Consider the following 57,671-nt stretch of genomic DNA (forward strand, 5'->3'; position numbering starts at 1 on the left):
GGTCACCGCCCGGGTCGTCCTGGTCAGCCTCACCCTCGGGGGCGGTCCCGTCGACGGGCTGCGCGCGGCGCTCGACGACGCCGCCGACCTGCTCGTGGTCGCCGCGAGCGGGCCGCCGAGCCCGCTGACCGCACACCCGGACGTGCTGCCGGTGCGGTCGTGCACCCCGTCCGGTCGACCGAGCTGGTTCGTCGACCTGGACGAGGACGACGACCCGCGCGGCCTGCTCGCCCCCGGCGAGGACGTACCCGGCCCACGGGGACCCGCCACCGGCAACGGTGTCGCCGCCGCCGTCGTCGCGGCCACCGCCGCACTGCTGTGGTCGCGGTTCCCCACCGCCGACGCCCGCACCGTCCGCGCGGCCCTGCGCATCGGCACGACCCCCACCCGTCGCATCGGCCCCCCGGTCCTGGACGCCGAGCGGTCCCTGGAATTCCTTCGCCAGTACGCGCCCTGATCGCCCTGGGGGACGCCGCACCGTGGCGACCCGGCTGCGTCGGTGATGTTCAGCCGAGCGCGGGCAGCGGCTGCTGATTGAGACGCGCGGCACCGTGTGGTCGGTCCACTACGACTGCTAGTGGGTCGAATAGACGCCGGACCTCTTGGCGCTCCCCGCCTTGAACTGCCTAGATGAGCCCTTCGCGCAGGGCGAAGGCGACCGCGTGGGCTCGGTTGCGCAGTTGGAAGCGGCTGGTGACGTCGTGCAGGATGCCCTTCACCGTGCGCTGGGAGTAGCAGAGTTGTTCGGCGATCTCGCGGGTCTCCAGGCCGTCGGCGATCATGCGCAGCACCTGGGCCTCGCGGGCCGACACCCCGGCCAGGTCCCAGCCGCGCGGGCTGAGCACCTGCCGCTGGAGGCGGGCGACCCGGTCGAGCAGGCCGGCCAGCAGGTCCGGCGGCAGCGCGCCGTCGCCCGCGGCGGTGGCCCTCACCAACCGGACCAGGGTGTCCGGGGTGGCCTCCGCGCGGCGGACCACCGCGGCCACGCCGATGCCGACGATCTCCAGCAGGTGCGCGTTGTCGATCTCCCCGGCGACCAGCACCACCCGGTGCCTGCCGCGCGCGTGCAGCCTGCGGAACAGGGTCTCGGTGCGCGGGTCCCAGGTCTCCGCGACGACGAGGTCCACCGTGCGGTCGCCGTCGGGGCGGTCCCCGTCGGCGACCAGCCGCACCTCCCGCCGCGGTCGCAGGGCGGCGTCGAGCCCCGCGCGCGTGATGACGTCGATCGCGTGCAACACGACCTGGACCGGTTCCATGTTCCCCCCTTGACCTCCGGCGACGACGTGTCCCTAGTGGTCCCTATCGCCGCGCACCGGCCGGGCGTGAGGCCCAAGTCCGCACGGGACACCGGTTGCGGTGGACCGACCGACCACCGGTGGTCCGGTGGTCGGTCGAAAGCATGATCGGCTCCTCCCCCCGACGACGGACGACCCCGCCGCGCCCCGTGCCTAGCGTGGCCGGGACGGAAGAAGGGGGAGACATGGGGGAGAAGCGGCTCACCGCACTGGACGTGCTGCGCGGTGTGGCGATCCTGGGGACCTTCGGCACCAACGTGTGGATCTTCAGCAGTCCGGCGGGGATCAGCGGGATCTTCGGCGCCGCCGGGCCGGTGGAGACCGCGCTGCGGGTGCTGAGCAACGGCAAGTTCCTGGCGCTGCTGTCGATCCTGTTCGGGGTCGGTCTGGCCATCCAGCACGCCTCGGCGCTGCGCCGCGGCGCCCGCTGGCCCGGCCGGTACCTGTGGCGGGCGACGCTGCTGCTGGTCGAGGGGGCGCTGCACTACCTGCTGGTGTTCGAATTCGACGTGCTCATGTTCTACGCGGTGATCTCCGTGCAGGTCGCCTACCTGGTCGGCCGGAGCGACCGCGTCCAGCGGTGGTGGATGGCCGCCGCCGCGACCTTGCACCTTGTGGTGGTCGGCGGGATCACCGCGCTGCTGTTGGCAGACGGCGGATCGCTGTCCGGCGGCACGCCCCCGGATACGTCCGACTGGACCGCGCAGGTCGCGACCCGGGTGGAGAAGTTCCTGGTGTACCGCGCCGAGGCGGTGTTCGTGCTGCCGCTCGGGGTGGTGCTGTTCCTCGCCGGTTCGCGGCTGTACCGGGCCGGTGCGTTGGCGGACACGCCGCGCGGCGCGGTCCTGCGGCGGCGCTTGGCGGCGTGGGGGCTCGGCGCCGGACTGCCGCTGAGCGCGCTGACCGCGTGGGCCGGACCGCAGTGGGCGCTGGTGGAGCGCTACGCGTGCGCGCCGGTGGTCGCGTTCGGGTTGCTCGGCGCCGTCACCGCGCTGGTGCGCCGGATGCGCGCCGCCGCGGGCCCGTTGCGGCGCGGTGTCACCGCGGTCGGGCGCTGCGCGTTGTCGTGTTACATCGCGCAGAACGTCCTCGGGTCGGTGCTGTGCTACGACTGGGGCCTCGGCCGCACCGGTGGACCTTTGTGGACAGTCGCCTGCTGGCTGCTGGTCTCCGCGGCGGTCGTGGCGGGCGCGAGCTGGTGGATGACCCGCCACGACCGCGGTCCGGTGGAGACGTTGTGGGACATGGCCTACCGGGCGCCCGGGTTCAGCCGCGCAGCGTCTGGCTCGGCAGCGCCGCGAACGCCTCGCGGTAGTACGCGGTGAACCGGCCCGCGTTGAAGAAACCCCACCGCGCGGCTACGGCCGACACCGTCTCGCGTCCCGGATCCGCGTCGCGCAGGTCCCGGTGCGCGCATTCCAGCCGCACGCGCCGCAAGTAGGCCATCGGGGTGGTGCCGCGGTGGCGGCGGAACGCCAACTGCACGGCCCGGATCGTCACCCGCGCCGCCGCGGCGATGTCGGCGACGGTGATGTCGTCGGCGGCGTGGTCCTCGATGAAGGCGATGGCCCGGTGCAGCGTCGCCGGACCGGCGTCGTTGCGGTCGCCGGGGGACGGGTCGAGCAGCGCGGTGTTCGGGAAGGTGGCCAACGCGGTCGCGGCGAGCAGCCGCCCCGCGTTGGCCACCACCAGCGGGTGGAGCGGGTACTCGGGGTGTGGGAGCACGAGGTCGGCGATGTAGCTCACCGCGTCCTTCCAGCGGCGTTGCGCGACCGCGGACACCGGCTGGAACCCGGTGAACCGCAACCGGTTCCCGGCGGACTCCGCCACCTGGGTGAACAACTCGGGGTGGAACATCACCGACCGCAGCGCCGCGTCCTCGGTGCGGGCGGCGAACGGCATCTCCGGCTGGGTCTGCACCAGCACGTCCCCCGCCCCGACGCGGTCCTCCGTCCCGGCCATGGTCCGCTCGACCCGGCCCGCGCGGCACTCGATGATCAGCAACCCGAACGTGTCGGCGTCGAACCCGAGGCGCATCGGCAGCTCCAGGTCGTCCACGGCGAACAGGCCCGCGTCGGTGCGGTCGTGCCGCAGGGCGCGGGCGCCGAGCAGTCCGCTCATCCGCAGCCCCTGGTCGTAGGCCGCGACGAGGTGCTGGTGCGCCTGGTCGGCCTCGGTGGTGACGAACTCGGTCCGCCGCGGCGGCGCGGCCGTTCCGGTCAAGGACATGTCCTGCTCCACGGGTCGGTGGTGGCCGGGAGTGTCTGTGTCTGGTACCCCGCAGGGGGCCGCTTACTCCGTACACCGTTCTGGCTCGTCCATCAACCCCGCCGCCACGCCCACGACCGGCGGCGGTTTCCGGCCCGGCGCGGAGTTGCAGGCTAGGGTCCGCCCGTGCGGGAGCCCACGGTCGTCGCGAACCCGGCCAGGACGACGGCCGTCCTCGCGGTGCTGTTCGTGGTGGGCGGATCGGCCCTGGTGGGCGGCGTGTACCTGGCGGTGCAGGCGTTGTTGGACGGGTTCCTGGACGCGCTGGGGTCGTCGTTCCTGCCGATGGTCGATTTCGTCGCGAAGCTGCCGGAGCTGTGGGGGACCATCGCCGCGTTCGTCGTGGGCGCGGCGGGTGGTGGGTCGGTGGCGCGGAGGGGTCGGCACGAAAGCCTGACGCTGACTGTTGCCGATGATGAGGTGGGGGTGTTGTCGAGGAGGGTGGCGAGGGTTTTTCCGCGCGGGGAGGTGAAGGCCGCGTTTCTGGATGAGGGGGACCTGGTGCTGCTGGGGTCGAGGACCGAGGAGCTGTACCGGGAGCCGTGTGATCAGCGGGCGGGCGCGGTCGGCCGGGCGTTCGCGGAGCACGGGTACGAGTGGTTGCCGGAGGACCCGCACAAGGCGGAGTTCCGGATCTGGGTGCCCGGGACCCCCGGGATGCCGGCGGGAGCCGACGAACTCTTCCGCGCCAGGGAGTTCGCACTGTCCAAGAAGGACAAGATGCGACCCAAGACCCACGCGCTCAAGGAACAGCTGGCGGATCTCGACATCGTGGTCCTCGACCGTGGGACAACGAAGTACTGGCGGTTCGCTGAGCACTGGTTCCGGCTGGAGTAGTCGCCCGACCTGAATGACTTCCAGAACCCCCGCCCGCCCCAAGTGCAGCCCCCGCCCTCCTCTTTTTTGGGGGGCCTGCTCCAGTCTATCGGCGCAGGGGCGGCGTGAATCGGGGTGTGAACTCTTGCGAGGCCTATTCACGCCCCACAATGATCACCCCGAAGTGCAAGACAGACGCCAAGGAGGTGTGAGGCGGAGAGGCGGGGCGCGGTGAGGAAAGGTAACGGCTGTGGGCGGGGAGCGTGGACAAGGGAACGATGCCGCTGGAGGGACTGGTGATGGTGGTCGGATCGGGCGGTTTTCTGCTCTGTCCCTGCGGCCCGCCGAGCGGATGTCCGTAGTTGGGACCGTTGAGGCGCCGAAGGACTAGGGCGTGAGTGAGCGGGGCGGCAGGGCGAGGGAGGTCTTCAGTCAGGAAGAGATGCCCTCTTGCTCGGGGTGCGGGAGTAGTGATTCAGCCTCAAGAGTGTTGCGGGGACTGGTTCCCCGAGTTCCTGATCCACTCGGCGCGGAGGAGTTCGTATTCGACCTCACCCTCCTCCGTGCCCGGGATCGGGTTGTCCCAGTCGAGGTGAAAAGTCCGGACGTAGCGCAAACCAGCCTTCTCCATGACGCGGCGAGACCGATGGTTGACCGACATCGTCTCCGCCCACACCCGGTGGCTGCCCAGCTCGCGGAACGCCATGTCCACCAACGCCAGCGAGCCCTCCGTGGCCAGTCCCGAGCCCCACGCCGACGTACGCAGGCGGTAGCCCAGCTCCACCTCCCGCGCGTCGCCCGGCGTTCGGGGGTCCAGGGCGAACCAGCCGACGAAGACGGAGTCCGCGGTGGCCGCCCACTTGCCCACCGGGCCGCGTTCGTATTCGGCGAGGATCGCCGGTAGGACTGTGGATTCCACGACCTCGCGCGGGGTGGGGACGCCGCCGGTGAGGTAGCGCATGACCTGTGGGTCGGCGTCGAGGGACACGAGGTTGTCCACATCGGCCCGCGTGAAGCGGCGCAGGGTCAGTCGGTCGGTGGTGAGCAGGGCGCGCAACGGGATCGGGACCTTTCCGGTTGGTGTGTGACCGGTCGCCATCGTGGTGGTGTTGTTGTGCTGGGGCCAAACGGTTATCGGCTCTCGGACTGTCCTTTTTCTGTCCGTTCGCAGGTCGAAACGGGTGTCGATCTCCACGCGATGGGCTGGGTGCGCCGGTGGTCGGGGCTCCCGGGCAGGCGCGCGGCGGGAGGTCGGACGCGATGACGGACACCACGGCCGAGGAGACGGTCGCCCACGGCGGCGCGGTTGGTGGGCGGCGCAGACGCGGGCGGTTCGACGTCGAGATCGAGCAGTTGCTCAAGACCAGGACCGGTGCCGCCGCCGACACCGTGGCGGAGTTGTGCTCGGTGCTGGAACAGATCCACCGGGTCAGCTGCGGTGAGGTGCGGATCGCGGTGTCCGGCGCGGTGTCGTCGCTGAAGTCGACGACCGTGGAGCTGCTGCTCGGTCGCCCCGGCTTGCTGGCGATCGATGAGGGCGCGATCACCCCGGCCCCCACCGAGGTGCGGTTGGCGCAGGTCGACGACCCGGTGCCGCCCCGCCAGTGGATCTGCACGATGACTGAGAGCACGGCCCGCAGGCGCGCGGTCGCGCTGCTCGGGTTGCCGCCCGAGACGGACCTGTCGTTGGCGGAGTTGGCCGGGACGGGTGGGGACAACGACGCGTTGGTGGCGCAGTTGGTCGCGGCTACGAGTGCGTTCGACTACGGCGCCACGTACTCCGCCGAGGAGTTCGCCCGCCGGGGCGGTGTGCTGCGCATCGACGGGTTCGGCACGGCGCTGGTCGAGCGGGTGGTCGTCGAGTTGGCGGTGCCGCGAGCCGAGTGGGACCTGTCGTGGGCGGGCAGGCGCGCGGTGACGGTGGTGGACCTGCCCGGCACGGGCAAGGGCCGCGCGTTGGAGAACCTGATCAACGAGCAGCGCTCGGCGGTGGCGCACATCGCGCTCAACGTCGTGGGGTTGGCCGCGGGCAACGACTTCGAGGCCCCGCCCGCGCACGCGATGTCGGCGTGCGTGCTGGTGGCGACCCGGTTGGACAGCCTCGGTTCGCCCGGCGACCCGGCGGTGCTGCACAACCTGGAGTCGGCGGTGGCGACGACCGTGCGGGACTGGCAGGTCAGCGGCAGGCAGGCCGAGGTGGCGGCGGTGTGCGGGCCGTGGGCGTGCGCGTCGGCGGAGCAGTGGGCCCGGTTCAGCCCGAACGCGGAGGCGTGGGTGTCGGCCGAACGCGCCCGCGACCAGTGGACCCGTGCCCCGTGGACGCCGACCGGGCCGACGCGGGGCGCGTTGCGGGAGGCGGTGTCCGAGGCGCTGTTCGACGGCGGGACGCGGCGGTTGCGCGAGCTGGTGGAGCGCTTGGCGGCGCGGTCGGGCGGCCGGGTCGACGAGGCCGAGTTGACCCGGTTGATGGACCGCGCGGCGCGGCTGGTGGGTGTGTTGCGCGACAACCGGTCCGCGACGCGGACGGAGGACTGGGCGGTCCACGCGCGGCTGGTGCGGTTGCGCGGCGACCAGACGCCGATCGACCGGATGCGGCGGTTGGCGCGGCGCGCGGCGGAGGACGCGGTCTACGGGATGGGCGAGTGGGACCGGTTGCGGCCGCTGTTCCTGACCGGCCGCTGGTCGGGTTCGGTGCCGCGGACCAGGTCGGCGTTCGAGAAGGTCGGCCTGGCCGAGGTGGCGGCGGCGGCGATCGACGTGTCGCACGAGGCGCTGGAGGACCTGCTCGACGAGTGGGGCGCGGACTACGGGCTGTCGTTGTCGCCGCCCGCGTTCGACGAGGACCGCGCGCGGGCCGAGGCGGCGCGGTTCGGCGAGTTGGGGGCGCGGTTGCTGTCGATGATGACCGACGGCCGCTTCGGCGGGGACAGCGGTGACGCGTTGACGCTGCGGTGGGTGGCGCGGACCCGGCTGGAGTTGGCGACGCTGCTGGAGGGGTTGCTGGTGCACCGGATGGCGCCGTCGATCACCGCGGCGTGGGCGGAGGCGGACGTGGCGCTGGCCGAACTGGTGGCGAAGGCGACCCCCGCGTCGTCGGGGGTCGGGACGTTGCGGATGGTGGAGCGCAAGCTCGACGAGTTGCGGCGTGAGCGGTCGCGGGGCGGTCGCTAGTGGTCGCCGGGTCGAACGGTCGCCCCGCGGGCGACGGTGTGCTGGTGCGTCCCGGCGCGGACGGCGCGCCGCGGTTGGTGTTGGCGTCGTTGGTGGTCGACGGGGACATCGACGCGGTGGAGGTCCTCGACGGTGTCGAGGTGGTGTCGTCGACCGACTTGTCGCCGCCGGTGCCCGGGCTGGCCGGGTCGAGTTCGGCGGGCGCGGTCGTGGAGGTGGCGTTGCGGCCGTGGTCGTGGGAACCCGCGGACCCGACGGTGGCGGTGTTCTACCGGCGGCGGCAGCGGGGGACCCCGGTGGCGGGGCCGGTGGTGCGGTCGGCGTTCCGGTTGTCGGCGCGGCACGTGCGGGACGCGGGGCCGGTGCGGGGTGGTGGGTCGGCGGGTGTCGAGCGGGAGGCGGAGATGACGGGCCCGGGGCGCGAGCCCGCGACCACGCAGGCCGGGGCGTCGGTGACGTTCGATTTCGGGACGAGTGCCGCCGTGGGCGGTATCTACGACTTCCGGCAGATGCGGCACATGGAGGTGCGTGCGCTGCCGGAGCGCGGTGTGGCGCGGGCGTGGGCGCTGCTGCGGGTGGCCGTGCCGCCGGAGGGGGATCCGGCGGTGGCGATCGAGGCGGAGACGCTGGGCGACCCGGTGCTGCGGGTGGAGGCGTGGCGGGAGGTGTTCGCGAGCCCGCCGTTGCGGCAGTACCACCTGTCGCCGTCGCGGACGCGCAGCAGCGACCTGGTGGTCGACGGTGACCAGGTGGACTTCGCCGACGAGCGGCCGGGTCGGCAGTGGCGGCTGCGGGGTGCCAAGCGGTACCTGATCGGCTTGGACGAGCGGGTGCCGCGGACGGCGTTGCGCGCCGGTGAGCTGTTCGCGCGGGTGTACCGCAGGTTCGCCGAGTTGACGACGGCGGACCTGGCGTTGTCGGCGCCGATCAGCCGCGTGCACATCACTTGTGCCTGCTGGCGGTGGCCGACGGGGTGGGCGACGGCGAGACCGCGGCCGAGGCGGCCCGGTGGGCGACGCTGTCGGTGCGCCGGTGGTTCCAGCACCGCCTGGCCCGCGACGAGCCGTCGGGCCCGGTCCGGTTCGTGGGGGAGCTGCTGGGGGAGGTGGACCGGGACGTGGCGAAACGGGCGTCGGGCGCGGCGGGGTTCCGGGTGTCGCTGGCGGTGGCGCTGGTGCCGACGGGGGTGCGTCCGGGCGGCGAGGTCGCGGCGGTCGTGGGCCGGATCGGGGCGACGACGGGGTGGGTCGTGCGACCGTCGGGGCCGGAACCGGTGTTCCCGGCGAGGTCCACCGACCCGATGCCGCAGGGCGGGGCACAGCAGGTGCGGCCGGTCGCGGTGCGCGATGGTGAGGTGTTGGCGGTGACGTCGTGCGGGTTGGCGGGACGCGCGCAGCCGGAGCAGGCGCTGCCGTACCTGTCCTCGGCGTGGGCGGTGCCGCCGTCACCGCTGCGGTTCCTGGAGACGGTGGCGGTCCGGCGGGAGGACCGGGTGGCGGATCGAGCGGCGGCGGTGGCGTGGGTGGGGCATTTCGAGCCACGCTGAGCGTGCTGGCTAGCGGGGTGCCGGACGCTGTTGCGTGGGTGGGGCATGTCAAGCACTGCGGGGTGGAACGGTCGGCGACGCGCCGAGGGGTGTTGCGCGGGCCTGGAAGTGGGCTGTCGACCGTGGTCGTCGCAATGGCGGTTTCGGAGTCGGTGGTTGTGCTGCGGACCGAACGGTGTGTGGCACGGTCGGGCTCCGCTGACCGGGGTTGGTCGCGGTGTGTCGGAGTAGTCGGCTGTGGAGGGCTGCCGACGGCCTCCCCGCTGGGTCAGCGGTGGCGTCTTCCCGCCTTGCGGCAGGCGTCGCGGCGGTGTTGGAGGAAGGCGAGCAGGGGGCGGTCGTACTTGGGCCAGGGGGCGGCGTCGGCGTGGATGTCGAGGGCGCGGAACTGGTCCAGGGCCTCGGGGTGGCGGCCGCGCTCGCGGAGGGCGGCGATGGCCCAGCCGCGTTCGGCGCGGGTGGTGTGGCTCTCGGTGGCGGTCGCCAACCGGGGCAGGAGGACGTCGAGCGCGTCGGTGATCGCCCGGGTGTGCCAGGCGTCGGGGACGTGGTCCAGTTCGAACGCGGCCATCAGGGGGAGTACGGCCAAGGGCGGGGCGACCGTGGCGGCGCGTTCGGCGAAGGCGGTCATCAGGTCGTCGGAGCCGTGCCACCTGGCGCTCCAGTACCGCAGCGCCGACTGGTGTCCCAGGACGTTGGCCGGGTCGCGGTCGACGAGCTGCTGCCAGGCCTCCTCGAACTCGTCGTGGTCCCAGGAGCGGCCCACGGCGATCGTCAGCAGCGTCGCCCACGGCGTGGGGTCCTCGGGGGCGGCCATCGCCGCGGCGTAGGCGGCCGGTTCGGCGTCGCCGAGCAGGCGCCGGAAGGCGGTGGCCTGTTCCGGTGCGATGTCCGACCCCCAGCCTGCGCCGCGGACCTGCCAGGCCAGCGAGACCAGGGCGCGGGCGTGCACGACGGCGTGCCCGGGGTCGTCGGGGCGGGCGGCGCGCCACGCCTCGAGCCAGGTGTCGTCGTTGGCGGCGGCCTCGCCCAGCGCGGTCGTGACGCGGCCCCGGGTGTCCCAGTCGCTCCAGGTCGCGGCCAGGCGGGTGGCGGCGGGCTCCCAGTTGCCCTCGCGCAGCGCGGTGACGGCGGCGGTGAGCTCGGGGTCCTCGTCGGGGCCGCGGGTGACGACCCGGTCGTCGGCGGGCAGTCCCCACTTCGTCGGGTCGGTGCGCGGGTCGGTGGCGGCCAGCAGGTCGGGCTCCGGCAGTTCGCGCACGGGCACGCCGGCGCGGCGCGACGCCTTGCGCAGCCGCAGCGTCAAGGCGATGTTCTTCGGCGTCAACAGCACGGCCGGGCCTCGGGGTCTCGGGTCTCGGGGTCAGGGGAGTTTCTTGGTGGGCCGGAACCCGGTGGTGATGCCCGCGGCGGTCAGGTTCTCCCGCAGGCTGCCGGTGCCGCCGTCCGCGGCGACCGCGGCCTGCACGATGCCGTGCATGTGCGCCAGGTCGAGCCTGCCGGTGGTCATGTGCTCGCGGCCCGACCAGTCGACGCCCCACCTGGCCTGACCGGAGTCGGCGAAGGCGAGCAGCACGAGCCCGTACAGCTCGCGGCCGACGACCTCGCGGGCGTACTCGCGGCGCGCCCTCGGACCCGCGTCCGGGCCGCCGTCGGCGGGGGCCAGGGCGTCGAGCCGGTCGGCGTCGATGGCGTCGAGGACGGTGCCCAGCGACGGCGGCCGGTCCATGACGCGGCCCGCGACCTTGAGCAGCCGCAGCGCGTCGCGGCGGTACCGGTCGCGCAGCCCGATGTGGCGCAGCGTCGGCCAGTCGACGCGTTTCTTGGCGTCCGCCGCGGGGTCCATGACCAGCAGCAGCGCCCGGTCGAGGGTGGCGGGGCCCGACAGCAGCAACTCCACGGCGGGCGCGTCGTGGCTGTCCGGCGCGGGGGCGTCGATGGCCCGGATCGCGGCGATGCGCAGTGCCCGGGACAGGGAGATGTCGTCGGGGTCCGTGTCGGTGTCGGCGCCGACCCGCTGGCGGATCTCCTCCAGCACCCCGTACAGCTCCGGCGCGGCGCGCATGGCGGCGAACCCGTCGAACACCGAGTCCGGCAGGTACCCGGCCCGCCACGCCACCGTGACGTGCCGGGACAGGAACAGGTCCCACATCCCGGCGACGACGTGCACCTCCAGCAGCGCGCTCTCCGCCGCGGCCGACCCGGCGATGCGCGCCGAGATCGCGTCCGCGACCAGCTGCTGGCGCCTGCCCACCGGCGCGGTCAGCCGGTCGTAGGCGCGGCTGTAGACCCCGAAGAGGCGTTTGACCAGCCGCTGGGTGGCCCGCTCCGCCGCCATGTGCTCGTGGGCGCGGGACAGCGCGGCCCGCCCGGAGATGGCCAACCCGGACAGCTTCCCGCCGCGCGCCCGGTAGTAGCCCAGGGTCTGGGCGACGACCGCCGCCAACTGCTTCTCGGTGAGCCCGGCCAGCAGCGGCGCGCCCAGGTACAGGACGCGGCGGCGCACGGACAGCCCCAGCAGCCGGGTGAGCTCGGTGGACCCGGCGTTGGCCTCGGGGATGAGCCGGATCTCGTCCGGCGGCGGCGTGCCGACCTCGTCGGCGACCCGCGCCACGAACGCCCACAGCCGGGGCTGCATGCGCGCGGTCACCGGCAGGCCGACCAGGTGCTCGGTCGGGTGCCGGGCGACCTCGGCCAGCGCCGCGGCCATGGCCCACGCGGCGGGCAGGAACACCAGGCCCGCGCCGACGGCGGCCATCAGGTGGCCGTCCACCAGGAACCACCCGACCAGACCCACCATGGCCACGATGGCCGCGACCGCCACCAACGGGAACACGACCAGCATCGGCAACGCGACCGCGGTGGCGCAGGTCGCGGTGAACGAGCGCACCGGAACGGACATCAACCTCTCCCCAGAGCCGCCTACCGCACGGCAGGGGGAGTGTGCCGTACGCCAACGGCGTTTGGCAAAGGAAAACCGCTGGTAGCGGCCCAACTCACCGCCACCGTCACGGCCCGGTCACCGGCCGGTCGAGCGGCGGTCGCGGCCCGCCCGCCGCTCACGTCCCGGACCGGTGGCGGAACCTGCGGCGGAGGAACGCGCCGAGAGCCACCAGGGCCAGACCCACCGCCGGGAGCGGTCCCGGCGCGGCACCGGTGTCGGGCAGGGCGGCCGGGGCGGGCGCGGGCAGGGTGGGCGGCGTGGCGGCGGGCGCGACGGTCACCGGGAGCCGCGCCTCGACCGGCGTGGCGGACATGACCGACACCTCCGCCGCGTCCGAGGTGGACCCGGTGACCGGGTCGGTGCCCCGGCACGAGTAGATGCCGTAGGGCAGCTGGGCCAGGGCGAACGCGCCGCCCGCGTCGGCGCGGGCGGACATCAGCACGTCGTCGGCGGTGCCGAGGACGTCGTCGAGGCCCGCCCACCGGCAGGTGACCTCGGCGGCGTCGATCGGGACCTGGGTGCCGCGCTCGAACACCGTGCCGCCGACCGCGCCCTTCCCGATACCCGCGAACCCGGCCACGACCGGCGCCGACGCCGACGCGTTCACCTGGACCGACCAGTCGGCCAACCCGTCGCTGTCGGAGGTGTAGGAGAACCCGGGGACCGCGACCGACGCCGACACCACGTACCCGCCCGGGGTCAGGTTGTCGAACTGGTACGTGCCGTCCGCGCCCGTCGTCGTGGTCGACACCACCGGCGCCACCGCCGCGGCCGCCGCGAGCGCGCTGCGCGGCGCCATCCGCGAACCGAACCCGTCACCCGGGAGCCGCGTGGCGGCGCGGACGGGTGCCGAGGTCAACGTCACCCTCACCCCCGGCAGCGGCCACTCCGTCGACTGGAACACCCCGTCGAGGTTGCGGTCGAACCAGACCGTGCCGGTCACCGACGACGTCGGTGTCGGTGTCGGCGCCGCCGTGGTGGTGGGCGGCGAGGTGAGGGTGACCGACGGGGCCGTGGTCGTGGGGGTCGGGTTGGTCGTCGCCGTCGGAGTCGGCGGTTGAGTGGTCGTTGTTGTCGTTGTCGACGTGGGCTCGGTGGTGGACTCCGACGTGGTCGGCGTCGTCGTGGACGTCTCCGTGGTCGGTCCGGTCGTCGTGGTGGTCGTCTCGGTTGTCGTCGTGGTCGGTTCAGTGGTTGTGGTGGTCGGTTCGGTTGTCGTAGTGGTGGGTTCGGTCGTGGTGGTCGTCGACTCGGTCGTGGTCGGTTCCGTTGTTGTAGTCGTGGGTTCGGTCGTGGTGGTGGTCGGTTCGGTTGTTGTCGTTGTGGTTTCCGTCGTTGTCGTCGGTTCGGTGGTCGTCGTCGACTCGGTGGTCGTGGTGCTGGTCGGTTCCGCGGTGGTCTCGGAGGTCGTCGTGGTGGTGTCGGTGGTAGTGGTCACCGATGTCGTCGTGTCGGTCGTCGTTGTGGTCGTAGTCGTGGTTTCGGTCGTGGTGTCCGATGTGGTCGTCTCGGTGGTCGTGTCCGCTGTCGTGGTTTCGGTTGTCGTGCTGTCGGTTGTGGTGGTGGGTGGGGTGGTGGGCAGCGGGGTCGAGGTGGTGCGCGCGGCGGTCAGTGGCTGCGCGGTGCCGGGTGAAGTCGCGGTCGCGGTGCCGGAACTGCCCCACGAACCCGAGTCCAGGTCGGGTTGGGTGATCGTGTGCGTGCCCGTGCAGGTCGCCTGCTGCCCCGGGACGGCCGTGGTCCGGTCGCAGGTCATCGTGGGCAGTGACCCCGTCACCCCCAACTGGGACAGGGTGGTGTTCCCGGTGTTGTCGAGCACGTAGGTCACCGTGATCACGTCGCCCACGGCGGGCGCCGTCGGGCTCCCGGTGGTGATCGCGGCGGTCGCGGTCACCTGGACCACCGGGACCCGCGCCAGCAGCGCCGTGTCCTGCGCCGATCCCGTCGCCGGGCCCGCCGTGCTGGACGCCGTCGCGTCCAGCCGCGACCCGACCTGCCCGGCGTCGACGTCGGACTGGGTGAGCGTGCGCGTGGTGGTGCACTGCGTGCTCGCCCCCACGGCCAGGGTCGTGGCCTGGCAGGCGTCGCCCCCGGTGAGGCCGGTGAGGGCGATGTTGCCGGTGTTGGTGACCGTCCACGTCCACGTGACCACGTCGCCCGCGCGCGGTTCCGATCCGGTGTCCGGTGTGGTCACCGTGACCGCCAGCGCGGGCGCGGGCACCGGCGCCGACACCGTGATGTCCACAGTGGACTCTACGGTCAGTCCGGATACCGGGTCGGTGAGCCGGTAGGTGAACCCGTCGGTGCCGGTGTAGCCGGAGTTCGGTGTGTAGGTGAAGTCGATGCCGTCGAAGTCCAGGTCGCCGTGCTCGGGCGCGGAACGGGGGGTGAGGTCGCAGCCCGCGCAGGTGCTGGTGGCAGGTGGCCGGAACGTCGCGGGGTTGTCCACGGCGACCGCGAGGGCGTACGGCACGGGGGTGACCAGGATCCGCACCTGCGCGGTGACCGACTGGCTGCCGTTGCCCGCCGTGTAGTCGAACGTGGCCAGGCCCGCGAAGTTCGCGGGCGGGACCCAGTCCACGTAGACGCCGTGCGCGCTGGAGGTGCCGTAGGTGGCGGCCGTGGCCGAGGTGACCGCGCAGCCGCCGCACGCGTCGTTGGCCAGCACGGTCAGGTTCGTCACCGACGCGCCCGCCGCGACCGTCAGGTAGTCGGGTCGGGCGTCGCTGACCACGACGGTCAGCGTGGCCGTGGCGGTCTGCGACGTGGCCGGGTCGGTCGCGGTGTAGACGGCCGTGGCGGTGCCGGACCACCCGACGCCGGGCTCGACCCTGATCCGCCCGCTGGTCACCGTGAACACCGCGTTGCCGGTGGTCGCGCCGACGCTCAGGGAGCACGCGGCGCAGTCGTCGTCGGCGAGCACGTCCACGACGATCGGGGCGCCGACCCCGGTGGTCGCGTCGTCGTCGCGGGCCACCGGGGACACCGTGACGGTGAGCGTCGTCGTGGCGTAGGCGCCGGTGGTCGGGTCGGTGGCGGTGTAGCGGACGGTGTCGACGCCGCTGAACCCCGGGTCGGGCCGGTAGGAGACCCGGTCGAGCACGTCGACCACGGCGGCGCCGTGCGCCGGGTCGGCCTCGATGGACACCGCGCACCCGGAGCAGGAGTCGTTGGCCAGCACCGCCACCGCGATCGGGGTGCGGCCCGGGGTGGTCGCCGTGTCGGCGGTCAGCGAGGGCGCGGCCAGCACCTCGACGGTCACCGTGCCGGTGGCGGTGTTGCCCGAGCCGTCGGTGGCTTCGTAGGTGAACGTCGCCGTGCCCGTCGCGGCCGGGGTGTAGGTGACCACGCCGCCCTGCCGGTTGACGCTGCCCGCCGTCGGCGTGCCCAGCGCGGTGATCGCGCAGTTCGCGCAGAGGTCGTTGACCAGCGGCAACACCGACACCGCCGTGCCCGCGACGGTCGTGGCCTGGTCCGGCTGGGCCTGCGGCGACACGGTGACGGTCACCTGGGCCGTGGTCGACGCGCCGCCCTGGGTGAGGGTGTACGGGAACGTGACGCGCCCGGAGAACCCCGCCGCCGGGGTGTACCGGATGCCCTGGCCGTTGATCGCCGCCGTCCCGGAGCCGGGTGTGCCGACGGAGGCGAGCGCGCAGCCGGTGCACGGGTCGTTGGTGCGCACCGCGATGTCCACCGGCGCGCCCGGCGTGGTGGAGGCCGTGTCGTCGACGGCGCCGCGCACGGTGATCCGCACGGTCGCGTCGGCGCTGGCCGACCCGGACACCGAGCTGGTGATGCGGTAGGTGAAGGAGAAGACACCGATCGAGGTGCCGGGGGTGTAGGTGAACGACCCGTCGGCGGCCAGGGTCGCCGTGCCCGAGGTCGGATCGGTGAGCTTGGTGCGGGTGCACGTGCTCGGGCAGGCGTCGTTGGTGGCGACGGTGCCGGACGCGTTCGAGCCGAGCAGGGTGGTCGCGTCGTCGTCCACGGCGGCCGGGCCGACGGTGGCGTTGACCGTGCCGGTGACCCGCAGGCCGCTCACCGGGTCGTACACGGTGTAGGTGAACGTGTCGGTGCCCGCGTACCCGGCGGCCGGGGTGAACGTGGCCGCCCCCGTCGACGCGTCGATCGACGCCGATCCGTGGGCGGGCGCCGAGGCCAGCGAGTACGCGCACCCCGTGCACGACCCGCCCGTGGGCAGGGCGACGGTGGCGGGCAGGCCGTAGGTGGTGCGCAGCGGGTTCGCCGGGGGTCCGACGAGCACGGTGACCGGGGTGGTGGAGCTGCCGCTGCTGCCGGTGATGCCGTAGGTGAACCCGTCCAGTCCCCACAGCCCGGTCGTGGGGGTGTAGGTGACGATGACCGTGCCGCCGCTGGAATAGGTGACCGTGCCTCGCGCCGCGCCCGTCCCGGCCTGTGGTTTGCAGCCGCCGGTGCAGCCGGGGTCGTTGGCCTTGACCGGGACGACGACCGCCGTGTTGGACGGGGTGGTGGCGAAGTCCGGGGCGAGGTCGGCGACGTAGATGGTGACCTGCGCGGTGGTGGTGTGGCTGGCGCTGTCGGTGGCCCGGTAGGTGAAGGTGACCGCTCCGGTGGCGTTGGAGGCCGGGACGTAGGTGAACGTGCCGTTGGTGGCCATGGTGACCGTGCCGCTGGGGGAGCCGTTGAGCGTGGGCCCGCTGACCAGGGTCGTGCTGACGGTGCAGCTGGTGCAGGCGTCGTTGGTCAGCACCGTCGACGCCGAGAGCGTGGCGTTCTTGCCGGTGCTGTAGGTGTCCTGCACGGCCGCGGGCAGCACCGACACGCGCACGGTCGCCGATCCGCTGGTGGTGCCGTCAGAGGCGGTGTAGGTGAAGTTGTACTTGCCGGACACGCCGGACGCGGGGGTGTAGGTGATCGTGCCGTTGGGGTTCAGGACCGCGGAGCCGCTGCCCGGGGTGCCGACGGCGGTGATCGTCAGCGGCAGGCCGGACGGCGCGGAGTCGTTGGCCAGCGCGTCGACGGTGGCCGGTGTCCCCGCGGCCGTGATCACGATGTCGTCGACCAGGTTGAGCGCGGCCGAGCTGGCCACCGTGACCGTCGCGGTGGCGGGCGCGGAGTCCGACACGTCCGCCGTGGTGTCCACAACGGACTCCCCGGCCCGGGCCGTGGCCGAGTTGGTCCGCGGCCCGGCCGTCGGGCCGTGCGCCAGCGAGTACGCCAGCCGCAGCGAACCCGCCGCAGGCACGGTCAGCGGGCCCGGCACCGTCAGCGTCCGACCCGAGATCTCCGGGTCGGCCGCCGCGCGGCCGTCGAGGGTGAGGCTGCCCGCCTGGAAGGTGGCGTCCTCGGGGATGGTGTCGGTGAGGTAGTCGACCGTGCGGGCGGTGTCGCCGGAGTTGGTCAGCCGCAGCGCGTAGGTCGCCGTCCCGCCACCGGCCGCCAGGATCCCGGTGCCGGGGGAGGTGAGCGCCTTCGCCAGCGTCAGCGGCGAGGTCGACGACACCACCGGCAGCGAGCCGCCCGCGATCCCGCCCGGGTCGGTGTGCTTCACCTGCGTGCCGCTGGCGATGTACTGGATCGGCTTGATCACCGCGGGGGACGCGGCCGGGCCGATCGCGCGGAAGGTGTAGCGGGCGGTGTAGGGCCGGTCCGGACCGCTGGCCCCCGAGAGGTACAGGCCGTCCACGTAGGTGACCTGCGGCGCGACGCCGTCGGGGGACACGCGCAGTTCGGTGCGCTCCAACCGCCACGCCGACGCCGGGAAGCCGCCCACCGCGTTCGGCGTGTACGACAGCACGCCCGGGTCGTTGCCGGGGCCCGCGCCGAGCGTGCCGGTGTGGCCGGTGACCGTCACGGTGACCACGTCGCCCAGCTTGGCCGTGCCCGCGGTCGAGGCGGTGACGCCGTCGACCTTGTTGGCCAGCGCCTTGATCGTGTCGACCACGTCCGCGTAGGTGAAGGTCCGCGCGCACAGCGCCGTCCCGGCACCGGGTGGTCCGTCGTGGACCGTCACCGTGTGGGTCTGCGGGGTCGTCGTCACACCGGTGGCGGTGAGCAGGAAGAACCGGGTCGCGGCGGTGCCGCCCGCGAAGTCCGGCAGGGAGACCGACGCGGGTTGCGCGGCGGCCAATCCCAGCACGCCGCCGGTGAACCCGCTCAACCCCAGCCACAGGCCCGTGCGCGCCGACGAGCCCGAGACCACCCGGTAGCCCGCGTAGCCGGAGAACAGCTGCGCCGAGCCGGAGTCGATGTGGAAGTGCGTGTCCTGCACCGCGACCACCGACGGTGTGCCGGAATCGCCGCACCGCGGCAGCGCGGCGGGCGCCGCGGCGGCGGGCAGGACGGCGCTCGTGGCCACGTGCAGCACCGCGAGCGCGGCGACCAGCAGCACGGCGAACGCCCGGCGCGTGGCGGACCCCGACATCGGCTCTCCTCCTGGGGTTTTCGCGAAACCAGACCCAGGGTGACCCGGCGGACCGACATTCACCGCCGCGCGGACGGCCCCCGCCATCGAGTTCACCCGACGTAGCGGCCGCGCTCACCCGCGCGAGGGATGCCACTACCCGCCGTGATCGGGAAGGAATGGTTGAACCAATCACGTGTGCGCGCGGCCGTCGCGGGAACTCCCCGGGCATGGACGCGCCCGAGCCCGCCGTGTTCTCGACGACCGTGCCCGCTCGCGCAGAGCAGTTGGCGCCACTACGGCGCACCCTGCGCGGCTGGCTAACCTCCCGGCGGGTACCGCGCCCGGTGCGCCACGACGTGGTCCTGGCCGCGCACGAGGCGGTCAGCGACGCCATCGACCAGGGCGGCGCCGACCGCGGCACCACCGTCACGCTGCACCTCGACCACGAGGTCCTCGTGCTCACCGCCGTCGACCACTTCACCTGGACCGCCACCGCCCACCCGACCCAGGCCGACCGCGGGCTGCGGGTCATCAGCCGCGTCGCCGAGCGCGTCGACCTCTCCGTCGACGACGACCGGGGTTCGCTGACCGCGTACTTCGCCGTGCGCGGTGACCGGCGCTGACCGGGGCCGACCGGCGGGAGCGGCCCGGCGGCCGTCCGGCGGACGAGAGGCGCCGCTGGTCGGTCTCACCTTCGCGGCGGAGCGCGGGTCCGGGCGCGAGTTGAGTACGGTGGCCCCGGACCCCTCCGCCGCGGGGCGGAACACCTGAGTCGAGGGACGGGCGATGAGCGAGGCGCGGCTGGAGGACGGTCCCGTCACCGGGAACGCTGGACGGGCCCCGGCGGTCGTCGGGGAACCGCAGCTGCGCCAGCTGCTGGCCGGTCTCACCGCGGTCCGCGACGGCGATTTCGGCACCCGCCTGCCCGACGACGCCGACGGCCTGCTCGGTGAGATCGCCACCGTGTTCAACGGCATGGTCGACCAGCTGTCCCTGTTCACCTCCGAGGTCACCCGCGTGGCGCGCGAGGTCGGCACCGAGGGACGACTCGGCGGGCAGGCCGACGTCAAGGGCGTGTCCGGCACCTGGCGCGACCTCACCGACTCCGTCAACGCCATGGCGGGCAACCTCACCACCCAGGTCCGCGACATCGCCCAGGTCGCCACTGCCGTGGCCAAGGGCGATCTGTCGCAGAAGATCGACGTCGACGCGCGCGGGGAGATCCTGGAGCTGAAGGAGACCGTCAACACGATGGTCGACCAGCTCCAGGCCTTCTCCTACGAGGTCACCCGGGTGGCCCGGGAGGTGGGCACCGAGGGGCGCCTGGGCGGTCAGGCCGACGTCAAGGGCGTGTCGGGGACGTGGAAGGACCTGACCGAGTCGGTGAACTTCATGGCCGACAACCTCACCGTCCAGGTCCGCAACATCGCCCAGGTCACCACGGCCGTGGCCCGCGGCGACCTGTCGCAGAAGATCACCGTGGACGCGCGAGGCGAGATCCTCGAGCTGAAAAGCACGATCAACACCATGGTCGATCAGCTCTCCGCCTTCGCCGACGAGGTCACCCGCGTGGCCCGCGAGGTCGGCAGCGAGGGGCGCCTGGGCGGGCAGGCGGAGGTGCCCGGGGTCGGCGGCACCTGGCGCGACCTCACCGACTCCGTCAACTTCATGGCGGGCAACCTGACCAACCAGGTCCGCAACATCGCCCAGGTCACCACGGCGGTGGCCGGGGGCGACCTGTCGCAGAAGATCACCGTGGACGCGCGAGGCGAGATCCTCGAGCTGAAGAACACGATCAACACCATGGTCGATCAGCTCTCCGCCTTCGCCGACGAGGTCACCCGCGTGGCCCGCGAGGTCGGCACCGAGGGCATCCTCGGTGGTCAGGCCGATGTGAAGGGCGTGTCCGGTACCTGGCGCGACCTCACCGACTCGGTGAACTTCATGGCGGGCAACCTCACCGCGCAGGTCCGCTCCATCGCCCAGGTCGCCACCGCGGTCGCGCGCGGCGACCTGACCCAGAACATCACCGTCGACGCCCGCGGCGAGATCTTCGAGCTGAAGAGCACCATCAACACGATGGTCGACCAGCTCTCGGCGTTCGCCGACGAGGTCACCCGGGTGGCGCGCGAGGTCGGCACCGAGGGGCGGCTCGGCGGTCAGGCCGACGTCAAGGGCGTGTCGGGGACGTGGAAGGACCTCACGGAGTCCGTCAACGTCATGGCCGACAACCTCACCGCGCAGGTCCGTTCCATCGCCCAGGTCACCACCGCGGTCGCGCGCGGCGACCTGTCGCAGAAGATCCGCGTCGACGCGCGCGGGGAGATCCTGGAGCTGAAGGAGACCATCAACACGATGGTCGACCAGCTCTCGGCGTTCGCCGACGAGGTCACCCGGGTGGCCCGCGAGGTCGGCACCGAGGGCAAGCTGGGTGGTCAGGCCACGGTGCGGGGCGTGTCCGGCACGTGGAAGGGCCTGACCGACAACGTCAACGTCATGGCCTCCAACCTCACCGGCCAGGTCAGCTCGATCGCCACGGTCGCCACCGCGGTCGCCCGCGGCGACCTGTCGCAGAAGATCATCGTCGACGCCAAGGGCGAGGTCGGCGCGCTCGCCGGGGTCATCAACGTCATGGTCGACACGCTCTCCGCGTTCGCCGACGAGGTCACCCGGGTGGCCCGCGAGGTCGGCACCGAGGGCATGCTCGGCGGCCAGGCCCGCGTGCCCAACGTCGCCGGGACCTGGAAGGACCTGACCGACAACGTCAACTCCATGGCGAACAACCTGACCAGCCAGGTCCGCAACATCGCCCAGGTCACCACCGCCGTCGCGCAGGGCGACCTGACCCGCAAGATCGACGTCGACGCCAGCGGCGAGATCCTGGAGCTCAAGACCACGATCAACACGATGGTCGACCGGCTCTCGTCCTTCGCCTCCGAGGTCACCCGCGTCGCCCGCGAGGTCGGCACCGAGGGGCGCCTCGGCGGCCAGGCCGAGGTCGAGGGCGTGTCCGGCACGTGGAAGCGGCTGACCGAGAACGTCAACGAGCTCGCCGGGAACCTCACCCGCCAGGTCCGGGCCATCGCCGAGGTCACCAGCGCGGTCGCCGAGGGCGACCTCACCCGGTCCATCAGCGTCGACGCCTCCGGCGAGGTCGCCGAGCTCAAGGACAACATCAACTCCATGGTGGAGTCGCTGCGCGAGACCACCCAGGCCAACCAGGAGCAGGACTGGCTCAAGTCCAACCTGGCCCGCATCTCCTCGCTCATGCAGGGCCACCGCGACCTGCACGTCGTCGCCGAGCTGGTGATGGACGAGCTGGTGCCGCTCGTCGGCGCCCAGTACGGCGGCTTCTACCTGGCCGAGGACGGCACCGGCCTGCGGCTCGTCGGCTCCTACGGCCACCCCGACACCCCCGGCGACCAGCGCTTCGCCAGCGGCCAGTCGCTCGTCGGGCAGGCCGCCCGCAGCAGGCGCACCATCGCCGTCGACGCCCTGCCGCCCGGCTACGTCCGGATCACCTCCGGCCTCGGCGGCGTCGACCCCTCCGCGCTGGTGGTGCTGCCGATCCTGGTCGAGGACCAGGTGCTCGGCGTCATCGAGCTCGCCTCGGTGCACCGGTTCACCCAGGTGCACCGCGCGTTCCTGGAACTGCTGATGGAAACCATCGGTGTCAACGTCAACACCATTGTCGCCAACGCCCGCACCGACGAGCTGCTCGAGGAGTCCCAGCGGCTCACCGGCGAGCTGCAGGCCCGCTCCGAGGAGCTGCAGATCCGGCAGGACGAGCTCCAGTCGTCCAACGCCGAGCTGGAGGAGAAGGCCGCGCTGCTGGCCGCGCAGAACCGCGACATCGAGACCAAGAACCTCGAGATCGAGCAGGCCCGCCAGGAACTCGAGACCCGCGCCCAGCAGCTCGCGCTCGCCTCGAAGTACAAGTCGGAGTTCCTGGCCAACATGAGCCACGAGCTGCGCACCCCGCTCAACAGCCTGCTCATCCTCGCCCAGCTGCTGGCCCAGAACCCCACCCGCAACCTCACCCCCAAGCAGGTCGAGTACGCCGGGATCATCCACTCCGCCGGGTCCGACCTGCTGCAGCTGATCAACGACATCCTCGACCTGTCCAAGGTCGAGGCGGGCAAGATGGACGTCACCCCCGAGCGCGTCCGGGTGCGGCAGCTGCTCGACTACGTCGAGGCCACCTTCCGGCCGCTGACCACGCAGAAGAGCCTCGGGTTCGGCATCACCACCGCCGCCGACGTGCCGTCGCACCTGCTCACCGACGACTCCCGGCTGCGGCAGGTGCTGCGCAACCTGCTGTCCAACGCCGTCAAGTTCACCGAGTCCGGCGAGGTCGAGCTCGTCGTCGACCTCGCCCGCGCCGACGAACTGCCCCCGCAGGCCGCCGAGTACGGGCCCATCGTGGCGTTCCGGGTCCGCGACACCGGCATCGGCATCGCCGAGGAGCAGCTCGGCTCCATCTTCGGCGCCTTCCAGCAGGCCGACGGCACCACCAGCCGCAAGTACGGCGGCACCGGGCTGGGTCTGTCGATCAGCCGCGAGATCGCGCACCTGCTCGGCGGCGCCATCACCGCCGAGTCCGCCCCCGGCCGCGGCAGCACCTTCACCCTCTACCTGCCGGTCACCCGACCCGACTTCGAGGCCCGCCCCACCGACGCCCCCGGCGACCACCCGCGGCACGAACCACCCGCCCCGGCCGAGGCCGCCCTGCCGCGCAGGCTGCTCGTCGTCGAGCAGCGCGCCCGGGGGCTGCTGTCGCTGGTCGCCGAGAGCGCCGTCATCGACGCCACCGGCACCGGCCCGGAGGACGGCCGCAGGCCCATCGAGGTCGTCACCGCCGTCGGCACCCGCGAGGCCGCCGCCGCGCTCGCCGGTGGTGCCTTCCACTGCGTCGCGCTCGAACTCGACCTGCCCGACGACGCCGCGATCCGGCTGCTGCGCGACATGGACGGCGACGCCGGACTGCGCGCCGTGCCCGTCCTCGCCTACAACAACCGCCGCCTCGACCCCGACCACGAGGCCGTCCTGCGCGGCCGCGGCGAGACCCACCGCGTCGAACTGCTGTCCAGTTTGGACGAACTGCGCGAGCGGATCGCCCTGCACCTGACCGCGGACGTGCCACCGCAGGTGCGCACCGGTGCGGCGGGCGCGCCCGCCGCGGAGATCGACGACCGGCTCGACGGCAAGGTCCTCGTGGTCGACGACGACGCCCGCAACGTCTTCGCCCTCACCAGCATCCTGGAGCTGCACGGGCTGCGCGTGCTGCACGCGGAGAACGGCAGGCGCGGCATCGAGATGCTCGTCGACCACGCCGACGTCGACCTGATCCTGATGGACGTCATGATGCCCGAGATGGACGGTTACGTCGCCACCGCCGCCATCCGGGCCATGCCCGCGCACGCCACCCTCCCGATCATCGCCGTCACCGCCAAGGCGATGCCCGGCGACCGCGAGAAGAGCCTGGCGTCCGGCGCCAACGACTACGTCACCAAACCGCTCGACGCCGACGACCTCATGGCCCGGGTCCGCCGGTGGCTCAACGGGTGACCCGGGGAGACAGCGGGATGGACACCACCGAAGGGGTCCGGGCCGACACCACCGGCAGGCTCGCCGCCACCGTCGACCGGCTGCGGGCCCGGGTGCGGGAGGCGCACGCCGCCGCCGACGGGCGCGCGTTGATCGAACTCGCCCGGGGCGTCCTGGTGGAACGGCTGCGCTGCGGGCCCTCGGCCGCCGCGGCGCAACTGGCGGCGTTGGCCCAGCAGGCCGGGCGGCCGCAGCTGGAACTCGCGGCCGACATCGTCGACCAGGCCTCCCGGGACACGCTCTCCGAGGCCGGGCGCCGGTTCCTCGACCACGTCATGGCCGAACCGCCGGACTCGCCGGAGAGCACACCGGTCACCGTTCGGCTGCGCACCGCGGAAAGCGGCGTGCTCTCCGCTACCGACACCCAGTCGGTGGCCCGGTCGCTGATGGAGCACGCGCTGGCGCCGCTGGGCGCGGTCGGTGTCGCGGTGTGGCTGGCTGGCCCGGACTCGTCGCTGACCCTGGCCGGGTGCGCGGGGTTCGCCGCCGACGAGGACCGGCGGTGGCGGTACGTGCCGCCCGGGGTGGCCGTCCCCGCGCGGCAGGCGCTGACCCAGCGGGGTCCGGTGTGGATCGAGTCGTTGGCGGAGGCCGGGATCCCGAGCATCGGGCAGCGCGGGGCGCCGGACGGCAGCCGGGCGGCGGTGCCCGCGGGGACCGGCGGGCGGATCCTCGGCGTGCTGGAGATCTGCTGGCCCGGTCGGGCCGAAGCGCCGAACCAGCAGCTGTGGCGGCAGATCGAGGCGTTGGCCGAGCTGTGCGCGCACACCCTCGACACCCCGAACTCGGGGCTGGTGCTGGAACCGGACGACTCGGTGGGGGAGTTGGTCGACCTCGCCGACAGCCTGCGCGACCCGACCCTGGTGCTGCGGCCGCACCTCGACGCGACGGGCGCGCTGGTCGACTTCCGCATCGAGCACGCCAACCCCCGGTTCCACGACCTGGGCGGGCGGCTGCGCGGCGAGGTCGTCGGCGGGTTCCTGCTGGAGGCGTACCCGCTGGTCGCCGAGCGCGGCGGGCTGTTCGAGCGGGTCGAGCGGGTCTGGGCGACCGGTGAGCCGTTCCGCGCCGAGCGGCTCGACCTGACCGCGCTGGTCGGGCAGGTGCCGCTGACCGCGGCGGCCGGGGTCGGGATCAGCAGGCACGGCGGCGCGGTGCTGCTGGTGTGGCACATCGAGGACGAGGCGGCGAAGCTGGCGAACCTGCTGCGCCACGCGCAGCGGCTGGGGCGGATCGGCGGGTTCGAGGAGAACCTGACCACCGGGGAGATCGCGTGGAACAGCGAGCTGTTCGCGCTCTACGGGCTGTCGGCCACGGCCGACCCGGTGCCGATCGAACAGCTCGCCCGGCACGCCCACCCCGACGACGCCGTGGCCATCGGCCGGTTCCTGCGCACCCTGCTGCACCACCGCCGCCCCGCGTCCACGGCGTTCCGGCTGCTGCGCTCCGACGGGGTCGCCCGGCACATCCGGGTGATCGCCGAACCGGTGCCCGAGGCGGCGTCCGTGGTGCGCGGGGCGTACCAGGACATCTCGGCGCAGCACTGGACCGAGGTCGCGTTGACGGCCACGCGGGAGCAACTGGAGCACAGCGAGCAGCAGTCGGCGGAACGCAACCGGCTGACGTTGCTGCTGCAGCACGCGATCATGCCGCCTGCCCAGAACACGCTGCGCGCCCCCCAACTCGACGTCGCCGTGCGCTACCGACCGGCGGAAAAGGAACACCTCGTCGGCGGCGACTGGTACGACGCGGTGGTCCTGCCGTCGGGGCAGATCCTGTTGTGCGTCGGCGACATCGCCGGACACGGCATCGAGTCCGCCACCAGCATGGTCGTCCTGCGCAACGCCCTGCGCGGCCTCACGGCGACGGGGGCGGGCCCGGCGCAGCTGCTGACCTGGCTCAACCTCGTCACCCGGCACCTCACCGACCGCGTCACCGCCACCGCCGTGTGTGCCCTGTACGACCCCCGCGACCGCACCCTGCGGTGGGCGCGAGCCGGACACCTACCACCGGTGCTCATCACCGAAGCGGGGGCACGCACCCTGCCGCTGATCCGCGGCCCCCTACTCGGCGGGCTGGCGGACCCGGATTACGAGGAAGGCGCCCTGACGGTCGCGGAGGGAGACGTCTTCCTCCTCTTCACCGACGGTCTCATCGAACGCAAGGACCGCACCGTGGAGGAATCCCTGGAACGCCTGCTGGCCACCGCGTCCCGCGAAGCCACCACCCTGGACCAACGCCTGGACCGCCTGCTGACCCACAGCAACTCCGACACCGACGACGACACCTGCATCGTCGGCTTCCAACTCCGCCGCCCCGACTGACTCGGCCGACCTCGATCAACCGGTCTCACACGGCCGCTGATCGCCTCGCCCGAGGCGAGGCTGCCCACGACAGCGGCCCAGCACCACAACCAGGGCAAGAGGTCGCTTGTCGTCACCGACGCGTGCTTCACGCCCTTGCCGCGCTGTAGCGCGAAAGCCCGCGGTCAGGTCCACTCGAAGCCCTCAGCCGGGGTGAGGTACGGGCCGGGCGCCGCAGTCGGCAATTCGCACCGTGGTCGGTGGCTCGGAACCGAACTGCCGCGTGAGCCGGAACCCACGGCGCCGGACAACCCCTCGATGGTGCCACCACCGACCTGGCCTGCCGCGACTCGCTCCCGCACACGCCTCGCGCCGCTGTTGCGCGGCCCTGGCGACCCGCGACGCGCAAGCGCCCCGACTGGCGCTTTTCAAGATCCCCCCAGGCCCCGAACACACGACCCCTCCCACCTGCGGGCAGGCCCCTGAGTGATCCTATCGTCGCAGTTCAGAGCGCTGGAAGGCGGCGAATCGGCGCTGTGGACGAACAGCGGGCATGTGGACAACCTGGGGCGCGAGCGAGTGACAACCTCAGCCCCCGATGCGGGTGACACCGGCCCAAGCCCGCAGGTCGGCGCCTGGCGATCCACTCGGGAGCGGAGACGCGCTAGGCTGGTGGTGATGTCTACCGGGACGGCGTCTGGCCACACACGGATTGGTGACCCGGTGCTCCACTGAGCGCCGCGCGGGCACCGCCTCCTTTCGGGTTGATCGCAAGCTCATCGACCTCGACAAGGAGACCGCAATGCCCACGAAGACCCTCCTCATCCCCACCCCCGACGGCGAGGCCGACGCGTTCGCCGCGTTCCCCGACGGTGGCCCGCACCCAGCGGTGTTGCTCTACCCCGATGCCTTCGGCCTACGGGCCGAGCTGGAGGACAAGGCGCGCGAACTGGCCGGGCACGGCTACTACGTCCTCGTCCCCAACCTCTTCTACCGCCACGGCCCGGCGCCGGTCGTCGAGCTGCCCGAACGCATCGACCAGGACTCGCGGCCCGCCCTCATCGCCAGGCTCATGCCGCTCATCGAGGCGCACACCACCGAACGCGCCCTCCGGGACGCGGACGCGTACCTGCGTTTCCTCGCCGAGCAGGCCGAGGTCAAGCCGGGACCCGCCGCCGCGATCGGGTACTGCATGGGGGCCGCCCTCGCGCTGCGCACCGCCGCCGCGCACCCGGATCGGGTGGCCTCGGCCGCCGGGTTCCACCCCGCCGGGCTGGTCACCGACAAACCCGACAGCCCGCACCTCCTCGTCCCGACCATCGCCGCCCGGGTCCACCTCGGGCTCGCGGTCAACGACATGACGCCCGAGGCCATCGGTGTGCTCACCGGGGCCTTCGACGACGCCGGGGTCCAGCACACCACCGAGGTCTACCCCGACACCGTGCACGGCTTCACCATGTCCGACACCGCCGCGTTCAACCCCGACGCGCTGCGCAGGCACTGGGATCGACTGCTGCCGCTCCTGCGTGGTGCGCTCGTGGCGGAATCTGCTGGCGCGTAAGCGAAGCAGCACGGCGGCCCGGTCGGACGCGCGGCGATTTGTCCGATCGAGCACCAACGACCCATTCCCAGTTTTGTTGCCCGACAAGGTGTTGGTAAGTCTCGCAACGTCCACCGTGGTCTAACCGCTTACCCATCAAGGGAAACAATGGTCTAGACCAACGATCTTGGCTGGCTTACGCTGGTCGGAACGTCGTGGGTGGAAACGGGTGGTGGGTCATGGGGCTGCGGGAGCTGTCGACGAGGGCCGCGGGTGGGGGCGGGGTCGCCGGGGTGCTGGACAACGCCGAGCGGGTGCTGGGTCGCGTCGCCATCCCCGCCCTGCGGTTCTCCCTCGGGTTGGTCTACGTCTGGTTCGGGCTGCTCAAGGTGATCGGGCAGTCGCCGGTCGCCGACCTGGTCGAGGCCAGTGTTCCGTGGGTGCGCGGTCCGTGGCTCGTGGCGGGCCTGGGCTGGGTCGAGATCGTGCTCGGCGTCGCGCTGGTGCTCGGGCGACCGCGGCGGCTGGCCCCGGCCGCCGCGGCCGTCCACCTCATCGGGACGTTCCTGGTGTTCTTCGAGGCGCCCGGCATGGCGTTGCGGGACGGGAACGTCCTGCTGCTGAGCGCGACCGGCGAGTTCGTGCTCAAGAACCTCGTACTGGTCTCCGCCGCGTTCGTCCTCATCGGACTCGGTGGCCGTCGACCGGCACCGGAGAATCCTTTGTAGACAGCGCACCGAACCGCTCGCGGTAGGCCGACGGGGTCAATCCGGTGTGGCGGCGCAACTGGGCCCGCAGGTTCGCCTCGGAGCCCAACCCGCTCGCCGCCGCGACCCGGTCGAGCCCGCGCTCGCCGCGCTCGATCAGCCTGCACGCCACCGTGACGCGCTCGGCGGTCAGCCAGGCCAGCGGGGTCGTGCCGAGCTCGGCGCGGAACCGCCGGTGCAGCGTCGCCGGGCTGGTCGCCGCGCGCCGGGCCAGGTCGGCCACCGTCAGCGGGCGGTCGAGGTGGTCGCGGGCCCAGGCCAGCAACGGGGCCAGCGAGGTGTCGACCACCGCGGGCAGCGGCCGCTCGACGAACTGCCGCTGCGTGCCCTCCCGCCTGCCCGCGAACACCAGCCGCCTGCTGACCGCGTTGGCGATCTCCGCGCCGTGGTCGCGCTGGATCAGGTACAGGCCCAGGTCCAGCGCCGCCGCACTACCCGCCGCCGAGAGCACCGGGCCGCGGTCGCCCGTGCCGCTGTCGTCGACGAACAGCACGTCCGGCTCCAGCCGCACCCGCGGGTACCGGCGCGCGAACTCGGCCGCCCACCGCCAGTGCGTGGTCGCCCGCCGCCCGTCCAGCACCCCCGCCTCGGCCAGGGTGAACGCGCCCGCGCAGAAGCTGACCAGCCGGGCGCCGCGCTCGGCCGCGCGCCGCACCGCCGCCAGGATCGCGGGCGACGGCGGCCGGGTCGCGTCGGGTCCGTTCTGCACGATCACGGTGTCCGCGGTGTCGGCCGCGGCGAGCCGGTGCGGGGACGACAGGGTGAACACGCCCAGGTGCATCCGGACACTCGGCGTGTCGGTGCACACGACGAAGTCGTACCAGGGCACCCCCAGTTCGGGGCGCCGCAACCCGAACAGCTCCACCGCCACCCCGGCGTCGAAGGGGTTGGCGCCGTCGTCGACGAGCAGGGCGACCCGGTGCGAGGATTCTTGCGACATGTGCGATTCCTAGCACTCGTGGCGGGGGCGGCGCACCGGGAGCATGGGAAGCATGACCCAACCGATCGACCTCTCCGCCGCGCTCGCGAGCTTCGAGCGGATCTGGAGCCCGCGCGTCGTGGCCACCGTCAACGACTACGACGTGCGCGTGGCCAAGACCAAGGGCGAGCACGTCTGGCACGTGCACAACGACACCGACGAGTTCTTCCTGGTGCTCGACGGGCAGTTGCGGATCGCGCTGCGGGAGGAGGCGGGGGAGCGGGAGGTCGTGCTGGACCGGGGGTCGCTGTTCGTCGTCCCGCGCGGGGTGTTCCACAAGCCGTCGTCGCCGGCGGGGGCATCGGTGCTGGTGGTCGAGCCGTCCGGGACGTTGTCGGTGGGTGATGAGCACGACGAGGTGCCCGACCACGTCGATGTCACCGTCGGTCACCCGCTCGCAGGCGATGCCAGGTGAACGAGAGGTTTGCGAAGCTCACCACAGCGCACCTCACCGATGCGTGCGTGCGGCTCTGCATCGAGGTCCGTTGCGTGTCGCTGCGCACCGTTGTCCCAGGTGGTCGGGTCGCTGGCCGGGTGTTGCCCGCGCGGCACGCCGGGAGCGTCGACGTGTTCCTGGAGGCCATCGACGCGGCCGAACCGGGGGACGTGCTGGTCGTGGACAACGGCGGACGGCTCGACCACGCCTGCGTCGGGGACCTGGTCGTGCTGGAGGCATGGGAGGCCGGGCTCGGCGGGGTGCTGGTGTGGGGGCTGCACCGCGACACCGCCGACATCGCCGCGATCGACCTGCCGGTGTTCAGCCTCGGTGCGATCCCGACCGGCCCGTTGCGCCCGGAGACCCGGTCCCCGGACGCGTTGCTGTCGGCGACCGTCGGCCCCTGGACGGTCACCGCGCGTGACGCCGTGTTCGGGGACGAGGACGGCGTCGTGTTCGTCCCCGCCGACCGGGTCGACGACGTCCTCGGCCGCGCCGAGCGCATCCGCGACACCGAACGCGCCCAGGCCGACCGCATCCGCGCCCGGACGCCGCTGCGCGCCCAGGTCCGGTTCGCCGACTACCTGACCCGCCGCGCCGCCGACCCGGCGGTCACCTTCCGCGAGCACCTGCGGTCCGTCGGCGGGGCGATCGAGGAATGACGCCGGTGTCGGGCATGATCGTCATCAACCGAACTACGACGTTGGGGGCACCCGTTGACTGACATCGCCGAGGACCTGATCGCCACCGCCCGCGTCGCGGGCACCCTGCTGCGCGACCCGGCCGTGGCCGCCGCCTGGGACCGGCCCAGCGCGCTGCCCGAGTTCGGCGTCTCGGGCCTGTGCGGGCACGTGGCCAACCAGGTCCTGCTGGTGCCCGCCCTGCTCGCCGCCGACCGCCCGGTCGCCGAGACCATCCCGCTGCTGGACCACTACTCGCGGTCGCTGTGGGTCGACGCGCCGGTCGACTCGGAGATCAACACCGGCATCCGCGACGGCAGCGAGCGGATCGCCGCGGACGGTCCCGCCGAACTGTTCGCCCGCTACGACGCGACCGTCGACGAACTGGCGCGCACCCTGCCCGGGACCGACCTCACCCGGCCCGTGCAGGCCCCGTTCTGGCCGACCTGGTCCCTGACCCTGGGCGATTTCCTGATCACCCGGATCATGGAGCTGGTCGTGCACGGCGACGACCTCGCCGTCAGCGTCGACGTCCCGACCCCGGACTTCCCCGACGGCGGCCTCCGGCTGACCCTCGACCTGCTGACCGGCCTGTCGGTCCGCCGCCACGGCGCCCCCGCCGTCCTGCGGGCCTTCAGCCGCGCCGAACGCGCACCCCGGCAGATCAACGCGTTCTGAGCTAGGGGCGGGGTTCGCGGGTGATGTCGACGACCATGCCCTCGGGGATGGTGACGCCGGTGTCATCCCAGGCGTAGGTCAGGCTCGAGCGCACGTCCACGACCCCGTCCACGCGGCGGGTCAACTCGGTGATGACGTCGACCCAGCCGCGCCGCTCCACCTGACCCTCGAAGGTGACCACGCCACCCGCGACCCGGATGACCACCGTGTCGCAGGCGATGCCGAGGGCGCCGCGGAAGACGTCCTGGGCGATCTCCTCGGCGATGTCGTCATCGGCGCGGCGGAACACCGACAACAGGTCCGTCCGGCTCACCACGCCGACCAACCCGCCGTCCTCGTCCACCACCGGCAGGCGCTTGACCCGGTGGTCGGCCATCAGCCGGGCCGCGTGGGGAACGGTCGCGTCGGCGCGCACGGTCACCGCCGGGCTGGTCATCAACTCGCCTGCGGTCGTGCCGCGAGCCCGCACGCGCTCGGCGTGGCGGCGCAGCAGGGCGGGCACGGCGTGCGGCCGTTCCCGCACGCTCTCCTTGGCCAGCAGGTCGGCCTCGGACACCACGCCGAGCACGTGCCCGTGGTGGTCCACGACCGGCAGGCCGCTCACCGCCCGGTCGGCCATGAGTCGGACCAGGTCGGCGAACCCGGTGTCGGGCGGGACCACGGCGACGTCCCGGGTCATCACGTTCTCGATCGTCCTGTGCCGCATGGCGTCCTCCGGTCGGTTCCGTTCGCGGTGATCCGAACGTAGGCCGACGCGCAGGCGCGGCGCTGCCGCCGTAGAGCCTGGTTCCGGTACCCCGAAGGTCCCGTCCCGGTCAGGACTTCGGGTCGTCCGCGTGCCGCCACCGAGTGTCCATAGTGGTCGGACTGGTCGCGGAAGGCGAGGGTGATTGCCGTCGGCGCCGACATGGCCTGCACGAACCGCGTTGTTCGCGATAGGCGTCAGGGCGACCCCGAGTGCGGTCGGCCGGTGTCGTGCTCGGGTGCGGGGGCCACGCTCGCGGGTGGGGTTCGGCGGACGGTGCGCATGTGGAGGTCTTTGGGACGCAGAACTATCGCTGCCGCCGGTCGGACGCGGCTGCCTTCCGGTAACTCCAGGTCCCAGCGGGCGGTGATCGTGGCCAGGGCGAGCGCCGCCTCGATGAGGGCGAACCGGTCGCCGATGCAGCGGCGGGCACCCGCGGCGAACGGGATGAACGCCGTGCGCGGCGGTGGGGTGCGGTCGGGGGACCAGCGATGCGGGTCGAAGCGTTCGGGGTCGGGGTAGAGGTCTGGGCGGTGGTGGATGACGAAGGGGCTGTAGGCGACTGTCGTGCCCGCCTTCAGGTGGTGGCCGCCCAGGGTCGTGTCGGCGGTGAGTTCCCGGGTCAGCAGCCAGGCCGGGGCGCGTAACCGCAGGGTTTCCTGGATCACCTGGCCGGTGTACCCGAGGTTCGGGATGTCGTCCTGGGTGGCGGGGCGTCCGGACAGGACGGAGTCGACCTCGGCCCGCAACCGCCGGGCGACGGTCGGGTGCGTGGCGATCAGGGCGTGTGCCCACGACAGCACGCTCGCGGTGGTCTCGGTGCCCGCGAGCAGGAACGCGAGCACCTGGTCGGCGATCTCGGCGTCGGACAGGGCGTCGCCGGTGTCGGGGTCGCGGGCGGCCAGCAGCGCGGACAGGAAGTCGCCGCGGTCGGTGCCGGTGGCGCGGCGTTCGGCCAGCAGGTCCTCGACCGTGCGCCGCAGGCGGGTCACCGCGCGGTCGAAGCGGCGGTTCGCGGGCAGCGGCAGCCGGGTGAGCGCGGTGGGCATGGCCATGCGGCGCAGGACACCGGCGACGATCGCCTCCACGTCGTCGTACGCCGCGCGCACCGCGTGCTCCGGCAGCGAGTCGGAGAACAGGGTGGCGGTGAGGACGTTGAGCGTCAGCCGCGACATCTGCTCGTTGACGTCGATCGACTCCCCGTCGCGCCACGCGTCGACGACCCCGTCGATCTGCGTGGCCATCATGGCGGCGTACCCGCGCAACCGGACCGGGCTGAACGAGGGCTGCGCCAGCCGCCGCTGCCTGCGGTGCAGGTGGTGCGGGCAGTTGCTGAGGCTGTCGCCGACCACGTCGCGGGCGCGCTCGATGAACACGCCGCCCTTGTCGTACAAGCGGTCCTCGCGGAACACCTCGTCGGCCAGGTCCGGGTCGCACACCAGCACCGCGGCCGCGGGGCCGAGCTTGATCCGGACCAGACGGTCGGGCCGCGCGGCGAGCCGGGCGAGGAACGCCAGCGGTTCGCGGGCCAGCCGCGGCGCGTGGCCGAGCAGCGGGACCGCGCCTGGGGCAAGGGGAACGGGGGATGTGTCCATGCGCACCACCGGGACAAAAGGGGAAGCGGAGAGGACAACCGATGTTACCTGTCGGACGTTCCCCGGCGGAAGTGTCCCAGCCGTACTTGACCTCCAGCTAAGTCGATATCCGAGACTTCACCGGGAGATCAGCCGGTCGTTACCGGCGTTCCCGGTTAACAGATGCGTCCACAGAGTAGAGACCTGGGGGAGCCCATGCGGGCGATGGCGGTGCGGACCTTCGGCGGTCCGGAGGCCTTGGAAGCGGTGGACCTGCCCATACCCGAGCCCGGTCCGGGGCAGGTGCGGGTCCGGGTGCGCGCGGCGGGCGTGCAGCCTTTCGACACGCGGGTTCGCGCCGGGTGGGCGCCGCCGTCGATCCGGTTGGTGCCGCCGGTGGTGGTCGGCAACGAGTTCGCGGGCGTGGTCGACGCGCACGGCCCCGGTGCCTCCGCCTTCCAGCCGGGTGCGGAGGTACTGGGATTCACCACTCTCGGTTGCTACGCCGAGTACGTCGTGGTCCCCGAGACGCAGATGGTGGCAAAACCGCCCGCGATGCCCTGGGAGGTCGCGGGCGGCTTCCCGGCCAACGCCCAGGGCGCCTACCAGTGCCTGTCCGGCGCGGGCATCCACGAGGGCGACACCGTCTTCGTCAACGCGGCGGCGGGCGCGTTGGGCACCTTCACGGTCCAGTTGGCCAGGGCGTGGGGTGCGTCGACCGTCATCGGCAGCGCGAGCCCGGCCAACCAGGACCACCTCCGCGCGCTCGGTGCCGTCCCGGTCGCCTACGGCCCGGGCATGGTCGACCGGGTCCGGGCGATCAGCGACCGGGTGGACGCGGCGGTCGACCTGCACGGCGTCGACGGGTTGCGGGCCGCGGTCGCGCTGGTCGCCGACCGCCGCCGCATCCGGACCATGGTCGACGACGACGCCGCCACCGAACTCGGCGTCCCGCTCGTCGAGCCGGGCCGTTCGGCCGCGCGCCTGACCGAGCTGTGCGCGCTGTGGGAGCAAGGGCGCATAAAGGTCCACATCAGACACTCGTACCCGCTGGACCGCGCCGCCGACGCGCACCGCGGCAGCGAGACCGGGCACGGGCGCGGCAAGATCGTGCTCACCGTCGACTGAGGAACCCGCGGACATGACTCAGCGAACGCAAGCGGTCGACGAGCCGAAGGTCCGGATGGACGCGGCGCTGCTGCGGGTCGGGCTCGCGGTGGTGCTCGGCGTGCTCGTCTCGGTCGCCGACTCCACCCTGACCGTCGTCGCGATCGGGAGCATCGGCGCGGAGCTGCGCGCCGACACCGGCACCCTCCAGTGGGGCACCGGCGGCTACCTGCTCGCGAACTGCGCCGCCGTGCCCGCGTCGGGCTGGTTGCAGGCCCGGATCGGCGCGCGCACCGCCTGGCTGGCCGGCCTCGGCGGTTTCCTGGTCGCGTCGGTGCTGTGCGGGCTGGCCTGGTCGCCGGGCAGCCTCATCGCCTTCCGCGTGCTCCAGGGCCTGGCGGGCGGGGTGATCGGCATGGTGGCGGTGGTCGTGCTGACCCGCGCCGCCGGGCCGCGGCGGGCGGGCCGGGCGTTCGGCGTGCTCGCCACCCCGTCCTCGCTCGCACCGGTGTTCGCGCCGGTCGTGGCGGGCGCGGTGGTGGACACGTCCGGTTGGCGGTGGCTGTTCTACGGGCAGGTCCCGCTGCTGCTCAGCGCGACCGCCGCCGGTGCCCTGCTCGCGCCGCAGGGTGTCGGCATCGGCATCGCGGGATTCGTCGTCGGCTCGCTGGCCGACCGGTTCGGCGCCCGCCCGGTGATGCTGGGCGGCCTGGCGCTCACGCTGCTGGGCACGCTGCCGTTCACCGCGGCGGCGCGGGACCCGGACGACACGGTGCTGGTGATCGCGTTGGTGCTGCGCGGAATCGGCCTCACCTCGGTCACCATCCCGTTGTCCGCGGCGATCTACCGGAGCCTGCCCGACCCCGCGCAGGTCCCGCGCATCGCCACCATCAGCGCGGTCACCATGCGGCTCGGCGGCGCGCTCGGCGGAGCCGGGGCGGCGGTTGCCCTGACCCTGTCCGGGGACTCCGCGGCGGGCTTCGCCACGGCGTTCTGGTGCATGGTCGCCCTGCTGGTCGTGCCGGTCGTGCTCGCGGTGCTGCTGCCGAAGGACTAACGGTTCCGCTCCGCGGTCTTGCGCACCTTGGACCGCAGGGCGCGGCGGGCGACGGGGCCGAGGTCGTCCATGACCTCCAGCAGCACCGCCATCCGGTCCAGCGCGTCGAGCGCGGCCTCGGCGCCCGCCGCGTCCACCCCCTCGAACAGCTCCAACCCGACGAACCCCGCGCACACGGCCCGCGCCAGACCGGCCGTGTCCAGCACCTCGGCCACGGGCGAGTCGGCCAGCAGCCGCTCCAGCGCCCGCTCGACCGGGGTGATCCACAGCAGCAGCGCCGCCGCGGTCGACTCGGCCAGCTCCGCGTCGGCCTGGGCGCCCGCGAGCAGCTGCGCCAGGATGGTGACGTTGCCCGCGTCGCGCTCGGCGGTGTGCAGGTCGCGGCCCAGGGCCAGCAGCTCGCGCAGGTCGGTGACGCTGTCGAGGCGCTCGGCGAACAGCGCGACCCGCGACCGGGTCGCCACCATGCACGTCTCCCGCAGCAGCTGGTGCACGCTGCCGAAGTGGTAGAAGATCAACGACTGGTTCACCCCGGCCGCCGCCGCGATGGCGCGGGCCGAGGCGCCCGTGATGCCGTGGTCGCGGATGGTCGCCACCGCGCCATCGATCAGGCGTTGCCTGGTGTCCGACATGCCACCACCGTAGTGCCACGCGCGCACAGGTACGGGTAGGACAGCGCCAAGCCCAGGGCGGTGAACCCGATCCCGGCGTAGACCGGGGCCAGGTGCCAGAAGTCGGTGTAGTGGATGCCGCTGTGCACCAGCACCGCGGGCAGGAACCCGGTCGCCGCGGCGACGGCGAGCGACCACCACACCCAGACCGCGCCCGGCCGCCACCCCCAGGCCGACAGCAGCGTGATCGCCACGGCCGCGGACAGCAACGCGCCGCCGAACCCGGCCCGGTCGTGGGCGACGAACGCCACCAGCCGGTCGGACAGGGTGCCCGCGTCGACGCCGAGGTAGGTGAGGTCGCTGGCGACGAACACATCGGACAGCCCGACCAGCGACACCACCGCGCCGCCGATGAACAACCCGATGCCGGTCACCACCAGCAGCAACTGCCCGACCAGCGCCCACCGCCGCTCCCGTTCCCGCGCGGTCGGCGGAGTTGTCCACTGTGGAGGGTCGGTGCGGGGCAGCGTGGCGGCCAGGAACATCGGGAACAGCACGACCGCGACCGCGGTGTGCAGCGGCTCGACGAAACCGAGACCGATGAAGTAGACCAGCGTGCTGAACCCGATCCAGCCGGAGACCGCGTACGCATCGCGCGCCCACGGGTGGCCGCGGCGCAGGCCGCCGAGGGCGAGGGCGGTGTAGAGGACGCCGATCGTGACCATGGTGCCCGCCATGGTGATCCGGTCGTGCTGGAGGAAGCCGACGAGGTGGTGGTTGACCGCGTGCAGCCCGGCGAGGTCGGTGCCGAGCAGGTCGCGGTCGTACCAGAGCAGCACCGGGCCCAGCGTGATCGCGGCGGCGCCGAGGCCCGCGACGACCATGCCCAGCCCGACCAGCGCGCCCCACCACCACGGCGGCCACCGCAGCGGGTTGCGGCCGATGGTGGTCGACGGGGGAGAGGTCGGGGTGGCGGCTTCGATGACCCTGCCGTACCAGCCGGGTCCGGCGTGCAGCAGGACTTCCGGGCGGGCCAGGACGATCGCGTCCGACCCCGTCAGCGCGGTCGCGGCGTCGGTGGTGTCCGGGTCGGCGGTGTGGGTGACCGGCCAACTCGCCTTGACGCCGTCGACGTGGTCGACCAGGGCGGCGGCGACCTCGGGGTCGTCCGTCCGCACGATGACGGGCACCCGCCGGCCGCGCGCCGCCGCCCGCACGGTCTCCACGTCGCCTGGGCCGACCGGTGCGATCTCGAGCAGCCCGGCGCCGACCAGTGGCAACGCGCGCACCGCGGGCACGGCGACGCTCGGCGGCACGACCGCGCCCAACCGGACCCGGATGGGGATTCCCGCGATGGACCCGGCCAGGTGCGCGGGCGGGTGCCGGTGGCCGAGTGCCCGGGCGACCACCCCGCGGCCGCCGGGCAACCGCCCGACGGCCGCGAGGGCGCGCAGCGCCACCAGCCGCGATCGCCGTACCCCCAGCACGGCGTCCGCGATCGGGCGCAACGGGTGATAGGTCCAGTCAGGCATCAGGGACCTGTGACGTCTCGGTCCACGTCCGCGATGGGGTCCACCGCAGGAGGCGTGCCATCGAGGCCATCGTCACGAACTCGGGCAGGGCCCTGGTGACGGCGTCCCGGGTGCGGGCGCCGAACGGACCCGACCAGTGCGACACCGTGGAGAGCCGGGCCGAGCGGCGGGCCACCAGCTGCGCGCGTCGGCGCCTGCGGTGGTCGTAGCGGGTCAGCGCGGACGGGACCGGGTCGTGGTCGAGGCAGTCGGCGAGTACGACCGCGTCCTCCAACGCCTGGCAGGCGCCCTGGCCCAGAGCGGGGGACATGGCGTGCGCGGCGTCGCCGAGCAGTGCCATCCGGCCCTGGGTGAACGAGCGCAGCGGCGGTAAGTCGTAGATGTCGTGCTGCACCACGCGCGTCGGCGGCGCCGCGTCGAGCAACCGGGGGATCGGGTCGGGCCAGCGCGCGAACCGATCGAGCGGCCTGCCCACAACCGCCCCCTGCGGCTCGTCGAAGGACGCCGCGGCGAAGCAGTACACCCGGTTGCCGGGCAGCGCGGTGTAGCCGAACCGAGCACCGCGCCCCCACACCACAGCCGCCGACTCGAGCGGCTCGTCCAGCGGGTCGGTGACCACCCGCCACGCGGTGTGACCGGTGTAGCGCGGCTCGGGAGCGTTCGGCAGGCACAGCCCACGCACCGTGCTGCGCACACCGTCGGCGCCGATCACCACGTCCGCCTCGACCGAGTCCTCGACGCCCCGGTGCTCCGCCACGTAGTCGACGACGACCCGCCGGTCACCGTTGTGCACGTCGACGACCCGACACCCCGGCATGACCACCCCGTCAGGCAGCGCGTCCGCCAGAACCCGCACCAGATCCCGCCGATGCGACACCACCAACGGATGCCCGTGGCGACGGACCAACTCGGCGTTGTCCACCCGCGACAACCACCGACCGTCCCGATCGCGAACCCCGCCCCCGGACTCGACAACCCCCACGTCCCGCACCAGCTCGTCAAGCCCGATCACCCGCAACGCCCGCATGGCGTTGGGCCAGAGCGAGATCCCGGCCCCGACCTCGTCGACCCCGGGCGCGCGCTCCAACACCCGAACCCGCCACCGACGAGCCCGCAGCGCCACCGCCACGGCCAACCCGCCGATGCCACCACCGACCACCACAGCGGTCCGCTCCACGCCCCACCCCCAGGTATTGAGCGTTCGCTCAAACGCTCGAGCAGGAGACTAGAGCACGATTGAGCGATCGCTCAAGAGGGCTCCCGTGCTGCGACGTCGGGTGCACAGTCGGGGGCAACCGGGTCGGGGTACATTGCCCGCCTCGACCACGTGGTGTAATCGGTCGGAGTCGCCTCGTGTTGTCCGGGCCGGTGTTGTGTCGCCGTCCGCCCCGACGACTCCAGCGACCGATCAGGCGGTCGGCGCTTCGCGAGCCCGGGCGCAGGCAGGTGGCGCGATCCCGGCGCCTCGCCGCGTTTCGTGCGTTGACACGTCGGGGGCGGTCAGGCTCTGGGTGCGACTGTTCACAAAGGACCTGTATTCAGTCGGACGACCGTGTATCGACCCAGACCAGGGATCCCGGTGTCTACTTCGGCATGAGCGCGTCGGGCTTGACGGCCTTGTCGACGCCGATGAAGGCGTCCGGGACCGGGTACTGGCCGAGGACGAAGTTCAGGATGGCCGCGTGCATGGCCTCCACCGGCTGGATGGTGGCCGCGGTCATGATGCCGCCCGCGTCGGTCACGTTCGCCGTGGCGAAGGTGTAGGTCTGCGCGGCGGCGTTCTCCAGGTCGAGGGCGAGCTTGGCCACGTCCGGCACCGACTTCGCCGCGCCGAGTGCCTTGACCTGGTCGGCGGTGATGGACAGCGGCGCGTCGGTGATGGTGGGTTTGCCCGCCTTGCTGAGGACCCCGTTCCACGCCCCCGCGTGGTCCTTGTGCTGCTTCATCGCCGTCTGCACGAAGACACCGATCGCGGGCGGCACGGTGCCGAGGGTGCCCTTGCCCGCCGCGTCGAGCGCGCCGGTGTAGGCGGTCACGGCCAGGTTCTCCAGCGCCGCGGCCAAGGCTACGACCTTGAGGTCACCCTCGTAGGTCGCCGCGGCCGTCGTGGCCGGGGGCGCGGCGGTGGTGGTCTTGTTCGACGAACCGGTGTCGTTGCTGGAGCAGGCGGCCAGCCCGAGAGCGCTGACACCACCGACGCCCATCAGGAAACCGCGGCGGCCCGCTGCGCGACCGCGGGTGAGGTGGGCGAGGTTGGCGGAGAACTCGTCGAGCAGCTTGCGCACACCGGGGAAAGTGGACTCGTGCAACTCGTCGAGGTCCCGGGTCATCGCGGCCAGCTCGCGCTCGCTGATCTGCATCTCGGGGCGCTTGTCGGTGCTCACTTGACCGCTCCTTCCTCGACGGGCGAAGCCTTGTCGGTGGGGTAGTACGCGTCGGGGAAGCCCACGCTGCCCGCGGCGTCGGGGAGCTTGGCGGCGTCCGGCGGGAGTGCGATCAACTGCGGCGCGCCGCCGTCGACCAGCGCCTTGACCGCGAGCAGGATCGCCTTGTGCTGCGCCTCCACGCCGGCGACGCCGGCGAAGAGCTGGCGCAGCTCGGGGGTGGAGACCTGGCTGACGTTCTTGGCGTAGGTCTGCGCGGCGACGTCCTCCAGGCTGATCGCCAACGCGACCACGTCACCCGCGCCCTTGATCGTCGGAACCGCCTTCTGCACGACCGCGGCGTACTTGGCGTTCGGGTCGTTCTGCGCCTTGCCGCCGAGCTTGGCCACCGCGCCGTTGAACGCCTCGGCGTGCTCGGTGTGCTGCGCCATCGTCTTCTCGGCGAACGCCTTGACCACGGCGTTGGCGTCCGCGCCACCGATGAACGGCAACGTCAACGCGGTCTTGTACGTCGAGACCGCCAGGTTCTCCAGACTCGCCGCGGTCTGCAGCGCCTGCACGTCCACAGTGGTGGCCGCGGCGGGCCCGGCGGCGAGCAGCGTGCCCGCACCGGCCAACCCGGCGACCAGACCGGTCTTGCCCCAACCGGGCCACATCCCGCCGGGATCGCGTGAGCCGGTTCGTCCCGAGTGGGTCTCCAGCACGGCCTCGACATAGTCATCGAGGTCCCGCTCGGCCGTGCGCATCGCGTCGGACTGCAGGTCATCGGACTCGACCATCAGCTCGCGCAACCCGCGTTCATCGATCGGGCTCACCGCACACCTCCATCGCACAGCGGACCGCGCCACGACCGTGACGACTCCTCACTGCCACAGCCATTCGACAAGACGCGTCCACAAGTGCGCCAACCCGACACACGTCAACCACTCGAACGAGTCGACATCGTCGACCACGAGCATCAGTGGTTGCGAACACGCCAGGTGGCCGTAGCCCCAGCGGGCGGCGATCCGGGTGACGGTGTCCTGGCCGGGTGTGGCGGCCCGCAGGTTGGGGCGGGCGCAGCCGAGTCGGACGCGGCGCAGGTAGGCCACCGGCGTGGTGTCGAGGTGGCAACGGAATGTCAACCGCACCGCCCGGACGTCATGAGCACTACCCGGAACGCCTGGGCGGTGCAGTTGACGCGGCGGTCATCAGTTCACGAGGACCGGCGCACCACAGGTCCACATCGAGGCCGACCGCGCATGAAGTCGTTGGCGTGTGACGCCGCCCGTTTGGTTGACTGGGGTGGTGACCGAGATCGCTACCTCCCTTCCCGAGCTGGTCGAGCGCTGGCAGCGCGGTTGGGGCGCTTCCCGTGGGTTCGACCCCGCGATCCCGTTACCTGGTGGGCTGTCGGTCGAGATCAGGCTGCCGCACCGGCAGACCGAACTGATCTCGCTGACCCCCGACGACCTCGATTCGGTGCGCTCGCTGGTGGACCGCGCGGTGGGCGCCGATGTGCCGGTGTGGCTGACGGTGATGACCTCCCGGCCTGACGAGGTCGATCAGATCATGCGCACGGCCGGGCTCACCACGCTGCCCGATGAGTCCCTGATGTCCGCGGACCTGGCGGTCCACCCGTACCCGGGGCCGCCGGAGGGGTACGCGGTGGAGGTCACGGTCGAGCGGGACGTCGCCACGGCCGTGGCGGTGCACGCCTCCGGCGAGATCGCCGCGCGCGGATATCTGGCGGTGGTCGGAACCGACGGGATCGTCGACATGGTCAGCACGGAGCCCGCGCACCAACGCCGCGGCCTGGGCAGCACGATCATGGGCGCGCTCGCCGAGGCGGGCCGTGGGCTCGGCGCCACCACCGGCTTGCTGCTGGCCAGCCCACAGGGGCGCGGGCTCTACAAGTCGCTCGGTTGGCGGGTGTGCTCGCCCGCAGTGGTCGGCAAACCCGTGTCCGGCGCACCCATCAGCTAACCGGTTCCGCAGGCGGAGTTGGTCGAACTACTACCGGTCACACCACCGACCGATTGTGAACGGTTCCACGCTCTGAGACCGCCGGTCGAGCAGATCCGGGGGTGGGTACGAGGGCCCACCCCCGGATCTCGCTAGCCGTTGATGGTGCAGGTGGTGGTTGCTGTGGCGGTGGTGTTGCTTTCCGAGGTGGCGGTGAAGGTCACTGTCGTTTGGCCGGAGCCGCTGTTTCGCTTCGCGTGCACTGGAACCCGCACGGTCTCGCCGAACTGTGCTGTGGTCAGTGCGTTGGGTACGGCGACAGTCCACTCGGAGTTGTCGGTTTTGGCTGTGACGCGGTAGACGTCGCCGTTGAGGTAGGCGCTGACGTCTTCTGGGTGTTGTCCGGCGGGCTTGGCGCCGGTGCCGGTGTTGGACAACGGGAACGCGCAGGTCGCGACGCCGTCCGGGGCAGGGTTTGCGGATGTGGATTGCACCTGGACGCCGCGCTTCTGCGGGCCCGCGCCGCTGAGTGAGCGGATGGCGACGGTGTAGGACAGGATGCCCTTGTCGTCGCGTTTGATGTCGAGGATGTAGAAGTGCAGGCGGTTGGCCTGGTCGACGTATTCGTACTGGCTGCCGGAGTTGGTGCCCGCGTGGAAGAGCGCGTCGGAGAGTTGGCGGTAGTCGCCGAGGGTGATGGGGACCTTGGTGCCGTTCGGCAGGACGTAGTCGGTCATGCCGATGTCCTGCGGGTTGGCGTCGACCACCCAGGTGAACGGGGCTTCGTCGGTGTTCTTCGTCTTGGCGAGCAGGACGCCGGAGTCCGGGGTGAACGAGTCCGAGCCCATCCGGTCGACGACCTCGACGGTGTAGTTCTGGTAGCCGCCGCCGTCGCAGTACGGGTTGGTGCGGATGTCGCACCTGGTGGACAGGTCGCCCCGGTCGAGCACGATGTTGATGCCGGAGAGCCCGGTCTTGCCCGCCTGCGCCTCGCGCGCGGTGACCTGGGCGATCACCACGCCGGACTTGGCCAGGGCGTCCCGGGACAGGCGCAGGACGTTGGCCTCGTCGAGGAACCCGAGCTTCAGCTTGTTGCGCAACGTGTGCTGGGATCCCATCGACGCGCCCGCGGTGGCCGGGACGACCCAGCGGGAGTGCGGGCCACCCGGGCCGTTGAACGCGCCGCGGGAGAGCATGTCCCAAATACCCGAGTAGTCCCGGCGTTGCGGGGTTCCGAACGGGTTGCCGTAGTTGTCGCCGATGCCGAGGATGTGGGTCAGTTCGTGCGCGAACACGCCCTGCCCCGAACTCTCCGCCTGCGTGGACGAGCCGCTGACCGCGTTGGGCCACAGCGTCGAGGCCGACGCCCACGACGTCCAGTCCACGTAGCGGGTGCGCGCCCAGTTGGGCAGTGCCGGGTCGGGTGAGCCGAACGCCTTGGGCACGTCCGCCTTGGTCGCGAACTTGATCGGGCCGAACTCCTGCCAGGTGCTGGTCTCGTCCTGGCCCGCGGACAGGTAGTAGACGAAGTCGAACCCGGCAGGCACCTGCGACCCGGCCGCGGCGACCCAGGCCGCGCGGCCGTCGGCGCGCAGATCGCGGGTGCACCGGTCGCCGGAGGGGCAGGCCGTGCCCGACTGGAACTCCATGCCGTACTCGTGGTCCTTGCCGGGCACGGTGTACGGCCCGAACGCCTTGAGGTCGACGCCGAAGCGCCCACCGGAGTTCTCCATCCAGTACTCGTGCACCGTGTGGCCGCGGTTGAGCGCGCCCGGCTTGTTGAGGAAGTCCTGGTAGAACTGCCCGACCTGGGCGCGGGGGATGTCGTGCGCCTCGGTGCCGGGGTTGCCGAACACCGTCGAATGCGCCGGTTGCGTCACGACGAACGGCTGGTTCCGGTAGTCCAGCAGGACCAGCGCCCCCTTGAACGTGCGCTTCGACCCCTTGACCGCCGGGTCGGCCCAGTTCGTACCGGGGATCTCGCGGTAGTCCCGCTCCCACGTCATGTGGTCCGGGTTGACCCAGTTCTGCGGGTCGATCGGCCCGGGTAACCCGTCGAGCGCCGTGACCCGCGCACCGTCCCGGGCCTGCTGCCACGGCTGCTGCTGGGGCCAGTGGTCGTACTGCCACTGGTGTTCGAGCGGGGCGGGGGGAGCGGCGATCGCGTTGCCACTCATGGAGAATAGCGTGGCGGTGGATAACAGCGCGCCGATCAGGAGTAACGGGCGCCTGCGAACCTGGGCGAGGTACATGCCGCCTCCGAAGTGTCGATCCACCCATGCTAGCGATCCGGACTGGTCAGGAAACCTTTGCCAGTTAACGGAAATCTCCGGAGGTATACGTTTCACCCCGCCTGATCTGTTATGCCCCCGACCCGGACGGACGGGCGCAATGGGCGCGTCGGTTGAGCGGCCAAGGTGTGTGATCGGCCAGCTGAGAATTTCGTTCCGTACTCTCAACTCCGGCGTCCTATAACGGTGTTACCACTCCATCGACGACCCTGGGGAGAGATTCACGATGACCACTCGATCACGCCTGTGCGCGCTCGCCGTCGGGCTCGCCACCGCCCTGCCGCTGCTGGGCGGTACCACGGCGGCCGCTGCCGATCCGGCCACGGCCGTCGGCGTCAGCGGTTCCGGGCGCGGGCTGCTGCCCGGAGACCGGTTCCCGATGTGGGCCGGTGACCCGATCACCCTCGACCTGGACGCCCACGCGACGCCGCGGCCCGGAAACCCGTGGCGCGCCAACGGCCGGTGGCAGGCGGTGCACACCCGGCCGGACGGCACCCTCCACGCGGCGTTCGGCGGCACCATCGACAGGCTGACGGCGGCAGGCTCGCTCGCCGTGCTCAACGGCGTCGTCACCTGGAAGGACAACCCGGACAACCCTGACCTGCCGATGATCGGCGCCCCGGTCGCGCTGAGCGTCGCGGACCGCCCCGACGGGGACCGCGTCGGCTTCGTCTGGGGCTTCGCGGGCGAGCCGGTCGCCCCGGGGCAGGCGCACGTACCGTTCTTCGCGCTCGAGCAGAGCACGCTCACCGTCCGCACACCGGTGCCGGGCCCGCGCGGCGGCGTTCCCGGCAGTCGGGCCGGTCTGCCCGAACGCCACGTCACGGGCACCCTCGACCAGGGTGACCGCAAGATCACGGTGAACGCGCACGCACCCGCTGGAGCACCGCCGTCGGCGGCGACCGGCACGATCACCATCAGCGACAGCGCGGCAACCACGGTCGACGCGACGGTCACCGAACTCGACGCGAGCGGCCCGACGGCGATCGTCACCGCGACGGTGACGGCAGGCGGCGATCCGTCGTTGATCGGCCGCCGGATCTCGGTGTCCGGCTACGACGGTGGGTCGCTCGACTGGGCGGGTGTGGTGCTTCCGGGGCAGGAAGTCCTGCCCTATCAGGGGATTCTGCCGTGGCGTCCAGCGATCCGGAGTGACCTGACCGTGCTCGATTGAGCACGACCTCGTCCGGGCCTGGGCGCATGACGCCCGGGCCCGGACGCCCGCCGCCGACCGCTGCTTCTGAGGGTGCGTAGTCGGGAGCAAACCGGGCTGTCCTGACTAGGAATGCGACCGGGCGTTTCGGGCTGCGTTCACCCGGGGAGATCGGTCAGGGCTCGCGGTCTTGTGGCGTGGAGGGCGAGGGAGTCGAGGAGTTCGGTGAGGGATTCCGTGACCCGGGTCTGGCCCTCCTCCTCGATCCGCAAGCGGCCGGTCGAGTCGAAGGACAGGTGCTGTTCCAGGAGGAAGTGGCCGCGGAGGACCTGTTTGGGTGACATGGACTGCACGACGGGGCGTAGGCCGTAGTCGATGGCCAGGAGGTGTGCGATCGAGCGGCCGACCGCGAGGGGCGCCACGGTTTTGCCCGCGAAACCGTCCTGGGGGAGGAGGTCCAGGAAGATCTTGAGGAGGCCGGAGAAGGAGGCTTTGTAGATCGGGGTGACGAGCACCACCCCGTCGGCCGCGGCCACCTTCTCGGTGGCTCGGGTGATCGCCTGGTCACCGCGGTCGGCGGAGAGGAGGGGGGCGGCGGGGAGTTCGCGCAGGCGTAGGTGGACGGCGTCCGGGAGGGTGTCCGCCACCAGGTCCGCGAGTGACGCGGTGCGGGAGACCGGTGATGGGCTGCCGGACAGCACGATGATCCTGGACATGGGGTTCACTCCGGTTCAGTGGGATTGGGCCGGGCAGTAGACACCGGTCCTCGGTTGCCGGTAGTCGCCGTGGGAGATGACCGTGTCGTGCCTGCTGATCGTCACGTCGCCCGTGGTCAGGGCCCAGGTGAGCAACTCGGGGTTGAGTCGGGCCATGACGCGGATCAGCGGGGTGTCGGTCATGGACCCGCTCAGGACCGAGTGGAGGGCGCGCGCTGCGGGCTCGGTGAGACAGGTCAGGTGGCCCATGAACGTCAGACCGGTGGTGTAGCCGACGACCACGCCGTCGGGGCCGGTGACCACGTGCGGGTCGACGCCGCCGAAGCCGCCTCGGGCGGCGAGGGCGATCTCGGAGTCCCTGGCGTACCCGTTGACCGTGCGGTGGATCTCGGCGCAGGCGGCGAGGTCGGCGGGCCGCATGGGGCGCACCGTGAAGTCGCCGACCGCGTCGGGGTCGGTGACCCGGCCGCGCAGGACGACCAAGTCGTCGCGGGCCACACAGCCCATCGAGGTGTAGAGCCGGTAGACGGCCAGGTTCGCGGTGGTCTGCACCACGTGCGCGCCGGTGCGACCGGTGTCGGCGATGGCGTCGAAGGTGGCGGCCATGAGGTGCTTGCCCACCCCGCGGCCCTGGGCGTGCGGGGCGACGCTGAGCGGGCCCCAGGTGGCGACCTCGTCGCCGGGGAGGACGAAGTTCGAGCCGAGCACCGCGCCCGCGCCGTCCACGGCGACGAGCGAGCGGCAGCGGGGGGCGGTGAGCCGTTCCCGGATCACCGCCTTGGCCTGGTCGATCCCGTCCCACTCCGGCGGCAGGCCGAGCGCGGCGTTGGCCTCGTTGAACGAGTTCAGGCAGATCCGGGCGAGCGGGTCGAGGTCACCGGGGACGGCCGGTCTGATGTGGACATCGCCGCGGACCCGCTCGACCGCGGCCCGGGGGACCGGGGCGGGGAAGTAGCCGACCCGGGTGAACCAGTCCACGTAGCGGGCGAAGAGTTCCTCGGTCATCGGGGGGCACACCGGGCCGCCGTCGGCCAGCGCCGCCTCGGTGTCGGTGAGGTCGACGGTGACGTAGGCGTTGTCCGCGGTGTGGATGGTGGCGTCGAACGCGGCGAGCATGGGGTTCATCGCGTTGTCCCGGTCGGCGGCGACGCGCTCGACCCAGGAGTCCCAGTCCAACTCGGTCAGGTGGTGGCCTAGTCGGCGCAGGCAGTCCACCATGTCGTCGAACCCCAGGTGCTGCCGGTTGCCGTGGTGGTAGGTGCCGGGCGGCTGGTGGGCGAGCGCCACCACCGCGGCGCTGACGTGGTCGACCGGCACGAGGTGGAATCGGCCCTTGCACCCCGAGGGCACCGCGCCTGCCTGCAGCAGACCCTTGATCGCCAGCCAGACGAAGTCGTGGCGCTGGCAGGCCCCGGTGGCGGTGTCGCCGGAGATCTCGTCGACCCGGTGGACCGACACCGGCAGCCCCCGGTCCCTGGCCAGTCCGACGAGCTGCTCGGCGACCCACTTGCTCTGCCGGTAGCCCGACCACAGCTCCTCCGGCGGGCCAGTCTGGTCCGATGTGGACAGTGGTCGCCCGGTGTCGCGGACGGCGGAGAACACGCCGGTGGTCGAGACGTGGTGCACCGGGACGGTGCGGTGCCGGGCGGCGAGCCGCAGGACCTCCCTCGTGCCGCTGACGTTGGCCGCCCGGAGCGCCGAGTACGGGTAGAGACCGTTGACGTGCGCCGCGGCGTGGTAGACGACATCGACCCGGCGGGCCAGCGCGTCGAACTCCTCGGGGGACAGCCCGAGAAGCGGCTCCGCGAGGTCCCCGGGGACCACGACCAGGCGCGCCGGGTCGACCTCGGCCCCCAAGCCGTACCAGTCCAGGTTCTCCTGGACGCGCCGCAGCCCGGCGGCGGCGTCCTCGGCCCGCACGAGGCAGTGCACGGTGGCCCGGGTCGTGCGCACCAGCTCGCGCAGCAAGTACGCGCCGAGGAACCCGGTCACCCCGGTGAGCAGGATGTCGCGCGGTTCGACGGACGCGGTGACCACCTCCGCGGCGGGCACGATGTCGTCGTCCAGCCAGACCTCGCCCGCGAAGTCGACGCGGTCGGCGGACTCGGCGTCGAGCCGGGTGAGCAGGTCGTCGGCGAGCACCGCGAAGGTGGGGTGCTCGAACACCAGCGTGGCCCGCAGGTCGAGACCGGTGCGCGCGACGAGTTCGTTGCGCAGTTCCACCGCGGCGAGCGAGTCGAACCCCAGGCCGTCGATCGGCGCGTCCGGGTCGATCGCCGCGGCGTCCCGGTGCCCGAGCACCCCGGCCGCCGCCGCGGTGATCATCTCGACCAGGGCGATGAGCCGCTCCTCGTCCGTGGCGAGCGCGCGCAGGTCCCGCTCGGGCTCGGGTGGGGCCTGCTCGACGACGGGTCGCGGGGAGGGGGCGCGGTCGATCCAGAACCGGCGGTGCTCGAAGGCGTAGGTGGGCAGCTCGACGGTCCGGGCACCGGATCCGGCGAAGAACCGGTACCAGTCAACGGGAACTCCCCGGTTGTGCAGCCTGCCCAGACCGGTGACCAGCGTCTCCGGTTCCGGTTGCCCCGCGCGCAGCAGCGCCAGCGCGAGGTGGTCGGCGCCGGTCATGGTCTCGTGGACCGCGGCGGTGAGCGCGGCGTCGGGGCCGAGTTCGACGACGGTGTCGACACCCGCCGCGCGCAGCGCCGCCACGGCCGGTCCGAACCGGACGGTCGAGCGGATCTGGCGGACCCAGTAGTCGGGATCGGTCCACGGCGCGTCGGCGGTGCCGGTGACCGTGGACACCATCGGCACAGCCGGTGACCGGTAGGCGATGGTCTTCGCGGTCTCCGCGAACTCGGCGAGGACCTCGTCCACCAGCGGCGAGTGGAACGCGGTGCTCACCGCCAGCCGGGTCGCCTTCACCCCGGCGGCCCGCGCGCGGTCGGCCACCGCCGAGACCGCGGGCTCGGCCCCGGAGATCACCACGGCCGTCGGCCCGTTGACCGCCGCGATGTCCACATCGGACTCGTAACCGACGAGCAGTTCGACGGCGTCGGCCGCGGACAGGCGCAGGGCGACCATCGCCCCGGGGCGGGTCGGCCTGGCCAGCAGCCGTCCCCGCGCGGTCACCAGGGTCGCGGCGTCCGCGAGGGTGAACACCCCGGCGACGTGGGCGGCGGCCAGTTCGCCGATGGAGTGGCCGACCAGGTGGTCCGGGTGCACCCCCCAGTGCGCGAGCAGCCGGAACAGGGCCACCTCGACGGCGAACAACGCGGGCTGGGCGTGGTCGGTGCGGGTGACCAGGTCCGGGTCCACCGCGCCGGACAGGATCTCGGGCAGCGGGGCGGCGAAGTGCGCGGCGACCTCGTCGAACGCCTCGGCGAACACCGGGTGCGCCCGGTAGAGCCCACCGCCCATGCCCGGTCGCTGCGCGCCTTGCCCGGTGAACGCGAAGGCCACCCGGCGGCCCGCGGCGGCCAGGTCGCCGCCACCGCGCTCGGCGAGGTCGGTGAGGCCGCGCCGCAGGTCGTCGCGGTCGGCGGCGACGACGACCGCCCGGTACGGCAGGGCGGCCCTGGTCGTGACCAGCGAGTGGGCGATGTCCAGCGGCGGGGCGTCGACCTCGATCAGCCCGCGCGCCTGGCCCCGCAGCGCGTCCCGGCTCCTGGCCGAGACGAGCACCGGGACCACCGGCGGGTCGGCGGGCTCCCGCGGTGGGGTCGGCGGCCGGTGCGGGGGCTCCTCCACGATCACGTGGGCGTTGGTGCCGCTGATCGCGAACGCGGAGATCCCCGCGCGGCGGGGCCGGTCGGCGGCGGGCCACGGGCGGGCCTCGGTCAGCAGGGCCAGCCCGCCCGACGACCAGTCCGCGTACCGGGTGGGTTCGCTGACGTGCAGGGTGCGGGGCATGAGGCCGTGCCGCAGGGCGAGCACGCACTTGATCACCCCGGCGACCCCGGCGGCGGCCTGGGTGTGCCCGAGGTTGGACTTGACCGCGCCGAGCCAGGCCGGGGTCTCCCGGTCGGCGCCGTAGGTGGCCAGCAGCGCCCCCGCCTCGATCGGGTCCCCGAGGGTGGTGCCGGTGCCGTGCGCCTCGACCAGGTCGATGTCCGCCGTGGTGAGACCGGCGTCGGCGACGGCCCGGCGGATCACCTGCTGCTGTGCGAGGCCGTTCGGCGCGGTGAGGCCGTTGGACGCGCCGTCGGAGTTGACCGCGCTGCCCCGGAGCAGGGCCAGCACCGGGCGGCCCTGCCTGCGGGCGTCCCCGAGCCGCTGGAGCAGGAGCACCCCGATGCCCTCGCCGAACGCGGTGCCGTCCGCGTCGGCGGAGAAGCTCTTGCACCGGGAATCGGCCGCGAGACCGCGCTGCCGGGCGAAGGTGACCACCGCGTCCGGGGTGGACTGGACGGTGACCCCACCGGCGACGGCCAGGGTCGACTCGCCGGAGCGCAGGGACCGGCAGGCCAGGTGGATCGCGACCAGGGACGCCGAGCAGGCGGTGTCGACCGTGATCGCCGGTCCGTGCAGGCCGTGCACGTAGGCGACCCGACCGGACAGCACGCTCGCCGAGGTGGCGAACCCGAGGTGCGCCTCGTACTCCGGCAGGCCGTGCCCGAGCCGCTGGTAGTCGCCCCCGTTGACGCCCAGGAACACCCCGGTCGCGGTGCCCGCGAGGCTGCCGGGATCGATCCCGGCGCGCTCGAACACCTCCCAGGACAGTTCGAGGGCGAGGCGCTGCTGCGGGTCCATCGCGGTGGCCTCCTTCGGGCTGATCCCGAAGAAGGCGTTGTCGAAGCCCGCGGCGTCGTCGAGGAACCCGCCCTCGCGGGTGTAGGTGGTGCCGGGGTGGTCGGGGTCGGGGTGGTGCAGGTTCGCCAGGTCCCACCCCCGGTCGGTGGGGAACGGGCCGATCGCGTCGCCGCCGTCGACCAGCAGCCGCCACAGGTCCTCGGGGGAGCCGACCCCGCCCGGGTAGCGGCAGGCCATGCCGACGATCGCGATGGGCTCGGTGTCGCGGTCCCGGAGCCGTCCGCCCCTGCCCCCGGACCCGGACCCGGACCCGGACCCGGCGGCGGGGGCACCGGTGGCCCGCTCGACGATCCGCCGCGCGAGCGAGGCGGGTGTCGGGTTGTCGAACACGGCCGTCGCGGGCAGCGGCACACCGGTGGCGGCGAACACCCGTGACGCCAGGGCGACCGCGGCCATCGACCCCAGGCCGAGCTCGACGAACGGGCGGTCCTGGTCGACCCCGGTGGCCCCGGTGGCCGCGCGGACCTCGGCGAGGACCACGTCGAGCACGGCGTCGAGGTCGTCGCCGGACACGGTTCCGGCGGTGGGCCCCGGCGCGGGCGTCCCGGCGTCGTCGGGGCGGTCCGCGAGGAGGGTGGCGGGCAGGTCGCCGAGGCGGTGGCGGGTGATCTTGCCGGACGGGGTGCGCGGGATGGCGTCGACGCGGTACACCGCGACGGGGACCTTGTGGTAGGCCAGTCGTTCGCGGCAGGTGGCCAGCAGCGCCGCGGCGTCGACCCCGGACTCCTCCGGCACCACGTAGGCCACGGGGACCTCCCCGAGCACCGGGTCCGGTCGGCCCGCGACGGCGGCGTCGGCCACCCCGGGGAACTCTCGCAGCACCTGCTCGACCTCGACGGGGTGGATGTTCTCCCCGCCGCGGATGATGAGCTCCCGGAGCCGCCCGGTGATCGTGACGAAGCCGTTGGCGTCCCGGCGGGCGAGGTCCCCGGTGCGGTACCAGCCGTCGCGCAGCACCTCCGCGGTGGCCTCGGGCTGGTTGTGGTAGCCCAGCATGAGGTTGGGACCGCTGACCCAGACCTCCCCCTCGACCCCGGCGGCCACGTCGTGGCCGGTGTCCGGGTCGACCAGCCGGACGCCGACGCCGGGGACCGCCAGACCCGCCGACCCGGGAACCCGCCTGCCGGTCGGCCAGTTGGTGGTGATGGCCGCGGCCTCCGTGCAGCCGTACTGGTCGACCAGCGGCACGCCGAACGCGGCCTCGAACCGGCCACCCAGGTCCGCGCCGCTGGCCGAGCCCGCGACGAACCCGAGGCGCAGCTCGGGGAAGGCGGTGCGGTCGGCGCCGGCCAGCAGGTGGTGGTAGGTGGTCGGCACGCCCGCGAGCACGGTGGCCCGGTGGTCCCGCAGCGCGGTGAGCACGTCGTCGACGCCGAAGCCGGGCAGCAGCCGCGCCGTGGCGCCGACCGCGACGACGCCGAACACCGCGAGGTTCTGCCCGAGCCCGTGGAACAGCGGCAGCGGCCACACCACGACGTCGCGGTCGGACAGCCCGAGGATCGGCGCGTGGCAGGCCGCGGCCATCCACAGCGAACTCCGCAGCGAGTAGCGCACCCCCTTGGGGTTCCCGGTCGTCCCGGAGGTGTAGAGCAGCAGTGCCGCTCGGTCCATAGTGGACTCTTCGTCGAACGGCCCCGCGCCCGCCCCGGACGGGTGCCACGCGTCGACGTCGACCACCCGCGCCGCGGTGGCCACCCGGTCGAGCCGGGCACGGTGCGCGTGGTCGGTGATGACCGTGGTGGCGCCGCTGTCGGCGAGCACGTGCGCGAGATCCGACTCGCCCGAGTTCGGGTTGAGCGGGACGCTGACCCCGCCCGCGAGGACGGTGGCCAGGGTCGCCTCGACCGCGGCCACCCGGTTGCCGAGCAGGACCGCGATCGGTTCCCCCGGCTCCGGGCCCAGGTCGGCCGCGAGGCACCGGGTCCGGTGGTCGAGTTCCCGGTAGGTCAGCTCCCCGGCGGCGTCGCCGAAGGCGACCCGGTCCCCGCGTTCGGCGGCGTGACCGGCCAGCAGGTCCGACAGCGGGCGGATCAGGTCAGCGCGCATGGTGTGCTCCCCGAGGTGGTCAGCGGACGGCGTGGATGGTCCTGGTGGGACAGACGAAGTCGACCGCCCCGTCCGCGCCCGCGATCACGGCGAGCCGCTCGCGGGCCTGCGCGGTGGCCTCGGCGAGCCGGTCCGCGGGCACCAGGTCCCAGAGCATCCGGGTGGTGATGTTCCAGGTCCAGGTGATGTACGCGTCGACGGAGTCGAAGTGCGACACCGCGTCGACGGTGCCGACCTCGACCTCGCTGAAGCCCGCCGCGCGCACCGCGGCGGCCGTGCTCTCGGCGTCGGCGAGCGGGCCGCCGACCCCGAGCACGGGCGTCCACGGGTTGTCCACGCCCGCGGGCAGGTAGCCGCCGAGCACGTCGGCGATGATCTCCGCGGACTCCCAGCCCGCGGCGAGCCCGCCGTCCTGGGTGGGGAACGTGGTGGCCGCGAACCGACCGCCCGGCCGCAGCACCGCGGCGATCCGGCGCAGCGCGTCCGCCGGGTCGGGCAGCAGGAACAGCACCATCCCCGCGGTGACCGCGTCGACCGGCTCGTCGAGCGCGAGGCGCTGGATGTCGCCCTGGCGGACCTCGACCCAGTCCCGGAAGGGGCTCGCCGCGGCGTCCTCGGCGCAGCGGGCGGCCATCTCCGCGGACAGGTCGATGCCGAGTACGTGGCCGGTGGGACCGACCGCGTCCGCCGCCGGGAACAGGCACGCGCCGCGGCCGCAGCCGATGTCGAGCACCCGCTCGCCCCGACCCAGGTCGAGCAGGTCGACGACCTTGCGGCCGATCGGGTTGAACATGGCCGCGTTGTAGTTCCCGGCCGACTTGTCGTACGCGTCACCGACTCGCGTCGTCGTGTCGCTCACTGGTCACTCCTTGTCGGGTCATCCGCCCGCACCGCGCGGTCGGTCGAAGGGGTCGGGGTCGTGGACGGCGCCCGCCGGAGCACGAACCCGGTCCGCAGCTCGGCGCAGTGCGCCGCCCCGTCCACCCGCCACCACAGCTGGTCCGGGGTCGGCAGCATCTCCGAGGCCACCACCTCGACCGCGGGCAGGCGGGCCAGGTCGAGCACCGAGAGCGGGTCGTGGAAGTCGAGGTGCAGCGGCTTGGGCTCGGCGGGGTGGCGGACGTACACGTAGCGCGGCAGACCGAGGTCGCGGCGCAGGAGCTGGAGCGCGCGCCAGCGGTCGAACCGGTCCGCGCCGGGCGCGGGCAGCGTGAACCGCCACCGGGCGCGCTGGAGGACGACGCCGTCGACGGTGACCCGCGGGGTGTGGGTGCCCAGGTCGACCGGCACCGGCACCACGGCGGGCCGCGACAGCGCCCGGTGCAGCGTGGAGGACAGGTCGCCGGGGTACAGGAGCCTGCGCGTCCCGTCGACCTCCACCGCGTCCCCGGCCGCCGGGACCGCCACCTCGGCGATCGCGACCACCTCGGCCCGGGGCTTCGCGGACAGGCCGCTGAGCTCGATCGACGCCCCCGGCAGCTCCGGGGTCACGTGGGCGCTGCGCCGCCGCGAGACGATCGTGGCGCACTCGGCGTCGGGGATGGCCGCGCCGACCCGCTCGGTGAACCCGGCCCACAGGCCGTCCGGGTCCCCGTGCAGCGGCCGTTCCAGGCCGCCGAAGATCGAGCTGCAGTCGTCGTGCAGTTCGGCGAGCACCCACGTCGCGGTCGCGGGGTCGGCGCCCACCAGCATGAAGTCCGGGCTGGGCAGGCAGGCGTCCCAGTCCCGCACGGCCGGGTCGGCCCAGAACGGGGCGAGCGCGCGGGCCAGCGCGGCCCCGGTCAGCTCGGGCCCCTCGGCGGCCACGAGTTCGCGGAGCCGGTCCGCGAGCCGGTCCCGCCTCGGCGTCCGCTCCGGCAACTCGCGCGCCGCGAGCGCCGCCAGGGACGCGGGGGCGCCGTCGAGCTCGGCCCGGAGCACGTCGCGGGCGTCCGCCCTGGTGAGCAGCGCCGCGAGGTACACCAGCGGGAAGACCGCCGCGGTGACGTCGCGGAGCCGCCGCACCACCGGTTCCCCGAGGTGGACCCGCTCGCTGTACGGGCTGGACCGGTCCTCGTGGAACAACCCCCGGTCGGCGTAGTGCCGTCCGGCGTGGCGTTCGCTGCCGCCCACCAGTTCGGTGGCGAGCTCGCGGGCGGCGTCCAGGTGCGCGACGCGCTCCGGCCAGCCCGCCGCGGCGTACTTGTCGCGGTGGGCGGCCAAGTCGGCGGCCGGACCGTCGGGGCGGGCCTCGGCGAGTCGGGTGAGCGCGTGCAGTTCGGTGGCGGGCAGGCGCCACGGTGCCACCGTGAGCGCGGGGCCCAGGGCGCGCGCGTGCGGGGCCCGCGCGCCGACCGGTGTGCCGTCGCTGTCGCACCACAGCGCCATGGCCTCCGCCCGCACCCGGAAGCGGCGCCCGTCCCTAACGTGCTCCAAGCCCTGCCCCGAGTCCAGCGCCCGGAACATCGGGTTGCGCCAGGCCAATTGGTCTTCCGGAGCGGTCGCCGCGGCGTCCCGGTCCGCCAGCGCCTCCACCAGCCAGGCACTGGCCTCCACGACGACCCGCTCCGGGCCGGGCGGGTCGATCGCGACCGGTTCCGGTTGCCCGGGACGCAGGTCGGCGAACAGCACCGGACCGAAGAACGACACGGTCTCGCACTTGGTGCACAGGCGTCGCAAGTAGCGGTGCACCGTGTCGAGGTCGCGCCGGGCGGGCCGCTCCTGCCGGGCCAGCGCGGAGTGGAACCCGGGGTTGGACACGAACACCGCGTGCCGCAGGCGGTCATCGGACGCCATCGCGGCGACGTACTCGTACGCGGCCGACAGCGCCGAGTCGAACTCGGCCGGTCCGGCACCGGCCAGGTCCGCGACCGCGGTGTTCCACGCGAGCGTCCACTCACGGCAGTCGAGCGCGGTGAGCAGCTCGGCGCGGGTGTCGTCGATCTCGGCGCTCTCCTGGACGAGTCTTCGGCACGCGCGCAACGCCCGCAGGCTGCGCTGCCTCGGCTCGACACCGCGCACGGCGTCGGCCAGCCGCGGCCACATCCCGTCAAGGAACTCCGCGCGCAGCGCCGCCACCGCGTCGTGGGCCGCGAGCACCCGATCGATCAGCGCGCGGTCCACTGTGGCCAGTGGCTCGATGAGGGAGATCGGGAATCCGGTGGTGCGCAACAGGGTCCACGGCTGGACCGATACCAGCAGGTCGCCGGGTCCCGCGGGTACCGTCCAGGTGAGCGCGTCATCGGTCATCGAACACCTCGCCGGGAAACGGATGTGCTGTGGTCATGGGGGAGAACCCGCTGGACGTACTTGAACACCGCATGGGTTGTCCGGTAGGAAAAAGTCACCTCGAGAGTAAGGAAGTCAGTCGCATGAGCGTTTCCTCGCGCGTCTCCGACGCCGTCGACCGGGCCACCGACGAGGTGGTCCGGCTGTCCCGTGCCATCCACGCCGAGCCGGAAACCGCCTACCAGGAACACCGCGCGGCGGCCAGGGTCAGCGGACTCCTGGCCGCGCAGGGGTTCGTGGTCGAGTCCGGGGTCGGTGGTCTGGACACCGCCTTCACCGCGCGCTTCGGCGACGGCCCGCTCACCGTCGGTCTCTGCGCGGAGTACGACGCGCTGCCCGGGATCGGCCACGCCTGCGGGCACAACATCATCGCCGCCGCGTCGGTCGGCGCCGCGCTGGCGCTGCGCGAGGTCGCCGCGGCACTCGGGATCACCGTGCTGGTCATCGGGACCCCGGCGGAGGAACAGGGCGGCGGCAAGATCCAACTGCTGCGGGCGGGCGTGTTCGACGAGGTGTCGATGGCCATGCTCGTGCACCCGGCCCCGGACGACGTCAGCGCGCCGCGCCCGCTCGCCCTGCTGGACCTCGCGGTCCGGTTCACCGGGCGGGAGTCGCACTCCGCGCTGGCCCCGCACCTCGGGATCAACGCGGCGGACGCGCTCACCGTCGCCGAGGTGGCGATCGGCCTGGGCAGGCAGCACTTCGAGCCGGGCCAGCTCGCGCACGGCATCGTCACCAACGGGGGCACGGTGCCCAACGTCGTCCCGGCCGACACCGGCGCGCAGTACAACCTCCGGGCGCCGGACATGGAGTCGCTCGGCAGGCTCAGGGACCGGGTGCTGGCCTGTTTCGAGGGCGCCGCGGTGGCCACCGGCACCACCCACGAGGTCGTCGCGGAGCCCGCCTACGCGGAGTTGGCGCACGACCCGTTCCTGGTTTCGGCTTACCGCGCGGTGGCCGCGGACCTGGGCAGGCACCTGGCCCCGGTGGAGGTGGAGCGCACCATGCCGACCGGGA

Annotated in this window: 39 protein-coding genes (2 of these 39 cut by a window edge); 18 read left to right on the top strand and 21 right to left on the bottom strand. The window is 72.9% G+C overall.

What is annotated here, in order from left to right:
• On the top strand, positions 1–457 hold the 3' portion of the coding sequence (locus CLV40_RS16530; protein WP_146108063.1) for a hypothetical protein. 275 nt of this gene lie to the left of the window's left edge; 457 of the gene's 732 nt are visible here — the last part of the coding sequence; its start codon lies beyond the left edge, outside the window; its stop codon occupies positions 455–457.
• Between the two features lie 169 nt (positions 458–626).
• Here CLV40_RS16530 and CLV40_RS16535 read toward each other — a convergent pair whose 3' ends face one another.
• Positions 627–1,256 carry a helix-turn-helix transcriptional regulator gene (locus CLV40_RS16535; protein ID WP_104479824.1) on the bottom strand — a complete coding sequence of 210 codons (630 nt, stop codon included), beginning with the start codon at positions 1,254–1,256 and terminating at the stop codon, positions 627–629.
• Positions 1,257–1,480: 224 nt separating this feature from the next.
• Between CLV40_RS16535 and CLV40_RS16540 the strand changes: the two genes are divergently transcribed.
• Entirely contained in the window at positions 1,481–2,620 is a 1,140-nt protein-coding gene (locus tag CLV40_RS16540; RefSeq protein WP_104479825.1) for a DUF418 domain-containing protein, read from the top strand.
• Here CLV40_RS16540 and CLV40_RS16545 read toward each other — a convergent pair.
• Positions 2,562–3,524: a helix-turn-helix transcriptional regulator gene (locus CLV40_RS16545; RefSeq protein WP_104479826.1), complete on the bottom strand. Its 963-nt coding sequence runs from the start codon at positions 3,522–3,524 to the stop codon at positions 2,562–2,564. The two genes, CLV40_RS16540 and CLV40_RS16545, sit on opposite strands and share 59 nt — an antisense overlap.
• Before the next feature lie 165 nt (positions 3,525–3,689).
• Here CLV40_RS16545 and CLV40_RS16550 point away from each other — a divergent pair, with 165 nt between their 5' ends.
• Positions 3,690–4,400 (top strand): YqeB family protein, encoded by a 711-nt coding sequence (locus CLV40_RS16550; RefSeq protein ID WP_104479827.1) that lies wholly within the window; start codon positions 3,690–3,692, stop codon positions 4,398–4,400.
• A gap of 460 nt (positions 4,401–4,860) precedes the next feature.
• Here the strand turns inward: CLV40_RS16550 and CLV40_RS16555 are convergent, their stop codons facing one another.
• Complete coding sequence (locus tag CLV40_RS16555) at positions 4,861–5,478, bottom strand: GNAT family N-acetyltransferase (protein ID WP_104479828.1); 618 nt, start codon at positions 5,476–5,478, stop codon at positions 4,861–4,863.
• Positions 5,479–5,639: 161 nt separating this feature from the next.
• On the opposite strand from CLV40_RS16555, the gene CLV40_RS16560 reads away from it, so the two are divergent.
• A complete protein-coding gene (locus CLV40_RS16560; RefSeq protein ID WP_104479829.1) occupies positions 5,640–7,550 on the top strand; it encodes a P-loop NTPase family protein in 1,911 nt (636 codons plus the stop codon).
• Positions 7,551–8,043: 493 nt separating this feature from the next.
• Here the strand turns inward: CLV40_RS16560 and CLV40_RS16570 are convergent, their stop codons facing one another.
• The gene (locus CLV40_RS16570; RefSeq protein WP_146108064.1) at positions 8,044–8,493 is read right to left on the bottom strand and encodes a hypothetical protein; all 450 of its coding nucleotides are present in this window, start codon (positions 8,491–8,493) and stop codon (positions 8,044–8,046) included.
• Positions 8,494–8,511: 18 nt separating this feature from the next.
• Here CLV40_RS16570 and CLV40_RS16575 point away from each other — a divergent pair, with 18 nt between their 5' ends.
• The gene (locus tag CLV40_RS16575; RefSeq protein WP_181043547.1) at positions 8,512–9,096 is read left to right on the top strand and encodes a hypothetical protein; all 585 of its coding nucleotides are present in this window, start codon (positions 8,512–8,514) and stop codon (positions 9,094–9,096) included.
• A 268-nt stretch (positions 9,097–9,364) separates the two neighbouring features.
• Here CLV40_RS16575 and CLV40_RS38055 read toward each other — a convergent pair whose 3' ends face one another.
• The 3 genes from CLV40_RS38055 to CLV40_RS16590 all read right to left on the bottom strand — a co-directional run bounded on the left by CLV40_RS38055 (position 9,365) and on the right by CLV40_RS16590 (position 18,446).
• A complete protein-coding gene (locus CLV40_RS38055) occupies positions 9,365–10,429 on the bottom strand; it encodes a DUF4034 domain-containing protein (protein ID WP_181043548.1) in 1,065 nt (354 codons plus the stop codon).
• A 30-nt stretch (positions 10,430–10,459) separates the two neighbouring features.
• On the bottom strand, positions 10,460–11,998 hold the full coding sequence (locus CLV40_RS16585; protein ID WP_104479832.1) for a M48 family metallopeptidase: 1,539 nt from the start codon (positions 11,996–11,998) through the stop codon (positions 10,460–10,462).
• Positions 11,999–12,155: 157 nt separating this feature from the next.
• On the bottom strand, positions 12,156–18,446 hold the full coding sequence (locus tag CLV40_RS16590) for an Ig-like domain-containing protein (protein WP_104479833.1): 6,291 nt from the start codon (positions 18,444–18,446) through the stop codon (positions 12,156–12,158).
• A 209-nt stretch (positions 18,447–18,655) separates the two neighbouring features.
• On the opposite strand from CLV40_RS16590, the gene CLV40_RS16595 reads away from it, so the two are divergent.
• From CLV40_RS16595 to CLV40_RS16615, 5 genes are all read left to right on the top strand, one after another.
• Positions 18,656–19,051 carry an ATP-binding protein gene (locus CLV40_RS16595; RefSeq protein WP_104479834.1) on the top strand — a complete coding sequence of 132 codons (396 nt, stop codon included), beginning with the start codon at positions 18,656–18,658 and terminating at the stop codon, positions 19,049–19,051.
• A 163-nt stretch (positions 19,052–19,214) separates the two neighbouring features.
• A complete protein-coding gene (locus tag CLV40_RS16600; protein WP_181043549.1) occupies positions 19,215–23,996 on the top strand; it encodes a HAMP domain-containing protein in 4,782 nt (1,593 codons plus the stop codon).
• A gap of 17 nt (positions 23,997–24,013) precedes the next feature.
• Complete coding sequence (locus CLV40_RS16605) at positions 24,014–26,359, top strand: GAF domain-containing SpoIIE family protein phosphatase (RefSeq protein ID WP_104479835.1); 2,346 nt, start codon at positions 24,014–24,016, stop codon at positions 26,357–26,359.
• A gap of 781 nt (positions 26,360–27,140) precedes the next feature.
• Complete coding sequence (locus CLV40_RS16610; RefSeq protein WP_104479836.1) at positions 27,141–27,899, top strand: dienelactone hydrolase family protein; 759 nt, start codon at positions 27,141–27,143, stop codon at positions 27,897–27,899.
• A gap of 218 nt (positions 27,900–28,117) precedes the next feature.
• Entirely contained in the window at positions 28,118–28,606 is a 489-nt protein-coding gene (locus tag CLV40_RS16615; RefSeq protein WP_104479837.1) for a DoxX family membrane protein, read from the top strand.
• Here CLV40_RS16615 and CLV40_RS16620 read toward each other — a convergent pair.
• Positions 28,560–29,585, bottom strand: coding sequence for a GlxA family transcriptional regulator (locus tag CLV40_RS16620; RefSeq protein ID WP_104479838.1), 1,026 nt, complete (start codon positions 29,583–29,585; stop codon positions 28,560–28,562). The genes CLV40_RS16615 and CLV40_RS16620 overlap by 47 nt on opposite strands.
• Positions 29,586–29,637: 52 nt before the next feature.
• Here CLV40_RS16620 and CLV40_RS16625 point away from each other — a divergent pair, with 52 nt between their 5' ends.
• The 3 genes from CLV40_RS16625 to CLV40_RS16635 are packed head-to-tail and all read left to right on the top strand — an operon-like array spanning position 29,638 to position 31,418.
• Positions 29,638–30,039 (top strand): cupin domain-containing protein, encoded by a 402-nt coding sequence (locus tag CLV40_RS16625; protein WP_219824000.1) that lies wholly within the window; start codon positions 29,638–29,640, stop codon positions 30,037–30,039.
• Positions 30,036–30,722 carry an RraA family protein gene (locus tag CLV40_RS16630; RefSeq protein ID WP_104479840.1) on the top strand — a complete coding sequence of 229 codons (687 nt, stop codon included), beginning with the start codon at positions 30,036–30,038 and terminating at the stop codon, positions 30,720–30,722. Before CLV40_RS16625 ends, CLV40_RS16630 begins: the two co-directional genes overlap by 4 nt.
• Positions 30,723–30,776: 54 nt before the next feature.
• Complete coding sequence (locus CLV40_RS16635) at positions 30,777–31,418, top strand: maleylpyruvate isomerase N-terminal domain-containing protein (RefSeq protein ID WP_104479841.1); 642 nt, start codon at positions 30,777–30,779, stop codon at positions 31,416–31,418.
• 1 nt (position 31,419) lies between these two features.
• Here CLV40_RS16635 and CLV40_RS16640 read toward each other — a convergent pair whose 3' ends face one another.
• Both CLV40_RS16640 and CLV40_RS16645 read right to left on the bottom strand, forming a co-directional pair.
• On the bottom strand, positions 31,420–32,124 hold the full coding sequence (locus CLV40_RS16640) for a CBS domain-containing protein (RefSeq protein ID WP_104479842.1): 705 nt from the start codon (positions 32,122–32,124) through the stop codon (positions 31,420–31,422).
• Between the two features lie 236 nt (positions 32,125–32,360).
• Positions 32,361–33,758, bottom strand: a complete 1,398-nt coding sequence (locus CLV40_RS16645; protein ID WP_104479843.1) for a cytochrome P450 — start codon at positions 33,756–33,758, stop codon at positions 32,361–32,363.
• Positions 33,759–33,953: 195 nt separating this feature from the next.
• On the opposite strand from CLV40_RS16645, the gene CLV40_RS16650 reads away from it, so the two are divergent.
• Together CLV40_RS16650 and CLV40_RS16655 are read left to right on the top strand one after the other, a co-directional pair.
• Positions 33,954–34,865 (top strand): NADP-dependent oxidoreductase, encoded by a 912-nt coding sequence (locus tag CLV40_RS16650; protein ID WP_104479844.1) that lies wholly within the window; start codon positions 33,954–33,956, stop codon positions 34,863–34,865.
• A gap of 13 nt (positions 34,866–34,878) precedes the next feature.
• Positions 34,879–35,901 carry an MFS transporter gene (locus tag CLV40_RS16655; protein ID WP_104479845.1) on the top strand — a complete coding sequence of 341 codons (1,023 nt, stop codon included), beginning with the start codon at positions 34,879–34,881 and terminating at the stop codon, positions 35,899–35,901.
• Here the strand turns inward: CLV40_RS16655 and CLV40_RS16660 are convergent.
• The 6 genes from CLV40_RS16660 to CLV40_RS16685 form a co-directional block, all read right to left on the bottom strand.
• Positions 35,898–36,533, bottom strand: a complete 636-nt coding sequence (locus CLV40_RS16660; protein ID WP_104479846.1) for a TetR family transcriptional regulator — start codon at positions 36,531–36,533, stop codon at positions 35,898–35,900. The two genes, CLV40_RS16655 and CLV40_RS16660, sit on opposite strands and share 4 nt — an antisense overlap.
• Positions 36,509–38,044, bottom strand: coding sequence for a hypothetical protein (locus tag CLV40_RS16665; protein WP_104479847.1), 1,536 nt, complete (start codon positions 38,042–38,044; stop codon positions 36,509–36,511). The genes CLV40_RS16660 and CLV40_RS16665 overlap by 25 nt, the downstream gene beginning before the upstream one ends.
• Entirely contained in the window at positions 38,037–39,221 is a 1,185-nt protein-coding gene (locus CLV40_RS16670) for an FAD-dependent monooxygenase (RefSeq protein WP_104479848.1), read from the bottom strand. The genes CLV40_RS16665 and CLV40_RS16670 overlap by 8 nt, the downstream gene beginning before the upstream one ends.
• A 406-nt stretch (positions 39,222–39,627) precedes the next feature.
• Positions 39,628–40,428: a ferritin-like domain-containing protein gene (locus CLV40_RS16675; protein WP_219824001.1), complete on the bottom strand. Its 801-nt coding sequence runs from the start codon at positions 40,426–40,428 to the stop codon at positions 39,628–39,630.
• Positions 40,425–41,243 carry a ferritin-like domain-containing protein gene (locus tag CLV40_RS16680; RefSeq protein ID WP_219824002.1) on the bottom strand — a complete coding sequence of 273 codons (819 nt, stop codon included), beginning with the start codon at positions 41,241–41,243 and terminating at the stop codon, positions 40,425–40,427. The genes CLV40_RS16675 and CLV40_RS16680 overlap by 4 nt, the downstream gene beginning before the upstream one ends.
• Before the next feature lie 48 nt (positions 41,244–41,291).
• The gene (locus tag CLV40_RS16685) at positions 41,292–41,558 is read right to left on the bottom strand and encodes a helix-turn-helix domain-containing protein (RefSeq protein WP_245931336.1); all 267 of its coding nucleotides are present in this window, start codon (positions 41,556–41,558) and stop codon (positions 41,292–41,294) included.
• Positions 41,559–41,715: 157 nt separating this feature from the next.
• Here CLV40_RS16685 and CLV40_RS16690 point away from each other — a divergent pair, with 157 nt between their 5' ends.
• Complete coding sequence (locus tag CLV40_RS16690) at positions 41,716–42,393, top strand: GNAT family N-acetyltransferase (protein ID WP_146108066.1); 678 nt, start codon at positions 41,716–41,718, stop codon at positions 42,391–42,393.
• A gap of 131 nt (positions 42,394–42,524) precedes the next feature.
• Here CLV40_RS16690 and CLV40_RS16695 read toward each other — a convergent pair whose 3' ends face one another.
• Positions 42,525–44,624 (bottom strand): M6 family metalloprotease domain-containing protein, encoded by a 2,100-nt coding sequence (locus CLV40_RS16695; RefSeq protein WP_181043550.1) that lies wholly within the window; start codon positions 44,622–44,624, stop codon positions 42,525–42,527.
• Between the two features lie 265 nt (positions 44,625–44,889).
• On the opposite strand from CLV40_RS16695, the gene CLV40_RS16700 reads away from it, so the two are divergent.
• Positions 44,890–45,837 carry a hypothetical protein gene (locus CLV40_RS16700; protein WP_104479852.1) on the top strand — a complete coding sequence of 316 codons (948 nt, stop codon included), beginning with the start codon at positions 44,890–44,892 and terminating at the stop codon, positions 45,835–45,837.
• Between the two features lie 137 nt (positions 45,838–45,974).
• On the opposite strand, the gene ssuE is transcribed toward CLV40_RS16700, so the two are convergent.
• From ssuE to CLV40_RS16720, 4 genes are read right to left on the bottom strand one after another with little or no spacing between them, the layout of a single operon-like run.
• Complete coding sequence (ssuE, locus tag CLV40_RS16705) at positions 45,975–46,532, bottom strand: NADPH-dependent FMN reductase (RefSeq protein ID WP_104479853.1); 558 nt, start codon at positions 46,530–46,532, stop codon at positions 45,975–45,977.
• Between the two features lie 15 nt (positions 46,533–46,547).
• The gene (locus CLV40_RS16710) at positions 46,548–53,387 is read right to left on the bottom strand and encodes a type I polyketide synthase (RefSeq protein WP_104479854.1); all 6,840 of its coding nucleotides are present in this window, start codon (positions 53,385–53,387) and stop codon (positions 46,548–46,550) included.
• 19 nt (positions 53,388–53,406) lie between these two features.
• Entirely contained in the window at positions 53,407–54,246 is an 840-nt protein-coding gene (locus CLV40_RS16715) for a class I SAM-dependent methyltransferase (RefSeq protein ID WP_219824003.1), read from the bottom strand.
• The gene (locus tag CLV40_RS16720) at positions 54,243–56,615 is read right to left on the bottom strand and encodes a lantibiotic dehydratase (protein WP_104479855.1); all 2,373 of its coding nucleotides are present in this window, start codon (positions 56,613–56,615) and stop codon (positions 54,243–54,245) included. The genes CLV40_RS16715 and CLV40_RS16720 overlap by 4 nt, the downstream gene beginning before the upstream one ends.
• Before the next feature lie 122 nt (positions 56,616–56,737).
• Here CLV40_RS16720 and CLV40_RS16725 point away from each other — a divergent pair, with 122 nt between their 5' ends.
• Positions 56,738–57,671 carry the 5' portion of an amidohydrolase gene (locus tag CLV40_RS16725; RefSeq protein WP_104479856.1) on the top strand. Its footprint extends 257 nt past the window's final position, so 934 of the gene's 1,191 nt are visible here — the first part of the coding sequence; it begins with the start codon at positions 56,738–56,740; its stop codon lies beyond the right edge, outside the window.

Origin of the sequence: Actinokineospora auranticolor (assembly GCF_002934265.1) — a bacterium.
Classification (GTDB): domain Bacteria; phylum Actinomycetota; class Actinomycetes; order Mycobacteriales; family Pseudonocardiaceae; genus Actinokineospora; species Actinokineospora auranticolor.

Excerpts from the sequence above, each read along its gene's own strand:
- CLV40_RS16535 (WP_104479824.1), bottom strand. The coding sequence starts at position 1,256 with ATGGAACCGGTCCAGGTCGTGTTGCACGCGATCGACGTCATCACGCGC.
- CLV40_RS16540 (WP_104479825.1), top strand. The coding sequence starts at position 1,481 with ATGGGGGAGAAGCGGCTCACCGCACTGGACGTGCTGCGCGGTGTGGCG.
- CLV40_RS16545 (WP_104479826.1), bottom strand. The coding sequence starts at position 3,524 with ATGTCCTTGACCGGAACGGCCGCGCCGCCGCGGCGGACCGAGTTCGTC.
- CLV40_RS16555 (WP_104479828.1), bottom strand. The coding sequence starts at position 5,478 with ATGGCGACCGGTCACACACCAACCGGAAAGGTCCCGATCCCGTTGCGC.
- CLV40_RS16560 (WP_104479829.1), top strand. The coding sequence starts at position 5,640 with ATGACGGACACCACGGCCGAGGAGACGGTCGCCCACGGCGGCGCGGTT.
- CLV40_RS16570 (WP_146108064.1), bottom strand. The coding sequence starts at position 8,493 with ATGTGCACGCGGCTGATCGGCGCCGACAACGCCAGGTCCGCCGTCGTC.
- CLV40_RS16585 (WP_104479832.1), bottom strand. The coding sequence starts at position 11,998 with ATGTCCGTTCCGGTGCGCTCGTTCACCGCGACCTGCGCCACCGCGGTC.
- CLV40_RS16590 (WP_104479833.1), bottom strand. The coding sequence starts at position 18,446 with ATGTCGGGGTCCGCCACGCGCCGGGCGTTCGCCGTGCTGCTGGTCGCC.
- CLV40_RS16595 (WP_104479834.1), top strand. The coding sequence starts at position 18,656 with ATGGACGCGCCCGAGCCCGCCGTGTTCTCGACGACCGTGCCCGCTCGC.
- CLV40_RS16600 (WP_181043549.1), top strand. The coding sequence starts at position 19,215 with ATGAGCGAGGCGCGGCTGGAGGACGGTCCCGTCACCGGGAACGCTGGA.
- CLV40_RS16605 (WP_104479835.1), top strand. The coding sequence starts at position 24,014 with ATGGACACCACCGAAGGGGTCCGGGCCGACACCACCGGCAGGCTCGCC.
- CLV40_RS16610 (WP_104479836.1), top strand. The coding sequence starts at position 27,141 with ATGCCCACGAAGACCCTCCTCATCCCCACCCCCGACGGCGAGGCCGAC.
- CLV40_RS16615 (WP_104479837.1), top strand. The coding sequence starts at position 28,118 with ATGGGGCTGCGGGAGCTGTCGACGAGGGCCGCGGGTGGGGGCGGGGTC.
- CLV40_RS16620 (WP_104479838.1), bottom strand. The coding sequence starts at position 29,585 with ATGTCGCAAGAATCCTCGCACCGGGTCGCCCTGCTCGTCGACGACGGC.
- CLV40_RS16625 (WP_219824000.1), top strand. The coding sequence starts at position 29,638 with ATGACCCAACCGATCGACCTCTCCGCCGCGCTCGCGAGCTTCGAGCGG.
- CLV40_RS16640 (WP_104479842.1), bottom strand. The coding sequence starts at position 32,124 with ATGCGGCACAGGACGATCGAGAACGTGATGACCCGGGACGTCGCCGTG.
- CLV40_RS16645 (WP_104479843.1), bottom strand. The coding sequence starts at position 33,758 with ATGGACACATCCCCCGTTCCCCTTGCCCCAGGCGCGGTCCCGCTGCTC.
- CLV40_RS16650 (WP_104479844.1), top strand. The coding sequence starts at position 33,954 with ATGCGGGCGATGGCGGTGCGGACCTTCGGCGGTCCGGAGGCCTTGGAA.
- CLV40_RS16655 (WP_104479845.1), top strand. The coding sequence starts at position 34,879 with ATGACTCAGCGAACGCAAGCGGTCGACGAGCCGAAGGTCCGGATGGAC.
- CLV40_RS16660 (WP_104479846.1), bottom strand. The coding sequence starts at position 36,533 with ATGTCGGACACCAGGCAACGCCTGATCGATGGCGCGGTGGCGACCATC.
- CLV40_RS16665 (WP_104479847.1), bottom strand. The coding sequence starts at position 38,044 with ATGCCTGACTGGACCTATCACCCGTTGCGCCCGATCGCGGACGCCGTG.
- CLV40_RS16695 (WP_181043550.1), bottom strand. The coding sequence starts at position 44,624 with ATGTACCTCGCCCAGGTTCGCAGGCGCCCGTTACTCCTGATCGGCGCG.
- CLV40_RS16700 (WP_104479852.1), top strand. The coding sequence starts at position 44,890 with ATGACCACTCGATCACGCCTGTGCGCGCTCGCCGTCGGGCTCGCCACC.
- ssuE (WP_104479853.1), bottom strand. The coding sequence starts at position 46,532 with ATGTCCAGGATCATCGTGCTGTCCGGCAGCCCATCACCGGTCTCCCGC.
- CLV40_RS16710 (WP_104479854.1), bottom strand. The coding sequence starts at position 53,387 with ATGCGCGCTGACCTGATCCGCCCGCTGTCGGACCTGCTGGCCGGTCAC.
- CLV40_RS16720 (WP_104479855.1), bottom strand. The coding sequence starts at position 56,615 with ATGACCGATGACGCGCTCACCTGGACGGTACCCGCGGGACCCGGCGAC.